The sequence below is a fragment of the Microbacterium aurum genome, from assembly GCF_016907815.1.
Classification (GTDB): domain Bacteria; phylum Actinomycetota; class Actinomycetes; order Actinomycetales; family Microbacteriaceae; genus Microbacterium; species Microbacterium aurum.
Genome location: NZ_JAFBCQ010000001.1, coordinates 1,239,700 through 1,294,233, shown reverse-complemented (window position 1 = coordinate 1,294,233; position 54,534 = coordinate 1,239,700). Strand labels below are relative to the sequence as shown.

Annotated in this window: 55 protein-coding genes, 1 tRNA gene and 4 pseudogenes (2 of these 60 cut by a window edge); 34 read left to right on the top strand and 26 right to left on the bottom strand. The window is 70.5% G+C overall.

Going from position 1 to position 54,534, the window contains the following annotated elements:
* On the bottom strand, positions 1 to 164 hold the 5' end (the start) of the coding sequence (locus tag JOD60_RS06500) for an inositol monophosphatase family protein (RefSeq protein WP_076689629.1). Its footprint begins 628 nt before the window's first position; the window shows 164 of its 792 coding nt (coding positions 1-164); its start codon is at positions 162 to 164; the stop codon falls past the left edge of the window.
* Here JOD60_RS06500 and JOD60_RS06495 point away from each other — a divergent pair.
* The 14 genes and pseudogenes from JOD60_RS06495 to JOD60_RS06430 form a co-directional block, all read left to right on the top strand.
* Positions 163 to 657 (top strand): annotated as a pseudogene (locus tag JOD60_RS06495) (NAD(P)-binding protein); the annotation flags it as partial. The gene JOD60_RS06500 and the pseudogene JOD60_RS06495 sit on opposite strands and share 2 nt — an antisense overlap.
* A 356-nt stretch (positions 658 to 1,013) precedes the next feature.
* Positions 1,014 to 2,879, top strand: coding sequence for a molecular chaperone DnaK (dnaK, locus tag JOD60_RS06490; protein WP_076689627.1), 1,866 nt, complete (start codon positions 1,014 to 1,016; stop codon positions 2,877 to 2,879).
* Between the two features lie 18 nt (positions 2,880 to 2,897).
* On the top strand, positions 2,898 to 3,437 hold the full coding sequence (locus JOD60_RS06485; RefSeq protein ID WP_076689625.1) for a nucleotide exchange factor GrpE: 540 nt from the start codon (positions 2,898 to 2,900) through the stop codon (positions 3,435 to 3,437).
* Positions 3,438 to 3,440: 3 nt separating this feature from the next.
* On the top strand, positions 3,441 to 4,328 hold the full coding sequence (locus tag JOD60_RS06480) for a DnaJ C-terminal domain-containing protein (RefSeq protein ID WP_076689623.1): 888 nt from the start codon (positions 3,441 to 3,443) through the stop codon (positions 4,326 to 4,328).
* A complete protein-coding gene (locus JOD60_RS06475) occupies positions 4,325 to 4,636 on the top strand; it encodes a chaperone modulator CbpM (RefSeq protein ID WP_076689621.1) in 312 nt (103 codons plus the stop codon). Before JOD60_RS06480 ends, JOD60_RS06475 begins: the two co-directional genes overlap by 4 nt.
* On the top strand, positions 4,627 to 7,251 hold the full coding sequence (clpB, locus tag JOD60_RS06470; RefSeq protein ID WP_076689619.1) for an ATP-dependent chaperone ClpB: 2,625 nt from the start codon (positions 4,627 to 4,629) through the stop codon (positions 7,249 to 7,251). Before JOD60_RS06475 ends, clpB begins: the two co-directional genes overlap by 10 nt.
* On the top strand, positions 7,248 to 7,700 hold the full coding sequence (trxA, locus tag JOD60_RS06465) for a thioredoxin (protein WP_076689617.1): 453 nt from the start codon (positions 7,248 to 7,250) through the stop codon (positions 7,698 to 7,700). The genes clpB and trxA overlap by 4 nt, the downstream gene beginning before the upstream one ends.
* On the top strand, positions 7,697 to 7,957 hold the full coding sequence (locus tag JOD60_RS16670; protein WP_076689615.1) for a UBP-type zinc finger domain-containing protein: 261 nt from the start codon (positions 7,697 to 7,699) through the stop codon (positions 7,955 to 7,957). Before trxA ends, JOD60_RS16670 begins: the two co-directional genes overlap by 4 nt.
* On the top strand, positions 7,954 to 9,669 hold the full coding sequence (locus tag JOD60_RS06455) for an FAD-dependent oxidoreductase (protein WP_076689612.1): 1,716 nt from the start codon (positions 7,954 to 7,956) through the stop codon (positions 9,667 to 9,669). The genes JOD60_RS16670 and JOD60_RS06455 overlap by 4 nt, the downstream gene beginning before the upstream one ends.
* On the top strand, positions 9,666 to 10,538 hold the full coding sequence (locus tag JOD60_RS06450) for an alpha/beta fold hydrolase (RefSeq protein WP_084201923.1): 873 nt from the start codon (positions 9,666 to 9,668) through the stop codon (positions 10,536 to 10,538). Before JOD60_RS06455 ends, JOD60_RS06450 begins: the two co-directional genes overlap by 4 nt.
* Before the next feature lie 31 nt (positions 10,539 to 10,569).
* Positions 10,570 to 11,019, top strand: coding sequence for an Hsp20/alpha crystallin family protein (locus JOD60_RS06445; RefSeq protein ID WP_076689608.1), 450 nt, complete (start codon positions 10,570 to 10,572; stop codon positions 11,017 to 11,019).
* 175 nt (positions 11,020 to 11,194) lie between these two features.
* Complete coding sequence (locus JOD60_RS06440; RefSeq protein WP_076689606.1) at positions 11,195 to 11,722, top strand: general stress protein; 528 nt, start codon at positions 11,195 to 11,197, stop codon at positions 11,720 to 11,722.
* Between the two features lie 368 nt (positions 11,723 to 12,090).
* A protein-coding gene (locus JOD60_RS06435) for an IS5 family transposase (RefSeq protein ID WP_372430793.1) occupies positions 12,091 to 12,985 on the top strand; the annotation gives its coding sequence in 2 pieces (ribosomal slippage) (positions 12,091 to 12,419 and positions 12,418 to 12,985; 897 coding nt in all).
* 46 nt (positions 12,986 to 13,031) lie between these two features.
* A pseudogene (locus JOD60_RS06430) lies at positions 13,032 to 13,696 on the top strand (NAD(P)/FAD-dependent oxidoreductase); the annotation flags it as partial.
* Positions 13,697 to 13,702: 6 nt separating this feature from the next.
* Here JOD60_RS06430 and JOD60_RS06425 read toward each other — a convergent pair.
* The 5 genes from JOD60_RS06425 to JOD60_RS06405 form a co-directional block, all read right to left on the bottom strand.
* A complete protein-coding gene (locus tag JOD60_RS06425) occupies positions 13,703 to 14,677 on the bottom strand; it encodes a hypothetical protein (protein WP_076689602.1) in 975 nt (324 codons plus the stop codon).
* A gap of 149 nt (positions 14,678 to 14,826) precedes the next feature.
* Positions 14,827 to 14,908 (bottom strand) — tRNA-Tyr (locus tag JOD60_RS06420).
* A 90-nt stretch (positions 14,909 to 14,998) separates the two neighbouring features.
* Entirely contained in the window at positions 14,999 to 15,484 is a 486-nt protein-coding gene (locus tag JOD60_RS06415; protein ID WP_076689600.1) for an FBP domain-containing protein, read from the bottom strand.
* Positions 15,485 to 15,560: 76 nt separating this feature from the next.
* Positions 15,561 to 16,031 carry a phosphotransferase gene (locus JOD60_RS06410; protein ID WP_076689597.1) on the bottom strand — a complete coding sequence of 157 codons (471 nt, stop codon included), beginning with the start codon at positions 16,029 to 16,031 and terminating at the stop codon, positions 15,561 to 15,563.
* A gap of 7 nt (positions 16,032 to 16,038) precedes the next feature.
* Positions 16,039 to 16,278, bottom strand: coding sequence for a hypothetical protein (locus JOD60_RS06405; RefSeq protein ID WP_076689595.1), 240 nt, complete (start codon positions 16,276 to 16,278; stop codon positions 16,039 to 16,041).
* Positions 16,279 to 16,430: 152 nt separating this feature from the next.
* Between JOD60_RS06405 and JOD60_RS06400 the strand changes: the two genes are divergently transcribed.
* Positions 16,431 to 17,906 carry an HNH endonuclease signature motif containing protein gene (locus JOD60_RS06400; protein WP_198159135.1) on the top strand — a complete coding sequence of 492 codons (1,476 nt, stop codon included), beginning with the start codon at positions 16,431 to 16,433 and terminating at the stop codon, positions 17,904 to 17,906.
* Here JOD60_RS06400 and JOD60_RS06395 read toward each other — a convergent pair.
* Complete coding sequence (locus tag JOD60_RS06395; RefSeq protein ID WP_157127879.1) at positions 17,891 to 18,106, bottom strand: hypothetical protein; 216 nt, start codon at positions 18,104 to 18,106, stop codon at positions 17,891 to 17,893. The two genes, JOD60_RS06400 and JOD60_RS06395, sit on opposite strands and share 16 nt — an antisense overlap.
* 86 nt (positions 18,107 to 18,192) lie before the next feature.
* Between JOD60_RS06395 and JOD60_RS06390 the strand changes: the two genes are divergently transcribed.
* The 7 genes and pseudogenes from JOD60_RS06390 (at position 18,193) to JOD60_RS06370 (ending at position 20,456) form a co-directional block, all read left to right on the top strand.
* Complete coding sequence (locus JOD60_RS06390) at positions 18,193 to 18,369, top strand: hypothetical protein (protein ID WP_198159134.1); 177 nt, start codon at positions 18,193 to 18,195, stop codon at positions 18,367 to 18,369.
* A gap of 9 nt (positions 18,370 to 18,378) precedes the next feature.
* Positions 18,379 to 18,867, top strand: a complete 489-nt coding sequence (locus JOD60_RS06385) for a YajQ family cyclic di-GMP-binding protein (RefSeq protein WP_076689591.1) — start codon at positions 18,379 to 18,381, stop codon at positions 18,865 to 18,867.
* 48 nt (positions 18,868 to 18,915) lie between these two features.
* Positions 18,916 to 19,193, top strand: a pseudogene (locus tag JOD60_RS16665) (helix-turn-helix transcriptional regulator); the annotation flags it as partial.
* Positions 19,194 to 19,237: 44 nt separating this feature from the next.
* Positions 19,238 to 19,528, top strand: a complete 291-nt coding sequence (locus JOD60_RS06380; protein WP_076689586.1) for a DUF6412 domain-containing protein — start codon at positions 19,238 to 19,240, stop codon at positions 19,526 to 19,528.
* Positions 19,529 to 19,550: 22 nt separating this feature from the next.
* Positions 19,551 to 19,601, top strand: a pseudogene (locus JOD60_RS17315) (hypothetical protein); the annotation flags it as partial.
* A 112-nt stretch (positions 19,602 to 19,713) separates the two neighbouring features.
* The gene (locus tag JOD60_RS17310; protein ID WP_315551181.1) at positions 19,714 to 19,845 is read left to right on the top strand and encodes a hypothetical protein; all 132 of its coding nucleotides are present in this window, start codon (positions 19,714 to 19,716) and stop codon (positions 19,843 to 19,845) included.
* A 98-nt stretch (positions 19,846 to 19,943) separates the two neighbouring features.
* Positions 19,944 to 20,456 (top strand): hypothetical protein, encoded by a 513-nt coding sequence (locus JOD60_RS06370; RefSeq protein WP_084201921.1) that lies wholly within the window; start codon positions 19,944 to 19,946, stop codon positions 20,454 to 20,456.
* A 35-nt stretch (positions 20,457 to 20,491) separates the two neighbouring features.
* Here JOD60_RS06370 and JOD60_RS06365 read toward each other — a convergent pair whose 3' ends face one another.
* Genes JOD60_RS06365 through JOD60_RS06345 form a run of 5 tightly spaced genes read right to left on the bottom strand, consistent with a single transcriptional unit; the run spans position 20,492 to position 24,903 of the window.
* Positions 20,492 to 21,130, bottom strand: coding sequence for an alpha/beta hydrolase (locus JOD60_RS06365; protein ID WP_076689582.1), 639 nt, complete (start codon positions 21,128 to 21,130; stop codon positions 20,492 to 20,494).
* 35 nt (positions 21,131 to 21,165) lie between these two features.
* On the bottom strand, positions 21,166 to 22,539 hold the full coding sequence (locus JOD60_RS06360) for an FAD-dependent oxidoreductase (protein ID WP_076689580.1): 1,374 nt from the start codon (positions 22,537 to 22,539) through the stop codon (positions 21,166 to 21,168).
* 20 nt (positions 22,540 to 22,559) lie between these two features.
* Positions 22,560 to 23,621, bottom strand: a complete 1,062-nt coding sequence (locus JOD60_RS06355) for a polyprenyl synthetase family protein (protein WP_076689578.1) — start codon at positions 23,619 to 23,621, stop codon at positions 22,560 to 22,562.
* Positions 23,622 to 23,643: 22 nt separating this feature from the next.
* Positions 23,644 to 24,357, bottom strand: a complete 714-nt coding sequence (locus JOD60_RS06350; RefSeq protein ID WP_076689576.1) for a demethylmenaquinone methyltransferase — start codon at positions 24,355 to 24,357, stop codon at positions 23,644 to 23,646.
* 9 nt (positions 24,358 to 24,366) lie between these two features.
* Positions 24,367 to 24,903 (bottom strand): DUF402 domain-containing protein, encoded by a 537-nt coding sequence (locus JOD60_RS06345; protein WP_076689574.1) that lies wholly within the window; start codon positions 24,901 to 24,903, stop codon positions 24,367 to 24,369.
* A 58-nt stretch (positions 24,904 to 24,961) separates the two neighbouring features.
* Between JOD60_RS06345 and JOD60_RS06340 the strand changes: the two genes are divergently transcribed.
* Entirely contained in the window at positions 24,962 to 26,224 is a 1,263-nt protein-coding gene (locus JOD60_RS06340) for an isochorismate synthase (protein ID WP_076689572.1), read from the top strand.
* A 19-nt stretch (positions 26,225 to 26,243) separates the two neighbouring features.
* On the opposite strand, the gene JOD60_RS06335 is transcribed toward JOD60_RS06340, so the two are convergent.
* The 3 genes from JOD60_RS06335 to JOD60_RS06325 are packed head-to-tail and all read right to left on the bottom strand — an operon-like array spanning position 26,244 to position 29,339.
* Positions 26,244 to 27,107: a polyphosphate kinase 2 family protein gene (locus JOD60_RS06335; RefSeq protein WP_076689569.1), complete on the bottom strand. Its 864-nt coding sequence runs from the start codon at positions 27,105 to 27,107 to the stop codon at positions 26,244 to 26,246.
* A 41-nt stretch (positions 27,108 to 27,148) separates the two neighbouring features.
* Positions 27,149 to 28,954: a 2-succinyl-5-enolpyruvyl-6-hydroxy-3-cyclohexene-1-carboxylic-acid synthase gene (gene menD, locus JOD60_RS06330; protein WP_076689567.1), complete on the bottom strand. Its 1,806-nt coding sequence runs from the start codon at positions 28,952 to 28,954 to the stop codon at positions 27,149 to 27,151.
* A 1-nt stretch (position 28,955) separates the two neighbouring features.
* On the bottom strand, positions 28,956 to 29,339 hold the full coding sequence (locus JOD60_RS06325; RefSeq protein WP_076689565.1) for a PLD nuclease N-terminal domain-containing protein: 384 nt from the start codon (positions 29,337 to 29,339) through the stop codon (positions 28,956 to 28,958).
* Positions 29,340 to 29,414: 75 nt separating this feature from the next.
* Between JOD60_RS06325 and JOD60_RS06320 the strand changes: the two genes are divergently transcribed.
* The gene (locus JOD60_RS06320) at positions 29,415 to 29,687 is read left to right on the top strand and encodes a DUF4229 domain-containing protein (protein WP_076689563.1); all 273 of its coding nucleotides are present in this window, start codon (positions 29,415 to 29,417) and stop codon (positions 29,685 to 29,687) included.
* Between the two features lie 16 nt (positions 29,688 to 29,703).
* Here the strand turns inward: JOD60_RS06320 and JOD60_RS06315 are convergent, their stop codons facing one another.
* Genes JOD60_RS06315 through JOD60_RS06305 form a run of 3 tightly spaced genes read right to left on the bottom strand, consistent with a single transcriptional unit; the run spans position 29,704 to position 32,751 of the window.
* On the bottom strand, positions 29,704 to 30,675 hold the full coding sequence (locus JOD60_RS06315; protein ID WP_076689561.1) for a 1,4-dihydroxy-2-naphthoate polyprenyltransferase: 972 nt from the start codon (positions 30,673 to 30,675) through the stop codon (positions 29,704 to 29,706).
* A gap of 13 nt (positions 30,676 to 30,688) precedes the next feature.
* Positions 30,689 to 31,840, bottom strand: a complete 1,152-nt coding sequence (locus tag JOD60_RS06310) for an AMP-binding protein (RefSeq protein WP_076689559.1) — start codon at positions 31,838 to 31,840, stop codon at positions 30,689 to 30,691.
* Positions 31,840 to 32,751, bottom strand: coding sequence for a 1,4-dihydroxy-2-naphthoyl-CoA synthase (locus JOD60_RS06305; protein WP_076692085.1), 912 nt, complete (start codon positions 32,749 to 32,751; stop codon positions 31,840 to 31,842). Before JOD60_RS06305 ends, JOD60_RS06310 begins: the two co-directional genes overlap by 1 nt.
* Before the next feature lie 75 nt (positions 32,752 to 32,826).
* On the opposite strand from JOD60_RS06305, the gene JOD60_RS06300 reads away from it, so the two are divergent.
* From JOD60_RS06300 to JOD60_RS06270, 7 genes are all read left to right on the top strand, one after another.
* A complete protein-coding gene (locus tag JOD60_RS06300; RefSeq protein WP_076689557.1) occupies positions 32,827 to 33,378 on the top strand; it encodes a hypothetical protein in 552 nt (183 codons plus the stop codon).
* A 22-nt stretch (positions 33,379 to 33,400) separates the two neighbouring features.
* On the top strand, positions 33,401 to 36,262 hold the full coding sequence (locus tag JOD60_RS06295; protein WP_232321713.1) for an ATP-binding cassette domain-containing protein: 2,862 nt from the start codon (positions 33,401 to 33,403) through the stop codon (positions 36,260 to 36,262).
* Between the two features lie 19 nt (positions 36,263 to 36,281).
* Positions 36,282 to 36,731 carry a glucose-6-phosphate dehydrogenase gene (locus tag JOD60_RS06290; protein ID WP_232321712.1) on the top strand — a complete coding sequence of 150 codons (450 nt, stop codon included), beginning with the start codon at positions 36,282 to 36,284 and terminating at the stop codon, positions 36,729 to 36,731.
* Between the two features lie 310 nt (positions 36,732 to 37,041).
* Positions 37,042 to 37,230, top strand: a complete 189-nt coding sequence (locus JOD60_RS06285; RefSeq protein ID WP_076689553.1) for a hypothetical protein — start codon at positions 37,042 to 37,044, stop codon at positions 37,228 to 37,230.
* A 9-nt stretch (positions 37,231 to 37,239) separates the two neighbouring features.
* Entirely contained in the window at positions 37,240 to 37,647 is a 408-nt protein-coding gene (locus tag JOD60_RS06280; RefSeq protein ID WP_076689551.1) for a GNAT family N-acetyltransferase, read from the top strand.
* A 14-nt stretch (positions 37,648 to 37,661) separates the two neighbouring features.
* Positions 37,662 to 38,159 (top strand): hypothetical protein, encoded by a 498-nt coding sequence (locus tag JOD60_RS06275; RefSeq protein WP_076689549.1) that lies wholly within the window; start codon positions 37,662 to 37,664, stop codon positions 38,157 to 38,159.
* 176 nt (positions 38,160 to 38,335) lie between these two features.
* Entirely contained in the window at positions 38,336 to 38,782 is a 447-nt protein-coding gene (locus tag JOD60_RS06270; RefSeq protein ID WP_157127877.1) for a Fic family protein, read from the top strand.
* A 74-nt stretch (positions 38,783 to 38,856) separates the two neighbouring features.
* Here the strand turns inward: JOD60_RS06270 and metH are convergent, their stop codons facing one another.
* The 3 genes from metH to JOD60_RS06255 are packed head-to-tail and all read right to left on the bottom strand — an operon-like array spanning position 38,857 to position 43,841.
* Positions 38,857 to 42,501: a methionine synthase gene (metH, locus tag JOD60_RS06265; protein ID WP_076689545.1), complete on the bottom strand. Its 3,645-nt coding sequence runs from the start codon at positions 42,499 to 42,501 to the stop codon at positions 38,857 to 38,859.
* 31 nt (positions 42,502 to 42,532) lie between these two features.
* The gene (locus JOD60_RS06260) at positions 42,533 to 43,495 is read right to left on the bottom strand and encodes a permease prefix domain 1-containing protein (RefSeq protein WP_076689543.1); all 963 of its coding nucleotides are present in this window, start codon (positions 43,493 to 43,495) and stop codon (positions 42,533 to 42,535) included.
* A 1-nt stretch (position 43,496) separates the two neighbouring features.
* The gene (locus JOD60_RS06255; RefSeq protein ID WP_076689541.1) at positions 43,497 to 43,841 is read right to left on the bottom strand and encodes a PadR family transcriptional regulator; all 345 of its coding nucleotides are present in this window, start codon (positions 43,839 to 43,841) and stop codon (positions 43,497 to 43,499) included.
* A 74-nt stretch (positions 43,842 to 43,915) separates the two neighbouring features.
* On the opposite strand from JOD60_RS06255, the gene JOD60_RS06250 reads away from it, so the two are divergent.
* Positions 43,916 to 44,902: an o-succinylbenzoate synthase gene (locus JOD60_RS06250; RefSeq protein WP_076689539.1), complete on the top strand. Its 987-nt coding sequence runs from the start codon at positions 43,916 to 43,918 to the stop codon at positions 44,900 to 44,902.
* On the opposite strand, the gene JOD60_RS06245 is transcribed toward JOD60_RS06250, so the two are convergent.
* Complete coding sequence (locus JOD60_RS06245; RefSeq protein WP_084201920.1) at positions 44,903 to 45,547, bottom strand: TetR/AcrR family transcriptional regulator; 645 nt, start codon at positions 45,545 to 45,547, stop codon at positions 44,903 to 44,905.
* 132 nt (positions 45,548 to 45,679) lie between these two features.
* Here JOD60_RS06245 and JOD60_RS06240 point away from each other — a divergent pair, with 132 nt between their 5' ends.
* A complete protein-coding gene (locus JOD60_RS06240; protein WP_076689537.1) occupies positions 45,680 to 48,493 on the top strand; it encodes an MMPL family transporter in 2,814 nt (937 codons plus the stop codon).
* The gene (locus JOD60_RS06235) at positions 48,490 to 50,592 is read left to right on the top strand and encodes a YhgE/Pip domain-containing protein (protein ID WP_076689535.1); all 2,103 of its coding nucleotides are present in this window, start codon (positions 48,490 to 48,492) and stop codon (positions 50,590 to 50,592) included. The genes JOD60_RS06240 and JOD60_RS06235 overlap by 4 nt, the downstream gene beginning before the upstream one ends.
* A gap of 17 nt (positions 50,593 to 50,609) precedes the next feature.
* Here JOD60_RS06235 and ccsB read toward each other — a convergent pair whose 3' ends face one another.
* The 4 genes in view from ccsB to JOD60_RS06215 are tightly spaced (at most 16 nt apart) and all read right to left on the bottom strand, a layout consistent with a single transcriptional unit that may run on beyond the window.
* The gene (ccsB, locus tag JOD60_RS06230) at positions 50,610 to 51,713 is read right to left on the bottom strand and encodes a c-type cytochrome biogenesis protein CcsB (RefSeq protein WP_076689533.1); all 1,104 of its coding nucleotides are present in this window, start codon (positions 51,711 to 51,713) and stop codon (positions 50,610 to 50,612) included.
* Positions 51,714 to 51,718: 5 nt separating this feature from the next.
* Complete coding sequence (gene resB, locus JOD60_RS06225; RefSeq protein WP_076689531.1) at positions 51,719 to 53,491, bottom strand: cytochrome c biogenesis protein ResB; 1,773 nt, start codon at positions 53,489 to 53,491, stop codon at positions 51,719 to 51,721.
* Positions 53,472 to 54,221: a cytochrome c biogenesis CcdA family protein gene (locus JOD60_RS06220; protein WP_076689529.1), complete on the bottom strand. Its 750-nt coding sequence runs from the start codon at positions 54,219 to 54,221 to the stop codon at positions 53,472 to 53,474. Before JOD60_RS06220 ends, resB begins: the two co-directional genes overlap by 20 nt.
* 16 nt (positions 54,222 to 54,237) lie before the next feature.
* On the bottom strand, positions 54,238 to 54,534 hold the 3' end of the coding sequence (locus JOD60_RS06215) for a TlpA family protein disulfide reductase (RefSeq protein ID WP_076689527.1). Its footprint extends 303 nt past the window's final position; 297 of the gene's 600 nt are visible here — the last part of the coding sequence; its start codon lies off the right edge, out of view — the gene reads right to left on this strand; its stop codon occupies positions 54,238 to 54,240.

Below are 54,534 nucleotides of genomic sequence, written 5' to 3'. Positions count from 1 at the left end.
CGAATGAGGTCCTCGACCTCGCGGTCGGCCTCCGTGACGATGTCGGCGAGCGTGGACTTCGTGGCAGCGACGGCCACACCCTCGGTCCGCCTGCGGCGCGCCAACTCCCCCGCCTCGCGGGCGATGTCGACGGCGATCAGCAGCAAGTCCCCGGCATCCACCATGGCTCCACGCTACGCGCACTACGGTGGCTCCATGAGCGGGGTCTACGACGCCGTGATCGTGAGCGGCGGCCACAACGCCCTCGTCGCCGCCTACCTGGCAGGTGCCGGCAAGCGGGTGATCGTGCTGGAACGGCTCGGACATCTGGGCGGCGCAGCCGTCTCGGAACGGCCGTGGCCCGGCGTCGACGCGCGACTGTCGCGCTACTCGTACCTCGTGAGCCTGCTGCCGCCGCAGATCATTCGCGACCTCGATCTGCAACTCGATCTGCGCCGGCGGCGCTACTCCTCGTATACGCCCGATCCGGTCGACGCCACACGTGGCCTCCTCGTCGACAACGCGGATGCCGTGGCCATGACGGCGAGCTTTCTCCGCGCGGCCGGCGACGCCCGCGAGGCGGAGCGCTTCGCGGCGTTCTCGGATCGACTGCTCCCGCTCGCCGCGACGGTGTTCCCGACGATGACCGAGCCGCTGCGGCGGGAGTCCTACATGCGTCTTGATCCTCCTGTTTCGGTATGGGCTCGGATCGTAGCGCAAGGGGGGGCGCCCCAGTTAGGGCGGCGAGAGATCAGAGGTAGCGGTCGATGCGCTCAGGGAGCGCGGAGGTTGTTCGAGCGTCTTCTTCCAGTTCGCTTGCTTGTAAAAAATGGAACAGCGGTCCACGATGGACCTGACGGCGAGGCGGGTATGTCATCGCGGCGTGCTTAAACTCGAAGGCGTTCCAGAAGGCGTGTGCGCCCCGTACACAAGAACAGCGAGATCTAGGTGTTTCACCTCCACTGAGAACCGTGCGGCGCTCGCTTCGGCGGCTCGGAAACCGGGCGCTCACCTCAATCGAAAGGAAGCTCGACATGGCCAAGGCAGTAGGAATCGATCTGGGAACCACGAACTCCGTTATCGCCGTCTGGGAGGCCGGCGAGGCGAAGGTCATTCCGAACGCGGAGGGAGCCCGCACTACCCCGTCGGTGGTCGCTTTCACCGAGGACGGTGAACGGCTGGTGGGGCAGCTTGCCCGCCGGCAGAGCATCCTCAACCCGAAGGGCACCATCTCGTCCGCCAAGCGGTTCATCGGCCGGTCCTTCGACGAGATCAAGGAGGAAGCCAACGCCGTCGGCTTCGACGTCGTGGAAGGCCCCAACGGCGAGGCCCGGTTCAACATCCGCGGGAAGCTCTATGCGCCCGAGGAGATCAGCGCGCTGGTGCTGCGCAAGCTCGTCGACGACGCCAGCAAGTTCCTCGGTGAGAAGGTGACCGAGGCCGTCATCACCGTTCCCGCCTACTTCAACGACGCCCAACGCACCGCGACCAAGGACGCCGGACGCATCGCCGGGCTCGAGGTGCTGCGCATCATCAACGAGCCCACGGCCGCCGCACTGGCGTACGGAATGGACAAGAAGAACCACGAGACCATCCTGGTGTTCGACCTCGGTGGCGGCACGTTCGATGTCAGCCTCCTCGACGTGGGCGACGGGGTCGTCGAAGTGCGATCCACCGCCGGTGACACCCACCTGGGCGGCGACGACTTCGACCGCCGGCTGGTGGACTATTTTGCCGACGAGTTCAAGAAAGAGAACGGCATCGACCTGCGCAACGACCCGCAGGCGCTGCAGCGTCTGTTCGAAGCGGCCGAGAAGGCCAAGGTCGAGCTCAGCTCGGTCAGCCAGACGCAGGTGAGCCTGCCGTTTATCACCGCTGACGCCAGCGGACCGAAGCACCTGACGATGACGGTCACGCGATCCAAGTTCGAGGACCTCACGGCCGACCTCGTGGAGCGCTGCCTGGGCCCGGTGCGTCAGGCGATGGCTGACGCGAAGGTCAGCGAGAACGATATCGACGAGGTCATCCTCGTGGGCGGTTCCACCCGCATCCCCGCTGTCCAAGCGCTCGTCAAGCGGCTCACCGGCGGCAAGGAGCCGAACATGACGGTGAACCCCGATGAGGTGGTCGCTGTGGGCGCCGCCATCCAGGCGGGCGTCCTCAAGGGCGACGTCGACGACGTGCTGCTGCTGGATGTCACCCCGCTGTCGCTGGGTGTGGAGACCCGCGGCGGTGTGATGACGAAGATCATCGAACGCAACACCACCATCCCCGCCCGTCGCAGCGAGGTGTTCTCCACGGCGGAGGACAACCAGCCGTCGGTGGAGATCGTCGTCCTGCAGGGCGAGCGGGAGAACGCCGCAGACAACCGGGTGCTCGGCCGGTTCCAGCTCACCGGTATCCGTCCGGCGCCTCGCGGCGAAGCGCAGGTGGAGGTCACCTTCGACATCGACGCGAACGGCATCCTGAATGTGACCGCGAAAGACAAGGACACCGGCACCGAGCAGGGGATCACGATCAGCGGCACCTCGAACCTCGACCAGGGCGAGATCGACCGGATGATCAAGGAAGCCGAGCAGCACCGTGCTGACGACCAGGCGCTGCGCCAGGCCGTGGACGCCCGCAACGAGCTGGACTCCGCCGCCTACCAGGTCGAGCGGGCACTGCGTGAGCTCGGCGACGCTGCACCGCAGCACGAGCGTGCCCGCGCGGAGCTGCTCATCACGCAGGCGCGTGAAGCGGTGGCAAACAACGTCGGCGAGCAGGAAGCGAAAGAGCGCACCGGCGAGCTGCTGCAGGTTGCGCAGTCCCTTGCTGCGGCCCGCGCGAACGCCAGCCACGCTGAGCAGCCCGCTCAGGACGACGAAGACGACGTCGTCGACGCCGAATTCGACAAGTAGCACGGAGGGAGGATCGCGATGGTCGAGGAGCAGAACGAGGACACGCGGGCCGTGGACCTGCTGAACGACGACCTCACCGACGTATCCCCGGAGGAGATCCGCGCCGCGCAAGCAGCGCTCGCCGCCCAGTTGGAGACGGCCGACGACCGGTGGCGCCGGACGGCAGCGGACTACGACAACCTCCGCAAACGGATGGCGCGCGAGATCCAGACCGTCCGCGAGCAGGAGCGGCAGCACACCGCCAAAGCCTTCTTGCCCGTCGTCGACGCGCTGGACCGGGCGCTCAGCTTCGGGGTGGACCTTGACGAGGGCGTTCTGGATGGCATGCAGGCCGTCCGGGCGCAGGCCGCTGATGCGTTGCGCGCACTCGGGTACCCCGAGATCGTCATCGACGGTGCGGAGTTCGACCCGCAGCTGCACGAGGCGGTCTCGGTCGTCGAGGATGCCAGCGTCCCGCCGCGCAGCATCCTCGCCGTCACTCGCCCCGGGTTCGGAACGCCTGAGCGGATGCTGCGACCGGCTGCGGTCGTGGTCACCCGCAGGCCGGATGAGGAGTAGGAGATGGCGGAGGATCTCTACAGCGTGCTCGGGGTCTCCCGGTCGGCGGATCAGAAGGAGATTCGCCGCGCCTACCGGGAGAAGGCCCGCAAGTTCCACCCGGACGTCAACAAGACCCCGGGGGCGGAGGATACCTTCAAACGGATCAGTGAAGCCCACGATGTGCTGTCGGACCCGGAAACCCGCGCACAGTACGACCGGTTCGGTGAGAACTTCCGCCAGTACGCCGCCGCGGACGCGGCTCGCTCCTCCGAGCAGCCGCGCCGCAGCGGCGGCACCCGATACACGTGGAGCGGGGGCGGCGCGCAGAGCGTGAACTGGGAGGACCTCTTCGGGGGCGGCTTCGGTGGTTTCGGTCGCGGCGCCGACCACACCGCGGAGCTGGAGATCACCGTCGAGGAGGCCTACCGGGGCGGGCGGCGCACCGTGCAGGTCGCGTCGCCGTACGGTGGCGCGCAGGAGTACACCATCGACATCCCAGCGGGCGCTGTCGACGGGCAGCGGCTGCGGATCGCGGGCGCAGGCGGAGCGGGCGCCGACGGACAGGACGGGGACCTGCTGGTCACGCTGCGCGTGAAGGACAGCAAGCGGTACCGGCTCAGCGGCGCGGACATCGAAACGGACCTTCCCATCTCACCGTGGGAGGCGGCGCTGGGCGCGGATGTCAGCGTGCCCACCCCCGGGGGCCCGGTCACCGTGCACGTTCCGCCCGGCTCGTCCACTGGCAGGCGGCTCCGCCTGCGCGGGCAGGGGATGCCCCGCAGAGGACAGCCGGGAGATCTGTATGCGCGGGTGAAGGTCGTCGTTCCCCGCACTCTCAGCAAGAAGGAGAAGGAGCTGTTCGAACAGCTCCGCGACGTATCGTCGTTTGATGCCAGGAGAGGATCATGACCTCACATCACCTGCCCGTCCGTGTCGCCCGGGCCGACCTGGCGGCGACCGCGGTGGCCGCAGGTATCCACCCGGATACGCTGCGGAAGTTCGTCGAGCTGGGGCTGGTCACCGCCCACGTCGACACCAGCGGCCGGCTGTGGTTCGCCCGTACCGTCCCCGCCCGCGTGCACACCATCGTGCGTCTGCACTCCGATCTTGCCGTGAACTACGCCGGCATCGCACTCGTGCTCGACCTGCTCGCCCGCATCGAGCAGCTCGAGCAGCACCGGACCATCCGACTCGAAGGAGACACCTCATGGACATGAACTCACTCACTCAGAAGTCGCAGGAAGCGCTCACCTCGGCCCAGAACATCGCGGTCCTCGCCGGTCAGATCGAGACGGATGAGGAGCATCTCCTGCTCGCACTGCTGCAGCAGGAGGAGGGGCTGATTCCCCGACTGCTGCAGGCGACCGGCGCTGACCCGGACTTGGTGCGCGCGGCGGTGGAGGCGGAGATAGCCCGGAAGCCGAGGGTGTCCGGAGCCTCCCCGCAACCCACGCAGGTCTACCTCAGCCGCAGCCTCTCGGCCACTCTTGAACGCGCCGAGCGGGAAGCGAAGCGGCTGAAGGACTCGTATATCTCCGTCGAGCACCTGCTGCTCGCCATCGCCGATGACTCGTCTTCCCGGGCCGCATCGCGGATCCTCCGTGAGCACGGCATCACCCGGGAGAACTTCCTGGCTTCCCTCAGCAAGATCCGAGGCAACCAGAATGTGAACTCTGCCACCCCCGAGCAGACCTACGAAGCGCTCGAGAAGTACGGCCGAGATCTGGTCGCTGACGCCCGCGCGGGGCGTCTGGACCCGGTCATCGGCCGGGACTCGGAGATCCGCAGGGTCATCCAGATCCTCTCTCGCAAGACGAAGAACAACCCCGTCCTCATCGGGGAGCCCGGTGTCGGAAAGACGGCCATTGTGGAGGGGCTGGCCCAGCGCATCCTCAACGAGGACGTCCCCGAGGGGCTGCGGGACAAAACGATCTTCTCCCTGGACCTGTCCTCGCTGGTAGCGGGAGCAAAGTACCGGGGCGAGTTCGAAGAACGGATGAAGGCCGTGCTCGCTGAGGTCACTGCAGCCGAGGGGCGCATCTTGCTGTTCATCGACGAATTGCACACCCTCGTCGGTGCGGGCGCCACGGAAGGAGCGATGGATGCCGGCAACATGCTCAAGCCGATGCTTGCCCGCGGTGAACTGCACCTGATCGGGGCGACCACTCTCGACGAGTACCGCAAGCACATCGAGAAAGACGCCGCGCTGGAGCGACGGTTCCAGACGGTGATGGTCGAAGAGCCGGACGTGGAGGACGCGATCTCCATTCTCCGCGGGCTGCGGGAACGTCTGGAGGTCTTCCACGGCGTCCGCATCCAAGACAGTGCCCTGGTAGCCGCGGTCACGCTGTCCTACCGTTACATCCCGGACAGGTTCCTGCCGGACAAGGCGATCGACCTCATCGATGAAGCCTGCGCGCGGCTGCGCACCGAGATCGACTCGATGCCCGCTGAGTTGGACGAACTCATCCGTCGCGTCACACGCCTGGAGATCGAGGAAGCGGCGCTGTCCAAGGAGACCGACGCTGCCAGCAAGAAACGGCTGGAGGAGCTGCGCCGCGAGCTCGCCGATCTGAGGGCAGAAGCGGACGCGAAGCGCGCGCAGTGGGAGGCGGAGCGACAGGCGATCCGCAAGGTGCAGGAGCTGCGCGCGGAGCTGGAGCAGCTGCGCCGCGAAGCCGAGGCCGCCGAACGCTCCTACGACCTCAACCGCGCCGCCGAGTTGCGGTACGGGGCCCTGGCCGACGTCGAGCGCCGCCTCCAGGCGGAGGAGGAACGGCTGGCCCGCAAGCAGGGCGGGCAGCGGCTGCTGCGGGAAGTGGTCACCGAGGATGAGATCGCCGAGATCGTCGCCGCGTGGACAGGCATCCCGGTCGCCCGGTTGCAGGAGGGAGAACGCAACAAGATCCTCTCCCTTGACACCACCTTGAAGGAACGGGTGGTCGGCCAGGACGAAGCAATCGCGTTGGTCACCGACGCGATCATCCGCGCCCGCTCCGGTATCCGCGACCCGCGCCGCCCCATCGGGTCGTTCATCTTCCTCGGGCCCACCGGTGTGGGGAAGACCGAGCTTGCAAAGGCGCTCGCGGAGGCCCTGTTCGACAGCGAGTCCGCGATGGTCCGCCTCGATATGAGCGAGTACCAGGAACGGCACACCGTCAGCCGCCTGGTCGGGGCGCCTCCCGGGTACATCGGTTACGACGAGGGCGGCCAGCTCACCGAGGCGGTACGCCGTCGCCCTTACAGCGTCGTCTTGTTCGACGAGATCGAGAAGGCCCACCCGGACGTGTTCAACACGCTGTTGCAGGTCCTCGACGACGGACGGATCACCGACAGCCAGGGCCGTACCGTCGACTTCCGCAACACCATCATCATCATGACCTCCAACATCGGCGCCCATCACCTGCTGGGTTCCGATGGAGGCGAGATTCCCGACGATATCCGCAACAGCGTGCTCGCTGAGCTGCGCGCCCACTTCCGCCCGGAGTTCCTCAACCGTGTGGACGACATCGTGGTGTTCGCACCGCTGGGGCGCGAGCAGATCCAGGACATCGTGGAGCTGCAGTTCAACGACCTGCGCGCCCGACTGGCGGAGCGTAATATCCGCCTCGAACTGACCCCGGACGCGCGGCAGTTCATCGCTGACCGCGGTTACGATCCGGTGTACGGCGCCCGCCCGCTGCGGCGCTACATCAGCCATGTGGTCGAAACACGGCTGGGGCGGGCGCTCCTCAGCGGCGAGGTGACGGACGGGGCGACGGTCACTCTCGATGTTCGCGAGGGTGATCTTGTCTTCGACATCGACGACTCCGCATCCGAGGAGACGGCATGAGCGCCGTCGTCTCGTGCCCGAACTGCGGGAAGAAAAACCGTGTCCCTTCTGCAGCATCCGGGTACCCTCGGTGCGGCGTCTGCAAGACCACGCTCCCGTGGATCGTGAATGCCGGCGACGGTGACTTCTCCCAGGTTGTGGAGCAGGCGCCGCAGGTGGTGCTTGTCGACCTGTGGGCGTCCTGGTGCGGACCGTGCCGGCAGGTCAGCCCCGCACTGGAGAACGTCGCCACGCAGCGGGCAGGAAAGCTCAAGCTCGTGAAGGTGGACGTGGACGCTGCACCGGAGACGGCGCGGAAGTTCTCCGTTCAGGCGGTACCGACCCTCCTCATCCTCAAAGACGGGAGGGTCCTCGCCCGCCAAGCCGGCGCGGCACCTTCGGACGTGCTGCTGCGGTGGGTCGACGAAACCCTCGAGAACCAGCCCGCATCCTCAGCCGCGACCACATGAGGTACGTCGACCCGCACGCTCCCCTCATCCGCCCCGTCCGACCCCGCACCCCCGGCATGTGTGAGGACTGCGTAGCCGCCGGTACGCACTGGGTGCACCTTCGGATGTGCCGAACGTGCGGAAAGGTCGGCTGCTGCGACTCATCCCCAATGCGCCACGCCCGCGCGCACGCGCTCACGCAAGGGCATCCCATCGTGCGCTCCCTGGAACTGGGGGAGAACTGGAGCTGGTGCTATTTGGACGAAGCATACCTATGAGCGACACTGTCGACCCCGGCGACACCCACCTCCCGCAGACCGAAACCCCCGACCCCGTCGGCGCGTTTCCTCGCCTGTCTGATGAACAGATCGACGTGCTGCTTGAACGCGGGAGGCGGCGGCGGCTCGCCAAGGGCGAGGTGCTCATCCGACCCGGAGATCACCCCTCGTCGCTGTACGTCGTGCTGGACGGGTACCTGCTGACCACGGATACTGAACCAGCAGACGACCCGCGCCCAGCGGACGAGCCGGTGACGGTGGGCGTGCACGGCCGGGGACGGTTCGTCGGGGATGTGGGGCTGCTGGAAGGGCAGCCCTCGTTCGCGTTCGTGTCCGCCATCGACGCCGCCGAGGTCGCGGAGATCCCCGTGGAGGAACTGGAGGCCATCGTCACCTCCGACCCGCTTCTGGGCGAGATCATCCTGCGCGCCTACCTCATCAGACGCTCCCTCGCCATCGGTGTCGGCGCCGGACTGCGGGTGGTGGGGTCCTGCTTCTCCCCACAAACCCGTGACGTGCTGGACTTCATCGCCCGCAACCGGCTCCCCCACCGGCTGGTGGACTTGGACGAGGACGAGAAAGCGGAGCGGCTGGTCCGCCGGCTGGGGGCGACGGTAGCCGACTTTCCCCTGGTCATCCTCGGCGGCTCCCGCACGGTGCGGGCCGCCACGCCGGCGCGGCTGTCCGCTGAACTGGGAATGCGCCCCCCGGCACCGCCGACGACCTGCGACGTCGTCGTGGTCGGGGCAGGACCTGCCGGGTTGGCAACCGCGGTGTACGCCGCGTCGGACGGGCTGTCGGTTTACCTGTATGATTCGGTGGCAACCGGCGGCCAGGCGGGTACGTCGGCGAAAATCGAGAACTACCTCGGGTTTCCCGCCGGGATCTCTGGCGCCGAGCTTGCCGACCGCAGCGTCCTGCAGGTTCGGAAGTTCGGAGCCACCTTGGACATCCCTGCCACTGTCAAGAAGATCGTCGAGGCCGACGACAGGTTCCGTGTCGTGTTCGACGACGGCCGTGAGGTGACCTCGGAGGTCGTCGTGCTGGCCACCGGAGTCAGATACCGTTCACTCCCCGCCGCAGGTTTGGACAGGTTCCAGACCTCCAACGTCTTTTACGCCGCGACCGCGCAGGAAGCGCGGGTGTGCGGGGACGCGCCGGTCGCCGTCGTCGGCGGTGGGAACTCCGCCGGCCAAGCGGCGCTGTTCCTCGCCCGCACCTCCTCCCGCGTGTACCTGGTGGTGCGGGCGGCGGAGCTGGGGGCGGGGATGTCACGGTACCTCGTGGACCAGATTCAGAATCACCCCCGCATCGAGGTGCTGCTGTCATCGGAAGTCGTCGACGCGGACGGCGACAGTCGGCTGGAACGGATCACCGTCCGAAGTACACACGGTGAACTGCGGGATCTTGCGGTCGAGCACCTGTTCGTGTTCATCGGCGCCGTCCCCGCCACCGACGGGCTGGCTGTCGGGGTGCAGCGGGACGCCGACGGATACATCCTCACCGGACCAGACGCCGAGTTCGCCGGCTCTCACTCGCCTGGCTCCGCTCGATTCTCGCTGGAAACCACCGTCCCCGGTATCTTCGCTGTCGGGGACGTGCGGCGCGGGTCGGTGAAGCGGATGACCTCAGCGGTCGGTGAGGGTGCCAGCGTGGTCAGGCAGATCCACGAGTACCTCTCCGGAGGCCGTCACAACCGGGTACGCGCATGACGGGGGATCTTGCCTGGCCACCACGGCTGTTCCGGCGGATGCCTGTCCTCCACATCGCCGCGGAGCGCGGGGAGGGCCCAACGGTTTTGCTGCTGCATGGCATCGCCTCCTCGTCGGTCACCTTCCACAACGTCCTCCCGCTGCTCGAGCGCACGCACCGCTGCATCGCCATCGACCTGCTCGGATTCGGGGAGTCGCCGGCCCCTGCCTGGGCCAACTACACCCTCGCCGATCATGCCGCTGCCGTCGAGCGCACCGTCGCATCGCTGCGGCTGCGGGAGCCGTTCACTGTCGTCGGCCACTCCATGGGTGCGCTCATCGCCGCCCGCTACGCTGCCCGCAAGCCGCGCCGGGTCTCGGGGCTCGTGATGGTCAGCCCGCCCATCTATCTTTCCCCGGCGGAGATCGGCGACGCGTTCGAGCGCGCCCGCATGGATTTCTACCTCCGTCTCTACGAGTACCTGCGCACCAACCGGGACTTCACCCTCCGTCACGCCGCGCTGGTGCAACGGCTCCTTCCCATCCCGAAGGCCGTGGACATCACCGAACGCAACTGGGAACCGTTCGTCAAGTCGTTGCAACACTCCATCGAATCACAGACCACTCTCAGCGACCTCGCTCACGTGAAGGCGCCTGTCGATGTGATCATGGGCAACCTCGACGAGTTCCGGTCGGAAGCGGTGCTGCGCATCGTCGAGCGGATGCGGGGCGTCACAGTCCGTCGGGTCCGGGCGACCAACCACCTCATCGGCAAGCGACTCGCCCGCGCCGTCGCCGACGCGGTGCTGACCCCCTCGCATCCAAGAGTTTCCGGAGATGGGGTAGCGCTATCGGGCCGGGCGCAGTACCTTGAAGCCACGCTCGTCTGATGAGTAGATGGGGAAGGGACACTGATTCCACATGGCAATGACATTCGATCCGTTCAGTGAGCTCGACCGGCTGGCAGCCGGGTTGCTTCAATCGCGCCCGGGACCGCGCGTGATGCCCGTGGACCTCTACCGCGACGGCGACCGCTACATCCTGTCGGCCGACTTGCCCGGAGTGGACCCTGGGTCGGTGGACATCGACGTGGACGGTCAGCTCCTCACCATCCGTGCCCAACGGACGGCCACGCGCGCCGACGGCGCCAAATGGCTCGTGCAGGAGCGCCCCGCAGGAACCTACCTGCGGCAGTTCAGCATCGGTGAGGGCGTCGACTCGGCGAACATCACGGCCTCATACGACAACGGCGTGCTGAGCTTGGTCATCCCGGTCAGCGAGAAGGCCAAGCCGCGCAAGATCCAGGTTCTGTCTCAGAACTCGGCCGAGAAGCGAGGAGAGGTTGCCGAGCAACCGACCCATCAGGGCTGAATCGCCCTGCCATGGAGATCGGGCGTAGTGCGCAGCTCTGCAGGAATGGGGCCGGTCGAAGATCAACCGTGCTTCACGAGCAACTACGGGCGTAGCCCTCTGTACGAAACCCGACGGGACGCGACTAGTCGGGACCCGATCCCTTTCGCCGCGTAAAACGTAGAAGGAGTTCACTATGACCACCGCTGGCACACCCCGTAATCAGTCCTCCGACAACAGCCCTGAGGACTTCGAGTACACCGCTGACCCCCGCTGGAAGCAGGCCATCGCCGAGTACCCTGACTACGCCTCAGCTCAAGCAGCCGTGGACCGTCTCGCTGACGCCGGTTTCCCAGTCGAACGTGTTGCCATTGTCGGTTTAGATGTGCGCGTCGTCGAGCAGGTGCTTGGTCGGCTCACAAGTGCCAAAGCAGCGTTGCGTGGAGCGGCAGCCGGCGCCTGGTTTGGTCTCCTCATCGGGCTGCTGTTCGGCCTGTTCGCACCAAGCTTTGGCTGGCTGGCTATCGTCGCGATCTCAGTCGTTTCTGGCGCGGTGTGGGGCGCGGTGCTGTACTTGCTGGCCCACCTCGCCACCGGCGGGCGCCGTGATTTCGACTCCGTCCAAACCCTCCAAGCCAGCCGGTACGAGGTTCAGGTCGAAGCGCCTTTCGCAGCAGAGGCCGCGCGGCTGCTCGCAGGCAAACCCGCCCGGCCCACCGATTGACCGTTTCGCGTTGTTGCGGCAAGAGCACCCGGGCGCGAGGTGTAGCCCATTGTGTGACTGCAGCGGCGACCAACGGTACGGCGATGAGCACAACGGACGCCTCGACGGAGGGGCGACCTCGATTACGCCTACTGCCGCGGGGGCGGCGAAAGCCCAGAGGTAGACCGGCAGGAGAAGTAGCTGCGCGATCACGAGCAGCGGCGCGGGCGCCAGTAGCTTCTCGTGCGCTGCGCAGGCTAGGGCGGCGAACACGATCACGTAGTCAATACACGGGGCGACTAGGGCGTGTCTCCCATATGGGTTGTGATTGACGCGCGATTTTGGGTACATGGCTTCGGTTGTGGATTCTCGGACGCGTCGATTGACGGATGCGCAGTGGGCGTTTGATCGCGCCGTTGCTGCCGTCGAACGTGGGGCGTCGTGGGCACCCATTCGGTGATGATCGCCGGGTCGTGGACGGGATCATCTACCGGTTCCGGACCTCGACGCCGTGGCGGGATGTGCCGCGAGGCGAGTTCGGCCCGTGGCAGACGATCTGGAAGCGGCACCGCCGGTATGCCGGAGACGGGACATGGGATCGGGTGCTGCAGGCGCTGCTCTCGCAGGCAGACGTGGCGGGCCTGATCGATTGGGATGTGTCGGTGGATGCGACGATCGCGCGTGCGCATCAGCACGCGACGAACACCACCCGCCCTGACCAGGACACAGGGGGCACGATCGAATCACAAGAATCTGCGGCTGGATAAGGTCGAACCCGCCGGTCACGGTATCGGTCGCTCGCGGGGCGGGCTGACCACGAAGATCCATCACGCCGTCGACGGGAACGGTCTGCCGTTGGCGATCGTGGTCACCGGCGGGCAACGCAACGACGGGGCGATGCTCGAGCAGGTCCTTGACGACATCCGCGTTCCCCGGATCGGCGGCGGGCGCCCCCGCGCCCGGCCGGACGCGGTCCTCGCGGACAAAGCCTATGGGTCCGGCGTGAACCGGCGCATGCTCCGCGCCCGTGGCATCCGGGTCGTGATCCCCGAGAAGAGCGATCAGATCGCCACCCGCAAACGCAAGGGCAGCAAGGGCGGCAGGCCGCCCGCATTCGATGCCGAGGCCTACAAAGACCGCAACGTCGTCGAGCGGTCCTTCGCACTCGTCAAGCAATGGCGCGGCATCGCCACCCGCTACGACAAGCTCGCCATCACCTACCGCTCCGGCGCAGTGCTCCACGCCGTCCTCACCTGGGCCACCCTATTGGGAGACATGCCCTAGCGCCGCGGGTGTCGCGAAAGCAGGCCGAATCGACTCTTTCGACCCGCCGGAGGGCGCTCAGGTCAAGATCAACCTGCTTTTGCGACGGCTGCCGCGGCTGCGCGACGCCGAGGTCTCCCCGGAGGCGGCGTTCGCGGGCACGTTCCACATCAACGAGACGGTGACCCAGCTCGACGACGCCTATGCCGCAGCGGCGGGCGGCGGCATCCCCTCCCCGCTCCCCCTGCGGAGATCTACTGCCACTCTCTGACGGACCCGACGATCCTCGGACCCGCGCTGCAGGCCGCCGGGGCGCACACGCTGACGCTGTTCGGTCTGCAGGTGCCGCACCGATTGGCGGCGGATGCCGATGCCGACGCCTACCGCGACACCTTGCTGCGCGCCGCGCAGGTGCCGCTGGACAGCGTGCTCGCCGAGCCGATCATGGACTGCGTGTACCGGGCGCCGGACGGCAGCGCCTGCATCGAGGTGAAGACGACGACTGACCTCGAGCACGCGCTCGGCATGGCCGGGGGCGACATCTTCCACGGGGCGCTCGCCTGGTCGTGGGCGGGCGATGACGAGCCGCTCGACACACCCGCCGCGCGGTGGGGCGTCGCCACGGCGCACGAGCGGGTGCTGGTCTGCGGCTCCGGCGCGCGGCGCAGCGGCGCGGTCAGCGGCCTCGGCGGACACAACGCCGCGATGGCGGCGCTGGAGCTGCTCGGCTGATCCGGATCAGCCCTGCGGCGGGAGCGGCGGAGGCGGCGGGAACCCCTGGTACCCGGACTGCGGCGCGGTCTCGGCCGGAGTGGGGGCGCCCGGCGCGGATGCCGGGGACGGCGCGGATGCCGGGGGCTGCCCGCTTGGCGCTGCTGCCGGGGACGGCGCGGATGCCGGGGGCTGCGCGCTTGGCGCTGCTGCCGGCGGCTGGGCGGCAGCGGGAGCGGGGGCCTGCGGGTACGTGGGCTGACCGGTGTAGTACGCGTTCCAGTCCGGGCTGCCGTCGGGGAGGACGGGCAGGGGCGTGGCACCGTCGGCATACGTCGGCCACTGCAGTACCGGCGCGGCGCCGTACGCCGTCGGGTTGACGGGCCGGGGCTTCTTGGGCGCGAACAGCGCGTTGACGAGCGGAACGAGCGCGGTGCCGACGGCGGCGAGGATGGCGAGGGCGACGACCACGCGCCAGTACAGCGGGCGGTAGTCAACGAACTCCTCGGTCATGATCGGCAGCACCAGCATGACCGCCAGGATCACGACGAGACCGATCGTGACGTAGGTCACGATCGTGGTGAAGGTCGTCTGGTGGCGCAGGAACGCCCGCAGGTACAGTCGCGCGTGCAGCAGCGTGCCCTGGATGATGAGGCCGATCAAGACGAACTTGAAGATCCGGTCGCCGCCGGCGTACCAGGTGTTGGTCGGCATCCAGATGAGGAACGCTCCGATCAAGAGGAGCAGCACCCACGAGACCATGCTCGCGAGGGTCAGCCACGCCGGGCGGCGGGCGGCGAGGTTGGCCTCCATGATGGACACGCCCGCGAAGCCGGCGAGCAGCACGATCGTGAGGAACGCCTTGGCGACGATGCCGTCCGAGTCACCGACGATCACCCAGATGACGCAGACGATCGCCGCCGCGATGAGGGCGCCGATCGCGACCCAGATCGATGCGCGCAGCACCTTGTTCGACTCCGGAGAGGTGATCGGTTCGGTCATGTCGTTCCCTTCGCCGGGCGGTGCGCCCCCAGTCGGTCCTGGTAGGACCCATCCTGACATGGCGCGACCGTCCGGCGCGGGCTTGTCCACAGGGCGTCTGAACCACGAAGGGCCCCGCGTGTGCGGGGCCCTTCGTGGTATTCGTTCGGTGGCAGGTGAGGGATTCGAACCCCCGAAGTCTAAGACGGCTGATTTACAGTCAGATCCCTTTGGCCGCTTGGGTAACCTGCCAAGTGCGCACCCGCCCGGCTTTTTCAGTCGACCGGAGGCGCGATCACCCATCTTACCCGGCCGCGGGCCGTGCGAAAAACCGGCGGCGCATCAGCCGCCCGAGACGACCCTGTCGACGAAGGCTTCGACGCGGTGGCGCGTGCCGTCGATCCGTCGATCGACGTTGGCGCGCACCTCGCTGGGCGCCAGCGGCGCGGCGAGCCGGACGTTCTCGTGGCAGCCGAGATCGGCGCAGATGTAGGTGCCGACGCTGTCTCCGCGCGCCCCGGCATCCCCCGCGCGATGCGCCGTGAACAGCACGACCTGGTTTCCCGGCTGCATGGTGTGGCAGAGGTTGCAGAGCGCCGCGCGTGAACGGCCGCCGGATGCCGCGCGCACGACGATCCCTGTCGCCGCCCCCTCGCGCTCCACGACGATGTAGCCCCGGCCGCGGGTCTGCGGATCGGGCCACGCCAAGAAGTCGAGGTGATCCCAGTCGGCCAGCATGAACGACATCGGCACCGCGAGGCGCTCGAGCTCGTCAGCTGTGGCGTTCACCAGCGCGGCACGCACCTGGTCTTCGGTGAGCGGCTGCATCCCGCCAGTCTACGAACGGATGCCGCGGCCGAGGCCGGTCGCGTCACGTGAGGGGCCGCGTCCGAGGCCGGTCGTGTCATGCGAGCGGCCGCGAGCCGGCGGGATCGTGCAGCGTGCCTGCTGCGAGCCTCGAGCGGAAGTTGCCCACCGCGTGGCCCCGCAGCGCAGCGTCGCCCACCCGGTGGGCGGCGGCGGCGACCTGCAGCGGGAGCGTCGCCCGATGCCGCATGGCACGCTGAAGCAGATCGGCGGGAGCGATATCGGCCACGTGCATGGCACCGTAGATGCCGATGAGCGGCGCGATGTCGATGGCAGGATCATCCAGCGCCGCATTGTCCCAATCGAACACCGAGACAGCCACTCCATCGCACCAGCCGATGTTGTGCGGGCCGAAGTCTCCGTGGACGAGCGCCGGAGTTCGTTGTCGACGACACCGAGAAAATCGCGTCCGCCGCACCACTCCCTCGCTGTCGGCAAGCCGAGTTCCGGCGTGGCACTGCCGATCTCGGCGAGAAGTTCCGCGTAGGTGCCGCGCACGTCGGACCATTCCTCGCTCACTGCCCCGCCCGTTGGTACGCGGGTGACCACGTATCCGCTACGCCCACCACACGTTCGCCATCGATGACGACCTCGTGGAAGGCGCCTCGCGTGACGAGCGCCTCCGCCCAGCTGTACTCCGGGAAGAGCACGGCCGCTTCCGGGTGGCACGGGGCGCGGTCCTCACCCTCCGACCCTACGTTGCTCGTGTCGTCCCCCGAGATGCCGCGGTTGAGGCTGTCTCGTTGGCCCCTCACGCTTCGTCGATCAGTACGACAATTGTCAACTTTCCTCTTGTGTCGATCGTATGCGCGTTCTATACTGGTTGTGGCGGCAGCCCCCATTCAGGCAGTCGCAAGGATGAGCCGGCAGTGCTACCGGACGTTGAATGATCGACGTCAGGAGTGCCATGCCCATCCCCTTTTCCGAACAGCCCGAGCCGCCACGCCGGCCGGTGGAGTTCGACGCGCCCGACGCGGGGATGCCGGACGATGCGCTCGGCCGTTCATCCGTTGCGCCGCTCATCGATCCGCACTGGGCGGAGTTGTCTCGGCTCGTGGGGCGCGCCGAGACGAATCGTGCGGAAATGTCGCGTCTGCAAGCCGAACGCGCAGAGTTGTGCGCCGAGGCGCTCGATCTGGTCGCGATGCGCGTTGCCCAACGTCAGGCGGCACGCCCGAATCGTGAGATCGGCGACACGATCCCGCTGCGTGAGGTGATGGCCGAACTCGCGGCGGCACTCCGCGTCGGTGAGCGGACGGTCTCGACCTGGCTCGGCGACGGTAGTGCGCTGGTCACGACGTACCCGACCACGCTCGACGCGTTGCGCGAGGGACGGATCGACGAACGCCACGCGTCGGCGATCATCGGCGGCGGGGGCGCGCTCGATCCGGAGCATCGGGAGGAGTACGAGCGGCTGGTCCTCGAGGTGGCAGAGCGTGACACCGCGCCCGCGACTCGTCAATTCGCCCGCGTCGTCGCAGCCCGTCTGCAACCCGAGACCGTCGATGAGTCACACCGACGCGCGCTCGCCGAGCGACGCGTGCGCATGTTCGACCTCGACGACGGCCTGTCCCGGCTGCTCCTCGACGGCGCCACGGCCGTCATCCATGGCATCTTCGACCGTCTGACGTCCATGGGGATCGCGCAGGGGGATCTCGACGAGCCGCGCACGGATGAGGACACGGAGGCCGACGAGTCGGATGAGTCGGGCGAGGCCGACGAGACCGACGAACCCGAGGAACCCGATGAGCGGACGCTCGACCAGCGTCGTGCCGACATCATGTGCGACCTGCTTCTCACGGGGTGCCCGGCGCTGGATGGCGACGCCGACCTGTCCGCCATCCGCGCGACGGTGCAGGTGACGATCCCCCTCCTGACCCTCGCGAGCCTCGACGACGAGCCCGCGCTGCTCGACGGCGAGGCGCCGATCGATGCAGAGACGGCCCGCGCGCTCGCCGCCACCGCACCCTGCTGGCAGCGGATCATGATCCATCCCGTCACGCATGAGCCGCTCCGGCTCGACACTTACCGGCCATCCAAGCGGCTGCGGCGCCTGATCGGCGCCCGCGATCAGCGATGCCGATGGCCCGGATGCCGCCGCACAGCCCGTCGCAGCGACATCGACCACACGATCCCCTTCGAAGAGGGTGGCCCTACCTGCGCAGGGAACCTCGAAGTCCTCTGCCGCCGTCATCACACGCTGAAGCACGCATCGCCGTGGCAGGTAGTGCAGCGCGGCGGCGGGTCGATCGAGTTCATCTCACCGACCGGGCGAAGATACCGAACCGATTCGCCCCCGGTGCTCGCCGGCGCCGCGGGCAGACCCGCCTGGGCGCGCTACTTCGACGCACCTGTGGATCCGGCCGATCACCCGGCCTTCTGACGCAGCCCTTTCACCATCGCGCGGTTCTCACCGGCGACGCGCGCGGATCCGGTGTGGCAAGTTGGATCGATGGACTTCGAGCCGTTGTCGCAAGGGGTGATCGACGCCGCGCCCGACTGGATGCGAGCCATCCCCCTGCGCGCCGACGGATGGCGCGACGAGAGATTGCAGTGGACCCCGCGTTCAGGATGCGCGGCCACGGCCGCGCCATGTTCTCCCAACTCAGCAGTCTTCGAGCGGTTGACAAGCAGACTGCCCCGACGGTGGGCGACTGGTCGAAGGATGCATGCGCCGCTCTCTCGACGTTCTGGCGGCCCGCGGCGTGGAACGCGCCGAGTTCGACGGGCACGTGACGGATCCCCACTTCCTTCCCGTGTGGACCCGACTCGCCCCGACCGGAGACTGGTTCCACCTCGTCGAAGTCGACGCGGCGGACTCTGCGGCTGCGACGCACCACGGGTAGATTGGCGACATGGCTGACTCCAGTTTCGACATCGTCTCCAAGATCGATCGCCAGGAGGCGGACAACGCTCTCAACCAAGCCCGCAAGGAGGTCGAGCAGCGCTACGACTTCAAGGGCACGGATGCCTCGATCGAATGGTCGGGCGAGGCGATCCTCATCAAGGCGAACAGCGAAGAGCGCGCGAAGGCGATCCTCGATGTCTTCCAGTCGAAGCTCATCAAGCGCGGCATCTCGCTGAAGTCGCTCGAGTCGGGCGAGCCGCAGGCATCCGGCAAGGAGTACCGGATCACCTCCACCCTCAAAGAGGGGATCTCGTCGGAGAATGCGAAGAAGATCGGCAAGATCATACGCGACGAGGGACCCAAGTCGGTGAAGTCGCAGATCCAGGGCGACGAGTTGCGGGTGCAGTCGAAGTCGCGTGACGACCTGCAGGAGGTGCAGCGACTCCTCAAGGCCGCAGACCTCGACGTCGACCTCCAGTTCGTCAACTACCGCTGAGCCTCACCGCCGACCGCCGGTCCTGATGTCATCGGACCGCGATAGTAGGACGACCTCGACGTCGCGTCGCTCGCGCGTGCGCTCGGCACGACGGAGTACCACGTGCGTCGCGTGTTCTCGTCGCTGGCGGCGCGGACCTGCTCAGCATCGCGGTGCGGTACGCCTATGGCTCGAGCGAGGCGTTCGGTCGAGCATTCCGCTCGGTCCACGGCGTCGGCCCGACCCAGGTCCGGCGAGACGGCGGCCCCCTTCGCATGCAACCGCAGCTCAGGTTCCACCTGACCGTAGAAGGGAACTTCCTCATGGACACCCGCATCGCAGAGCGCCACCGCCCGGCGAGTATCGTGAGTCTCAGCCGGGAGGATGCGCAATGGTCGACACCATCACGTCCCTCCTGCGCTCGCTCCTCGCGGCGATCGGCCTGCTCGCGCTCGCCGACCCCGCCGCATCGGGCTCCGTGGCGACGGTGACGGTGATGCTTCTCGCCGCGATCGTGCTGATCGTCGCCACCAGTGGTGCGGCGACCCACGTGCCGCGGCGCGGCTCTCCCGCGCGTCCCACCCGCCGCAGCGAGCTGTCGGCACCCCTGACACAGAGCGATCCCGACGCGGCCGGCCACGTGCGCCGCCGCGGACCGGGCCAGGCGGCCGCGGCCGCGTAGCGTCGATCCGCAGCGAGAAACGATGAACCTCTACCGTGCGGAGGGCGCGTCGCCGCTCGCGGGATGCCTCCCCCTCCTCATCCAGGCCCCCGTCGTCGGACTCCTGTACTCGGTGTTCCTCCACCGCATGATCGACGGCCACGCCAACGAGCTGCTGACGCAGACGCTCGCCGGCCCTGGTCGGGATGCTGCAGTTCGCAACCGCGGTCGTCGCCGCGTTCGTCCCGCTCGCCGCCGGCATCTATCTCCTGGTCACGGTCGCGTGGACACTCGGCCAGCGGCTCCTGCTGCGGCGGGTCTTCCCGCCCGTGCCGTGACGATTCCGGCCGCTACCGGCCGGCATCCGCCCCGTCAACCCCCTGCCGACGGCTCCCCCGCCCGCGAAGAGTAGGACGCGACGGAAGGATCACGCGACATGAGCGACCCCCAGCAGGACCGCATGCAGACTCCCCCGCAGCACGGCGGCGCGGAGAGCACGACCGAGCACGAATTCGACGCACCCGGCACGAACTACCCCGACACCGGCAAGCCCGACGAATCGACACGCGACGAGTCCGGCGCCGACGCCCAGCCCGCGCCCGCCGACAACGATCCGTCGCACGAGGCCGTCGGCGTCGGCGTCATCGGGGGCGCGCAGTCCGACCCCGACCATCACGGGCAGGACGGCGGCCGCGAGAAGGTCTGGGCGGGGTCCTCCCAGGACGCGCTGTCGGGCGAGCAGGAGCAGCGCCTGCCGTCGATGTCGCAGAACAACGCCTCCGACGTCGAGAAGGTCACCGGCATCGTGGCGCAGGTCCGCGGCGACATCGCCTCGGGCGACGCCGACGAGGTCCGGCACGTGCTCGCGCAGCGCCTGGAGCAGGCCGGCGTCGCGCTCAGCGACGACGAGATCGACGAGCTCACCCGGCAGATCACCACGGGAGACTGAACGCGGGATGCCGGCGCGCGCCGCGCCGAGACGGATCAGGGCAGGGCGATGCCCGGCCCCACCAACCAACGCTCCAGCGCGGAGAACGCCGCGTCGCGAGGAGCCGGCGCCGACAGGAAGACATCGTGGATGGCGCCGTCGATCCGCGCGACAGTGACCGCGTTGCCGATTCGGGTCGCCGTCCGGGCGATGTCGTCGACGACGAGAACGCTGTCGGTGGAGGTTATCTGATCCGACCACTGCATCGGCGAGGTGGAGTGCCGCGACAGCAGCACGAGCGCCGGACACCCCACATCCACTCCCCCGGCGACGCGCGCGTGCCCGGCCCTCGCGTCGAGAGCGGCGGAGATGTCGGCGTCGTAATCGCTGAGGGACGTGATGTATCCCGGAGCCTGACCCGGCCGAAGGCTCCGCCCGTACCTCCGGAGATCCAGCGCGTAGAAGCGCGCCCCGAGGCGGTTCCAGAACCGGGCAAGCTCCCGCTGGAAGAAGTAGTCCGACCAGCCATGTACGTAGAGCACGTCCACATCCGCCAGGGGGCCGAGCATCCGCAGCAGCCCCGACGGCAGCGACCGCACGAGCGTCGCGACGAGGGGGCCGTCGGCATCCTCGCCCAGCTGCAGTGTCCGCTGGGCGAACGGCTTCCCGAGGATGTCGGGGACCCAGGATGCCATGGCGTCAGCCGAGCGACGCGGGTTTTGCGAAGCCCTCACTCCCCGCGGGAGACCCGCACCATCTCGTCGCGGTCGACGACCTTGATGCGGGCGCGGCCCACCGGCTCGCCGAGCGCGACCTCGTGCTCGTCGAGCCGGTGCCAGCCGTCGAGGTCCGTCCACGCCACGCCGCGCGACTCCAGCAGGGCGGGGATCGCCTCGGGCGACGGGTCCTCCGGGGTCCACCATGAGCCCTGGTCGTTGATCAGGTGACTCACCGTCTCCATGGCGTCGGACTTCGTGTGGCCGATGAGGCCGACGGGCCCCCGCTTGATCCAGCCTGTCGCGTACACCCCGGGGACGCGCTCGTTCGAGTCCTTGTGCAGCACCTGGCCCTCGTGGTTGGGGATCACGCCGTGGCGCTTGTCGAACGGAACCCCCGGCAGGGGCGACCCGAAGTAGCCGACGGCCCGGTACAGCTGCTGGATGGGCACCTCGCGCAGCTCACCGGTGCCGACCACGCCGCCCTCGTCGTCGGGTCGCGTGCGCTCGTACACGAGCGCCGAGACGCGCCCGGCGTCGTCGGTCTTCACCGAGACCGGCTTGGCGTAGAAGTGCAGGTGCAGGCGCCGGCTCGCGGTGCCGCCGGCGTTGTTGACGCTCGGACGCTGGCGCCACGACTGCAGCACCCGGTCAATCACCATGACCTGCTTGTTGCTCGCGATCGCGGCCCGCGACGCCTCGTCGTAGTCGAAGTCCTCGTCGTAGACCACCATGTCGACGTCGCGCAGCTCGCCGAGCTCGCGCAGCTCGAGCGGCGTGAACTTCACCTGCGCCGGCCCCCGGCGCCCGAACACGTGCACGTCGGTGACCTGCGACGCCTCCAGCCCCGCCTGCACGTTGGCCGGGATCTCGGTGACCAGCAGATCCTCGGGGTGCTTGGCGAGGATGCGGGCGACGTCCAGGGCGACGTTGCCGTTGCCGATGACGGCGATGGATGCCGCGTCCAGCGGCCACTCGCGCGGGAAGTCCGGGTGGCCGTCGTACCAGCTGACGAAGTCGGCGGCCCCGAACGAGCCCTCGGAGTCGATGCCGGGAATGTCGAGGTCGGCGTCGCGGATCGCGCCGGTGGAGAAGATGACGGCGTGGTAGTGACGCTTGAGGTCGTCGAGGGTGATGTCCTCGCCGAAGCGCACGTTGCCGAAGATGCGGATGTCGCCGCGGTCGAGGACATCCCGGAGCGCGTTGATGATGCCCTTGATGCGGGGGTGGTCGGGCGCCACGCCATAGCGCACCAGCCCGTACGGCGCCGGCAGCTGGTCGAACAGGTCGATCGACACGTCGAACTTGCGCTCGGCCTTCAGCAGGATGTCCGCGGCGTAGATGCCGGCGGGTCCCGCGCCGACGATGGCCAGCCGGAGGTTGGTCATGTGTGTTCCTTACGAGTGGGTTAGCTGGATCGGTCGACGATCACGTGCGCGAGCTTGACGAGCGCATCGCGGACGACGCCGGCCGGAAGCGGGTCGATCGCCTCGATCGCGGCATCCGCCCATTCGTACGCCTGACGCCGGGTCGCCTCGGTGACGGCATGGTCACGCAGGTGGCCGATGGCCTCGTCGAGGATGCCGGGGTCGGCGCCGTCGGCGATGCGCGCCACGCCGTCGTCGATCGTCGCCCGGAGCGCCCGCGACGCGGGGTCGGCCGCACGCCCGAGCAGCAGGTACGGCATGGTCGGAACGCCCGCGCGCAGGTCGGTGCCGGGCACCTTGCCGGTCTCGCCGGGGTCGTCGGACAGGTCGATGACGTCGTCGAGCAGCTGGAACGCGACGCCCACCCGCTCGCCGTACTCCAGGGCGGGCGCGCGGTACTCGGCGGGCGCGTCGGAGAAGAGGATGCCGGCCTGAGCGGATGCCGCGATCAGCGATCCCGTCTTGTCGGCGAGCACCTGCAGATAGAACTCCACCGGGTCATCGCCCGCCTGGGCGCCGACGGTCTCGTGCATCTGGCCGAGCACGAGCCGCTCGAAGGTGTCGGCCTGCAGGCGGATGGCGCGCTCGCCGATCTGCGCCATCAGCTGGCTGGCGCGCGAGAAGAGCAGGTCGCCGGTGAGGATCGCGACGTTGTTGCCCCAGACGGCGTGCGCGCTCGGGACGCCGCGCCGGACGTCGGCGCCGTCCATCACGTCGTCGTGGTACAGCGAGCCCAGGTGCGTCATCTCCAGCGCGGTCGCGCCCGCGACGACGAAGTCGGTCGTGCCGGCTCCGAGCTGCGCGGTCAGCAGCGTCAGCATGGGGCGCACGCGCTTGCCGCCGGCCTCGTACAGGTAGCGGGTGGTCGCGTCGGCGAGCTGGTCGCTCACGCGGAGCTCACGGGCGAGCGTGTCCTCGACGCGGTCGAGGCCGTCCTCCACGACCGTGAGGAGCTTGCGCATCCGGGGTCCGGCGAGCACGCGCTCGGTCAGACCGAGATTGGCGGTCAGGCGCGCGCCGGGAGCGGAGGGGCTCGGAGTCACCCTGACAGCCTACCGGCCGCGGTCAGCCCAGCGGCTTGAGCGCACGATGCAGCGCGACGATGCCGAACGTGAGATCGCGGTGCGCGACGGCGCTCCATCCGGCATCCCGAATCCACGACGACAGGGTCACCTGGTCGGGCCAGTCCTTGATCGACTCGTTGAGATAGTCGTAGGCGTCGGCGTTCGAGCTCACGACCTTCGCGACCGACGGCAGGATCCGGTCGTTGTACAAGCGATACAGGCTCGCGAACACGGCGTTCTGCGGGTGGGAGAACTCGCACACGACGAGCTTGCCGCCGGGCGCGGTGACCCGCAGCATCTCGGCGAGCGCCTTCTTCGGGTCGTTGACGTTGCGCAGGCCGAACGAGATGGTGACGGCGTCGAACTCGCCGTCGGCGAACGGGAGATCCATCGCATCGGCCTCGGCGAACGTGACGTTCGGCACGTGACCGTGCCGACGGCGCCCCTCCGCGATCATGCCGGCGGAGAAGTCGCCCGCGACGATGTCGGCGCCGCTGCGCGCCAGAGCGACCGAGCTCGCCCCGGTGCCGGCGGCGAGGTCGAGGATGCGCTGTCCCGGCTTCGGCGCGACCGCGCGCGTCGTGGCGATGCGCCACAGCCGGTCGTTGCCGAGGCTCAACACGGTGTTGGTGCGGTCGTACCCGGCGGCGACCCCGTCGAACATGCCGCTGACGCGATCGGGGTCCTTGCCGAGGTCTGCGCGGTGCTCTGTCACCGTTCGATCCTACGGCGCGAGCCGCGTCAGGACGCCCAGCCAGTGCGCGGCGGTGGCCTCGTCGTACGGCGGCGCTGCGGCACGGACAGCGGCCTCCAGGTCGATGGCGACCTGCTCCAGGCGCAGGACGATGTCCGCCGGGTAGCCGTACCGCACGCGGTGCTCCTCCCACTCGTCGCGGTCGTCGATGAACACGCCGCGCTCGTCGCGGGCGCGGACGACGTCGAGGTCCATGTCGATGCCGGTCGGGTCCGCCCCGCTATCCCACCTCACGTCCCACGCGATGTCGATGTAGACGGCGATGCGCGGGTGGGTCGCGTTGAGGGTCGCCGCGTACTCCCCGCTCGGCGGGATGAGGGTGACGTTGTCGCCGTTCGAGACCGTGTCGAGGCCGGGCCGGGCGCTGCGCCAGCCGTCGCGCTGGCCCACCCAGTCACCGTGGGCGTCGCTGCCGAGGAAGACGCAGTCGTGCTCCCAGTGCGGCGAGCCGTCCCACTTGCGCCAGCGGAAGACGAGCGGGGTGCCGGGCGCGGGTCGGTCGGTCATGATCGCGAGCCTACGCCGCCGCGTCAGCGGCACGGCCCGCCGGATTAGGCTGGGTCGAGTGAACGCTCCCACCCCCAGCCCCGCCCGGCTGCGCGTGGTGACCCGCGAGATCGCGCACGTCGACGATCTGCTGCAGTACGGCGATCCCGCCGATCCCCTGGTGTGGACCCGCGGCGGCGCGTGGCTCGTCGGCGTCGGCCGCGCCCTCACCCTGACGGCGCACGGCGCCGAGGTCGCCGGTCTCGCGGCCCGCTGGCGCGAGGTCGCCGCGGCGGCGCAGGTGGACGACCACGTCGGCGTGCCGGGCTCGGGCCTCGTCGCCTTCGGCGCGCTGCCGTTCGACGCGGAGTCCGCGGCGACGGCCGTCCTCACCGTCCCCCTCCTGACGATCGGGCACCGCGACGGCCTCACCTGGGCCACGTGGGTGCTGCCGGATGCCGGGGCGCCCGATCCCGAGGCGCCTCAAACGATCGGCTACGGCCCGCACTGGTCCGCCGCGGTGGGCCCGGGCGCGCTGACGCCCGACGGGTATCAGGACGCCGTCCGGCAGGGGCTCGCCGCGATCTCGGCCGGCGAGGTCAGCAAGGTCGTCCTCGCCCGCGACCTCGTGGGCACGGTGCCCGGTCACGCCGACCTGCGGCGCCTCGTCCGCTCCCTCGCCTCGGCGTATCCCGACACGTGGGTGTACGCGGTCGACGGGCTCATCGGCGCGAGCCCCGAGACGCTCGTCACCGTCTCGGGCGGGCAGGTGACGGCGCGCGTCCTCGCCGGGACCGTCGCCCGCGGCGCGAACCCCGACGCCGACCGCGACGCGGCACTCGCCCTCGCCACGAGCGCGAAGGACCTCGCCGAGCACGGCTACGCGGTCCGCAGCCTCGTCGACGCGCTCACGCCGCACACGTCGGCGCTGGCCGCCGCCGAGCAGCCGTTCACCCTGTCGCTGCCGAACGTCTGGCACCTCGCCACCGACGTCGAGGCCACGACCGCCGCTGGCACCTCGGCGCTCGACCTCGTCGGGGTGCTGCACCCCACCGCAGCGGTCGCCGGGACCCCGACGGACGCCGCGATCGCCGCCATCCGCCGCATCGAGCCGTTCGACCGGGGGCGCTACGCGGGACCGGTCGGCTGGGTCGACGGGCACGGCGACGGCGAGTGGGCGATCGCGTTGCGCGGCGCACAGTTCGACCTCGCGGGGGCGGATCCGGACGGCATCCGCTTCACCGCGCACGCGGGCGCCGGGATCGTCGCCGGCAGCGACCCCGAAGCCGAGATGCTCGAGACCCGCGTGAAGTTCCGCCCGATCGTCGACGCCCTGGCCTAGCGAGCGACGCCCGCCGGGGTCAGGTGGCGGCGAGGCGGCGCTTCTCGGCCTCGACGTCGAAATCGGCGGCCGGCCACTGCGGATCGATGTCCTCGAGCGCGTCGAGGAGCAGTGCCTGCACGGCGATGCGGGCGTACCACTTCGCGTTCGCGGGCACCACGTACCACGGCGCGTTCGGGGTCGAGGTCCGCTCGAAGACCGCCTGGTAGGCGTCCATGTACGCCGGCCACAGCTGGCGCTCATCGACGTCGCCGGGGTTGTACTTCCAGTGCTTGTCCGGCCGCTCCAGCCGCTCCATCAGCCGGGACTTCTGCTCGTCGGGCGAGATGTGCAGCATGACCTTGACGATGCGGACGCCGCGGTCGGTGAGCCGCTTCTCGAAGTCGACGATCGCGCCGTAGCGCCGCTCGATCTCCTCCGGGGACGCGAGGGACCGCACCCGCCCGATCAGCACGTCCTCGTAGTGGGAGCGGTCGAAGACACCGATGAACCCGGCATCCGGCACGTGCTTCTCGATGCGCCAGAGGAAATCGTGCGCGAGCTCTTCCGGCGTGGGCTTCTTGAACGCGACGAGGGAGACGCCCTGAGGATCGACCGAGCCGACGACGTGGCGGACGATGCCGCCCTTGCCGGCGGAGTCCATCGCCTGCAGCACGAGCAGGACCGCGGGGGTGTCCGCCACGATGCGGCTCTGCGCGAACAGGCGCTCCTGCAGCTCGCCGAGCTCATCCGCCCCGGCCCGAAGATCGACCTGACCGTGCTTCTTGCCCCCGGTGTATCCGGGCGTGGCGTCGGGGTCGACGTCGGCGAGCCGGAATCCCTCCCCCGCCCGCAGCAGCTCTACGGGGTCACCGCTCCAGTTCGTCTGGCTCTTCGCAGTCATGACCACATCATGGCGCGACGGATGCCGGTCTGGCCACCGCGTCACCGGGCCAGCGCGACCTCGACGATCTGGCGGCCGGGCGCCGGCGAGGTCAGCGCCTGGTCGAGCGCCGCGCGCGTCGACACCGGCGTGTAGGTCCAGCCGTACGCGGCGGCGATGTGCTCGATCGCGACCGTCTGCGGCGTGTACAGCACGCGCTCCATGGCGTCGGGGGTCGCGACCTGCGCGACCTCGAGGCCGTCGAAGATCGTGCCGCCGCCGTCGTTTCCGACGATGACCTGCAGCCGTGGCGGCTTCTCTCCGGGCGGCAGCAGCAGAGCGCCCACGTCATGCAGGAACGCGAGGTCGCCCGTCAGCACGCGCGTGACGCCGGCGGCGCCGGCGGCCTGACTGGCCAGCGCGATCCCCATGCCCGTCGCGATCGTGCCGTCGATGCCGGCGAGCCCGCGATTGGCGTGCACGGGCACCTTCTTGCCGCCGAGCACCTCGTCGGCGGCCCGCACGAGCCGCGACGAGGCGAACAGCAGCCGGTCGTGCGGCCACGTCGCCCGCCACACCGCGTCGACGAGCGTCACCCGCTCGATGGGCGCGCGCGCCACCGCGAGCTCGGCCGCGATCGCCCCCAGCCGCTCGTGCGGCACCGCGGACGCGAGTCCCTCGGCATCCGGGGCGGGCGGGGCGAGGTCGACGGCGGCGGCACGCGAGGCGCGCATCCACGCCCCGAACCAGTCCCGGTCCGTCTCGCCGGCGGCCGCCCGGACGGCATCGACCGCGATCGTCGCGCCGTTGAGGTTCAGGGGCTCTCCCGGTCCGCGCACCGCGAAGACCTTCACCTCGGGGCGCGACAGCACGACGACCGCCTCACGGCTGAGCGTCGGGTGCCCGAACACGACCGCGCGTTCGATGCGTCCGCCGAGCTGCGGGTCGCCGAGCAGACGGCGGTACCCGTGGACGAGGTTGCGCCCGAACCGGGAGCCGCTGACGATCTCGGCGATCAGCGGCCAGCCGCCGGCGTGGGCGAGCGCCTCGGCGGCGGCGCCGGCATCCGCCCCCGCGATGACGACCGTGCGCGGTCCGCGCTCGAGCACGTGCGGATCGACGTCGGAATCGGCGGGCAGATTCGACTCGCCGATGCCGCCGCCGCCCTGGTACAGCGCGCCGGAGGGCTCGATCTCGGGCACCGGCTCGCCGCCCGCTTCGTCGGGACCGGCGACCGGCGCGGGCAGCTCGACGGCGGGCATGCCGAGCCAGTCCGGCAGCGCGCCGGCGAGCGGATCGCGGTACGGCAGGTTGAGGTGCACCGGTCCGGCCTGACGGGTGCCGGCGCCGAGCGCCGCGGCGACGGCCTCCTCGGCGACCCGGCGGAGCATGGCGGACTGCTCGCCGGTGCCGTCGGGGTCGATCTCCTCGGGGACGGGCAGGTCCTCCTCCAGACGGATGCTGGGAGCGAACATTCCGGGCTGGCGGGTCGTCTGGTTCGCTCCGACGCCGCGCAGCTCCGGTGGCCGGTCGGCGGTCAGCAGCAGCAGGGGCACCCCGGCGTGGTGCGCCTCGAGCGCCGCCGGCAGCAGGTTCGCCGCCGCGGTCCCCGACGTGCAGATGACGGCCGCGGGCAGGCGCGACTCCCGGCCGAGGCCGAGCGCCGTGAAGCCGGCGACCCGCTCGTCGATGCGCACGTGCAGCGAGATCGCCCCGCGCGCCTCGAGCTGTGCCGCGACCAGCGCGAGCGCCTGCGAGCGCGACCCGGGGCTCACGACGACGTGCCGCACGCCCAGTTCGACGAGCCGGCCGAGGAGCGCCGCGGCGGCATCCGTCGCCGGCACGCGACCGGCGTGGTGGCCGGTCATCTCAGCCGACGCTGCCGCGGGGACCGGCGTCGCCGCGGGAGTCCTCGTCGCGGGGGCCGTCGGGCGAGGGGTCTTCGGCGTCGAGGGCGGCCAGCTCCGCCTCCAGCCGGCGGATGCGCTCATCCTGGTCGCTGATCGAGCCGATGCTCCCCAGGAAGTCGGGGTTGTCATCGGGCGCGCGGAACCGCGGCTGCTGGCGCGGGCGCCCACGGCCCACGACGAACCAGAGGATTCCGCCGAGCACGGGGATCAGCACCACGATCAGCAGCCACACCGGCTTGCTCACCCCGCGGTGGCGGGTGGGCGGCTGCAGGGCGCAGTCGACGATGCTGTACACCCAGAAGGCGATCAGCAACAGCGCCAGAGGCAGCAGTACGCGCACCACCCCTCCATCCTAAGCGGGCGCGCCGGTCACGGCCGCGGGGGTGGCCGGCGCGCGCGACGCGCGTAGGCTGGGACCATGCGTGTCCGCTCGGCCCTCCTCTACACCGTGCTGCGCCTGGCGGCGTTCCTGGTGCCGTTCGGGCTCATGATGCTGATCCCGATCCTGCGGGAGTACTACTGGCTGTCGGCGATCTTCGCCGCCCTCATCGGGCTCAGCCTGTCGCTGCTGTTTCTGCGGCGCCCGCTGGAGGACGCCACCGCCGGGCTCGCCGAGCGCCGCACACCTCGGCTCAGCGACGAGCAGGTCGAGGATGCTGCCATCGACGAGCCTCCGGCTCCCACCGCCTGATCCGGTCTGAGCCGGTTCAGCCGACGAACGCCCAGAACAGGAACCCGGCGAGCGCGAGCGAGGTCAGCGACGTCAGCCCGAGCGCGACCACGAGCTCGCGCGGCGCGCGGTAGGTCCACACGATGAGGATCGCGCACGCCGCGGGGATGAGGGCGAGCAGCGCCATCCACGCGAGCGGGTAGAACAGCGCCAGCACGGCGACGATCCCGAACGGCGCCAGCACGAACAGGGTGAACAGCACCTGGGTGGCGCGCTTTCCGATCCGGACGGTGAGCGTCCGCTTGCCGGCCAGGCGATCCTGGTCGATGTCGCGCAGGTTGTTCGCCAGCAGCACGGCGCAGGCCAGCAGCCCCGCGGCGACGCCGACCAGCCACGCCTCGTCGGGGACGACGCCGGACTGCACGAACGCCGTGCCGAGCGTCGCGACGAGCCCGAAGAAGACGAAGACGAAGACCTCCCCGAGACCCGCGTAGCCGTACGGGCGCTTGCCGCCGGTGTAGAACCAGGCCGCGACGAGGCACGCGGCGCCGACCAGCAGCATCCACCAGTGCCCCGTGCGCACCACGATCGCCAGACCCGCCGCCGCGGCGATGCCGAAGAACACCAGCGCGACGATGAGCACGGTGCGCGGCTTCACCTTGCGGCTCGCGGTCAGGCGCGCGGGGCCGACGCGGTGGTCGTCGGTGCCGCGGATGCCGTCGCTGTAGTCGTTCGCGAAGTTCACGCCGATCTGGATCGCGACGGCGACGATCAGACAGCACAGCGCGACGACCCAGTGGAACTCGTGGTCGACGACGAGCGCCGCGCCGGTGCCGAGCACGACGGGCGAGACCGCGAGAGGCAGCGTGCGCAGCCGCGCGGCGCCGATCCAGTCCCCGAGGGTGGGCGGGGTCACGTGCGCGGGATCGCGCGAGACGTGCGCCTTCTGCGGGTTGCCGTGGGGGCGCTTGGTGACGGGAGACTTCTTCTTGCGGGTGCGGGCTGCCACGACCGGAATCCTCTCACGTGTCGCGCGACGTGTCCGATTCGGCACCGGCGAGCGCGCGGAGAGCGGCCCGGTCGGGCTTGCCGCTGGGAAGGAGGGGGATCTCCGGCACGTGCAGGATGCCGCGGGGCCGCGCGGGCGTGCCGGCCTCCGCCGCCACGGCGTCGCGGATCACGGGGAGGAGGGCGTCCCCGGCATCCGTCGCCACGACCACCACCGAAGCCTGGCCCCACCGGTCGTCCGGCACCGGCACGACGACGGCGGACTCCAGACCCGGGAGGGCGCGGACGATGCGCTCGACGCGGTCGAGGGAGACGTTGACGCCGCCCGAGACGATGACGTTGTCGATGCGGCCGCTGATGCGCAGCGCACCGTCGACGACGGCGCCGGTGTCGCCGGTGCGATACCAGCGGGTGCCGCCCGCGTCTCGGACGAACGCGGCAGCGGTGCGCTCCGGCTCACCGAGGTAGCCGTCGGCGAGCGTGGGGCCGGACAGCTGCACCTCCCCGTCGACGGTGCGGATGCCGACGCCGCGCAGCGGCACCCCGTCGTAGACGCAGCCGCCGGCCGTCTCGCTCGACCCGTAGGTGCGGACGATCCGCGCGCCCGCGGCGGCGGCGCGCTCCGCGAGTGCGGGCGGCAGCGCCTGACCGCCGACGAGGATCGCCGCGAAGCGCGCGAGGGCGCGCGCCGTCGCGGGGTCGGGATCGTCGAGCAGCGTCTGCAGCTGCGCCGGCACGAGCGAGGTGTAGATCGGCAGGCGGCGGCCGCCGTCGCTCGAGGCCATCGCCGAGGCCGCCGCGGTGAAGGCGTGCGCGGAGAACGATCCGGAGAGGATGGCGGGCTCATGTCCTGCGACCAGTGAGCGCACGAGCACCTGCACCCCGGCGATGTACCCGGCGGGCAGGGCGAGCAGCCAGGCGCCCTCGCCGATGCGCTCCGCGGTGGCCAGGGCGCTGGAGGTGAGGGCGGACCGGCTGAGCGCGACGGACTTCGGAAACCCCGTCGAGCCCGACGTCGTGACGACGACCCCCGTCCCCGCGGGCACCTCGGCCGGCACGTCCGCGCGCCCGCCGAGGGCGATCGCCGGCCCCGCGCCCAGGACCGCGCCGCGGAGACCCCGCAGCACCGCGCGGGCGTCGGCCCCGTCGACGGGCTCGAGCCGCATCAGAAGTGGTAGGGGTAGGGCGACCAGTCCGGGTCGCGCTTCTGCAGGAACGCGTCGCGACCCTCGACGGCCTCGTCGGTGCCGTACGCCAGCCGTGTCGCCTCCCCGGCGAACACCTGCTGGCCGACCATCCCATCGTCGACCGCGTTGAAGGCGAACTTCAGCATCCGGATCGCCGTCGGCGACTTGCCGAGGATCGTCCTCGCCACAGCCACCGCCTCGCGCTCGAGCTCGGCGTGCGGCACGACCCGGTTCACCGCGCCCATCTCGTACGCGCGCTGTGCGGAGTACTCCTCCGCGAGGAAGAACACCTCGCGGGCGACCTTCTGCCCGACCTGGCGAGCCATGTACGCGGAGCCGTAGCCGGCGTCGAAGCTGCCCACGTCGGCATCCGTCTGCTTGAAACGGCCGTGCTCGGCGGAGGCGATCGACAGGTCGCAGACGATGTGCAGCGAATGCCCGCCGCCCGCCGCCCAGCCCGGGATGACGGCGATGACGACCTTCGGCATGAAGCGGATGAGCCGCTGCACCTCGAGGATGTGCAGGCGGCCCGCGCGGGCGCTGTCGGGGGCGGTGGCGTCGTCGGCGGCGTACGTGTACCCGTCACGCCCGCGGATGCGCTGGTCGCCGCCGGAGCAGAACGCCCAGCCGCCGTCCTTCGGGCTCGGACCGTTGCCGGTGAGGAGCACCACCCCGATCTTCGGGTCCTGCCGCGCGATGTCGAGGGCGCGGTAGAGCTCGTCGACGGTGTGCGGGCGGAAGGCGTTACGCACCTCGGGCCGGTCGAATGCGATGCGGGCGATGCGCCCGTCGAGCGACACGTGGGCCGTGATGTCGGTGTAGGCATCCGCACCGGGAGCGAGCGTCCACACGGACGGGTCGAACAGCTCGGAGACGGTCTCGGGCGCGATGTCGGTCACGCCCCCAGCCTACGCGCGGGCGTCACACGGCTCCGGGTGGGCGGCGGCGCACCCTACGCTGGACCGGTGACGTCGACTTGCCGCATCCTGACCCTGCTCGCCGCCGGCGCCCTCGCGCTCGGGCTCGCCGCCTGCACCACGACGATCGCCGACCCGCCCGCCACGGGCCCGACCGGCGGCGCGAACGCGGCCCTCGTCACCAGTGGCGCCTGCACCGGTGACGACGGCGTGACGATCATCGTCGACGCGTCCGCCCTCGATGACGCCGAGCCGCAGGCGCAGTGTTTCCTGACCGATGAGTCCGTGCCGGCCGCCGATGCCTTGACCGTCGCGCAGGTCGACGTCGAAGGCACCGAGCAGTATGGGGATCAGGTCGTGTGCCGGGTGAACGGGCTGCCGTCGGCATCCGAGCCCGTCGGGTCGACGGAAGACCCGGCGTACGTGGAGTCGTGCGAGACGATGCCCGCGGCCTTCGCCTACTGGTCGCTGTGGCTGAAGCCCGCGGGCGGCGAGTGGGACTACGCGCAGGAAGGACTGTCGACGCTGCAGGTCGAGCCGGGCGACAGCATCGAGCTGCTGTTCACGCTCGACGGGGCGCCCGCCGCGCCCGCCGCGTGAGCGCGCGCCGTACGCTCATGTCGTGACGCGCGGAGTGACGTTCCGGCCGGCACCGCTGCGCGCGGCCGCCGTGCTCGCGGCCGCCTTCATCGCGGTGCGCGTGCTGTACCGGGTGCTGTTCCACGGTGCCGACGGGACCGGGCCGGTGGTGCTGCCGCTGCCGCAATGGCGGCTGCCGCCGCCGTTCGCGCACGTCGTGATGTTCGGGCCGGTGACGGTGGACGGGCTGTGGGATGCCGCGGTCAGCGCCCTGCCGATCGCGCTGACGATTCTCGCGTTCGGTGCGCTCAGCGCGCTGCTGGACATGCCGCGGCTGATCGCGCGCGGCGCGCGGCGGGGACCGCTGCAGGGCCTCGCGCGCGCAGTGTCGATCGCGTGGGCGACGCTGCCCTCGCTCGCCGACGCCGTGCGCGCCGCGCGGTTCGCGCAGCGGCTGCGCGGCGAGCGCGGCGGCGTGCGGCTGCTCGCCCCCGTCCTGGAGCACACCCTGGAACGGGCGACCGCGGTCGCCGCAGCGCTCGAGCTGCGGGGGTACGCCGGGCGCGAGCTGGCGGGCGAGTGCCGGCATCCGGTCGCGCTGCGGGAGGCCGCCGCCGGGTTCGGAACGGCAGGCGCGGCACCGGTCGTGACCGTGCCGCACTTCGACCTCTCCCCCGGGACCCTCACCGTGCTGACCGGCGCCACGGGGTCGGGGAAGACGACGCTGCTGCGCGTGCTCAGCGGACTGCACGCGCACGTCGACGGCGGCTGGACCGCGGGGTCCGTGAGGGTCGTCGGGCACGACCGCGGCGAGGTGCCCCCGCGCGATGTGGCGCGATGCGTGGGCGTCGTGCTGCAGCATCCGCGTGCCGCGTTCGCGACGGGTCGCGTCGCGGACGAGATCGGCCTCGCGCTCGAGCTCCGCGGTGTCGCGCGCGTGCTGATCGACGCACGCGTGCGCGAGGTCGCCGACCGTGTCGGGGTGACGGGGCTGCTCGACCGCGATCTGCGGGGCCTGTCGGCCGGCGAGGCGACGCTCGTCGCGATCGCGGCGGCGATCGTCGAGCAGCCCATCCTGCTGCTCGTCGATGAGCCGCTCGCCGACCTCGACGCGGCCGCGCGCGAGCGAATCGTCGCGCTGCTCGGCGCGCTCGCGCACGAGGCCGGAATCTGCGTCGTGGTGGCCGAGCACCGCGCCGACGAGTTCTCCGGCGTGGCCGACCGGTGGCTGACGGTCGACCAGGCGGCCGTGCGCGCCGCGCTGCCCGCGGAAACTCCACGGATCTCGGCACCGGAAGCCCCCGTGCCCGGCTCTGCGTCCGGATCCGCATCGAATCCGTGGAGTTCTGGCGCGCGTACGGCGCGGGCCGAGCCGCAGGGTGAACCCATCCTGGAGCGCTCCGGCATCACGGTGAGACACGGCGACCGGGTGGTCGTCGATGCCGCCGCGCTCACGCTGCAGCGTGGCGAGATCGCCGCCCTGCGCGGCCCGAACGGCGCGGGCAAGTCGAGCCTGCTGGTGGCGCTCGCGACCGGCGCGCACGCGACGGCCATCGCCCTGGTCCCCGACGACAGCGACGCGCTGTTCGTGCGAGACACGGTCGCCGCCGAGTGCCGCCGCGTCGATCGACGTCACCGGCTCGTGCCCGGAACGACGGCGGCGCGGTTCGGCGAGCTGCTCAGCCTTGCGGTGTCGGATCCCGCGCTCACGCGGCGGCTGCACGCGCACCCACGCGACCTGTCGGCCGGCGAGCGCCGCTGTCTCGCGATCGTCGTGCAGACCGCGGGCGCGCCGGGGGTGCTGCTGCTCGACGAGCCGACGCGCGGACTCGACCCCGATGCCTGCGGCCTGGTCGCCCGCGCCATCGTCGCGCAGGCGGAGGCGGGAACCGCAGTGCTGTTCGCGACCCACGACGCCGCGTTCGCCGCCCTCGCGGATCGGGAGCTGCGGATGGATGCCGGGGTGCTCGCGGCTGTGCCCGCGCCCGCGCTCGCACCCGCACCCGCGCTCACAACTTCGGAGATCTGCAGTTCTGCGGAGCAAGCCGCGGCAATCTCTCCGAAGAAGCACAGATCTCCGCGCGACCCCGAACCCGCGCCGCGCGGGAAGGGTCCCCGCCGCTGGCACACGCCCGCGCTCGTCGCAGCGAACCTCGCCGCGGCGGCGGCGTTTCTCTGGCCGCTCATCGCGATCGCGACGCCCAGCCACGCGCAGGCCGCGGTACCTTACATCGCCCTCTCACTCGCACCGCTCGCCGTCGTGCTGGTGCTCGCGGCGCTCGACGCAAGCGTCCGGTCCGCCCACACGCTGGCGCTGCTGGCGATGCTCGCCGCGATCGGCGCGGCGATCCGTATCGCGAGCACCGGCGTCGGCGGCGTGGAAGCCCTGTTCGTGCTGCTGATCCTCGCGGGCCGCGCGTACGGCGCGCGGTTCGGGCTGCTGCTGGGCGCGGCATCCATCGCCCTCTCCGCCCTCATGTGGGGCGGGGTCGGACCGTGGCTGCCGTTCCAGATGTTCGCGTGCGGGTGGGTCGGCGCCGGCGCGGGCCTGCTCCCGCGGCGCGTCCGCGGCATCCCCGAGATCGTCATGCTCGCCGCCTACGTCATCGTCGCGTCGTACGCGTTCGGACTCATCATGAACATGTGGTTCTGGCCCTTCGCCGTCGGCGCCGACACCAGCATCTCGTACGTGCCCGGCGGCTCTCTCGGCGAGAACCTGGGCAACTTCCTCGTGTACTCGCTGCTGACCTCCACGCTCAGCTGGGACACCCTCCGCGCGATCACCACGATCATCGGCCTCGCGCTCGTCGGGCGGGCGCTGCTGCGGTCGTTGCGACGCGCGAAACCGGTGGCGACCCCGACCCCGTCACCCGCACCGCTGGTTGTGGCCGTCCCACATCACTGACGATCCCGATCGTGGGACAATGGAGCACGGCGACGTCCCACCCGAACGGATGCCGCCGGGAAGGCATACCGTGCAGATCAGGAATTCCTCCGACTGGCGCGACGCCCTCCCCTTCGAGCTGCCGATCCCCGCCGCGGAGGCCGTGCCCGGAGAGCCCACCCGGTGCGCCGGCTGCGGCCCCGACAGCGAACCCTGGCCGCGTGAGGCGCTCTGGGTCGTGAAACACCGGCATCCGAACAACCCGGCGGGATTCGTGCGCTACTACTGCGCCGACCACAAGCCGACACCCAAGCTCGCGCCGCCCGTCTCGGCGCCCGAGCGCGCGCGCCGCGCCCGCGCTGCCGCACCGGCCCCACGGAAGGCCGCCGCCCCGTCGATCCCGGAGCGCGCAGCGGTCCTCTGCCCCGACTGCTTCGTCGAGGTGCCTGCGACGGGCGTCTGCGGGATGTGCGGGCAGCAGGTCGCCTGACCCGTCGCGCTGTCCCGGTAATCTGCCCGGATGACCACGCCGCGCCCGCTCAATGCCGCCGTGTGGTTCGCGATCGGCGCCGCGGGCGCCATCGTGGGCCTGCTCCCCTGGTTCGTGACCGGCGCCCGCCTGCCGCTGCAGAACCTCGGCGCGGGATCCGTCGGCGACATGCCGCTCGCGCTTCTGCCGTTCAGCCAGTATTACCTCACGTCGATCGTGGCGCTGCTCGTCGTCGGCTCCGCCGTCGCGGGCATCGCCGGGCGCGCTCTCGCCGATCGGCGGCCGCGTGCTGGCTGCGTACCCTGCGGAGATGGCCGAGTTCGGCGTCGGCGTCTTCTTCCAGGCGCTCACCATCCCCGAGGTCGTCCTGCCGCCGCTCGTCGTCGCGGCGGCCATCGGCGTCGCGGGCGCGGCCGCCGGAGCGCTCTGGCGACGCCGTCGGTCCGCCGCGAACGCACCGGCTGCGCCCGCTGCCGCCGGAGACCTCGGCGCGCTCTAGCCTGGGGAGATGCCTGTCTTCTCCGCCGATCCGGCACGCATCGACGTCGCGCTCGTCCACCGCTGGCTGAGCGAGGAGTCGTACTGGGCGAAGGGTCGCCCCCGCGCGACGCAGGATGTCGCGATGGCGGGGTCGCGCAACTACGGCGTGTACGACGAGGCGACCGGGGCACAGCTCGCCTACGCCCGCGTCGTCACCGACGGCGCGCTGTTCGCCTGGCTGTGCGACGTCTTCGTCGCCCCGGCCGTCCGCGGCACCGGAGCGGGAAAACTGTTGCTGCAGGGCGTGCTCGACGACCTCGAACCGCTCGGCCTGAAGCGGATGCTACTGGCCACCGCCGACGCGCAGGAGCTCTACCGCCGGTTCGGGTTCGCGGAGCTGTCGGGCGAGATGGCCTGGATGATCCGCCAGTCGTGAGGCAGACTGCCGACATGGCAGCTTCCCGCACCCGACCGGTCGCCGTCGCGGTGATCGGCCTCGTCGTCGTCACCGTCTACGCGGCGTGGGCGGCGCTGCAGATCCTCGTGCTGAATCCGCTCGCCGCGGGACCCGGACGCTCGCTGGCACAGATCCACGCCGAAATGGATGCCGCGGGGCAAGCCGTCGGCATCCCACCGACACTCGGCATCCTCGCCATCGGACCGCTGCTCGCGGCCGCGGTGCTCGTCGGAGTCAGCCGGGGTCACCTCGCCGCGCGGACCACAGCGATGCTCACGCTGGCCCTGCTCGCACTCGGCGCGTTCGGGTACTTCTGGGCATCTTTTATGTGGGGCATGAACCTCGCCGACACCTATGGGATCGGCGGCGGCGACCACTCGCCGTGGGCGCGGCCGCTCTATGCCGTGAGCCTGGCGTCGCTCGTCGGACTCATCGCTGTGGCGGTCGCCGGCGTGGTCCGCGACCGGCGCGCACCGGCATCCGTGGTCTGATTGCTCGTCGCGGGCGCCTCCGAACGATGATCGGTACCGTGCTCGTTGCAACGAGCTGGTCATCGTTATGCAAATAGTGTGCGCAGAGCGCACTCCGCGAGGAGCGTAGAATAGGTCCGATATCCTCGAGCGATCGCAAATAGTATCTCGCCGCGTAGGCAATTTGCGGAGGCACCGTGAGCAAGTATGCATTGCCACGTTTGGAATTCGATTCCCCTCTTGTGACGACGCTCTTCGCGATCGAACGGATGCGCGCAGATATCGGCACCGGCTCGACGCCCCCCGACGTCTACGCCGATCTGCATCAGCTGTTCGACACGGTCATGAGCGTGGTGTCAGCGCGGATCGAAGGGAACCACACAACTGTGTACGATGCCCTCGATCGGCTCAATGCCACAGGGCCTGCTCTCGATGACCAGATCAGGGAGATCTCGAATATCGCGGGTGCCGTTCGCTTCATCGACGGGATCGCTACCGAGACACCTCTCACGCATTCATTGGTGCGCGAGCTGCACCGCCGCGCCGTCGATGGCCTGGTCCGCGAAGGGGACCCGACTCCCGGCGCGTACCGCGATAAGGAAGTCGGCATCACCTTGCCCGCGGTCCGCTGGCACCCCGGCTGATCCGGCGGCTGGACGCGCTCGGCTACCTGCCAAAAATACTCTCGAACGACGCCGCGGTCTGATGCCGACCCCGCTCAGACCGAGAAGTACTTCGCCTCGGGGTGGTGGAAGACGAACGCGTCCGTCGACTGCTCGGGGTGCAGCTGCAGCTCATCGCTGAGCTCGACGCCCATCCGCTCGGGACGCAGCAGCAGGGCGACCTTGCGGCGATCCTCCATGGCGGGGCACGCGGGGTAGCCGAGCGAGAACCGCGCGCCGCGGTACTCGAGCTTGAAGAGGCCCGCTGTGTCCGTCGGATCTTCCGCCGCGAAGCCGAGCTCCGATCGGATGCGCGCGTGCCAGAACTCGGCGAGCGCTTCGGTCAGCTGCATCACGAGGCCGTTGAGCTCGTAGTAGTCGCGGTACCGGTCCTCGGCGAAGAGCTTCGCCGTCACGGCGTCGATCGCCGCACCGGCGGTGACCAGCTGCACAGGCAGGACGTCGACCTGCCCGGACTCGCGCGAGCGCACGAAATCCGCGAGATTCAGGTGCCGGTCGCGGCGCTGCCGCGGGAAGTGGAAGCGCAGGCGGTCGGCGCCGATCGCGCCGCCTGACCCCCCGTCCGGCGCGAGCAGCCCGGGCACGCCGAGCACACCGGTCGGGTCGTCGCCGTGATGGAGCACGACGATGTCGTCGCCCTCCGAGACGACCGGGAAGTACCCATACGCCACAGAAGCGTCCAGCATCCCCTCGGTGAGGATGCGGTCGAGCCAGTACCGCAGCCGCGGCCGGCCCTCCGTCTCAACCAGCTGCTCGTAGCTCGGCCCGTCCTCGCCGCGGCCGGGCTTCAGCCCCCACTGCCCCATGAAGGTCGCGCGCTCATCGAGGAACGCGGCGTAGTCGGCGAGCGCGATCCCGCGGACGATCCTCGTCCCCCAGAACGGCGGCGCCGGAACGGGATTGTCGGATGCCACGTCGCTGCGCGCCGGCATCGCCTCGGGCTCTGTGAGCGTCAGGCGAGAGCCCGCCGCGTGGATGCGCTTCTTCAGCGGCGGCAGGCCCACGGCATCCCTCGCCTCGCCGCGCGCGATGCGGACGAGCGGCTCCATCAGGGCGAGACCCTCGAAGGCATCCTTCGCGTACCGCACCTCGCCGTCGAAGAGCTCCGCGAGGTCCTGCTCGACGTACGCGCGCGTCAGCGCCGCCCCGCCGAGGATCACGGGCCACCGGCCCGCCAGACCCCGTGCCTGCAGCTCCTGCAGGTTCTCCTTCATGACGACCGTCGACTTCACGAGCAGGCCACTCATGCCGATGACGTCGGCGCCATGCTCCTCGGCGGCCGCGATGATGTCGGCGATCGGCTGCTTGATGCCGAGGTTGATCACGGTGTAGCCGTTGTTCGTCAGGATGATGTCGACGAGGTTCTTGCCGATGTCGTGCACGTCGCCGCGGACCGTCGCGAGCACGATCGTGCCCTTGCCGGCCTCGTCGCTGCGCTCCATATGCGGCTCGAGGAGGGCGACGGCGGTCTTCATGACCTCGGCGGACTGCAGCACGAACGGCAGCTGCATCTGCCCCGACCCGAACCGCTCGCCGACGACCTTCATACCTTCGAGTAGGTGGTCGTTGATGATGGCGAGCGGGCTCGTGCCCCCGGCCCGCGCCAGGTCGAGGTCGGCCTCCAGACCCTTCAGCTCGCCGTCGATGATGCGGCGCTCGAGGCGCTCGCCCACCGGCAGCGCCGCGAGCTCCGCCGCCCGCTGATCACGGAGCGCGGCCGTGTCGACGCCGGCGAACAGGTCGAGCATGGTGGCGAGCGGGTCGTAGGTGAGGTTGCCCTCGGCATCCCATTCGCGCCGGTCCCACACGAGATCGAGCGCGACCTTCCGCTGGGCCTCGTCGAGGGATGCCAGAGGCACGATCTTCGCGGCGTCGATGATGCCGCTCGTGAGCCCCGCCTGCGTCGCCTCGTGCAGGAACACCGAGTTCAGCACGCTCCGCGCCGCCGGGTTCAGGCCGAACGACACGTTCGAGACGCCGAGGGTCGTGTTGATGCCGGGGTACTTCGCCGTGAGCTGCCGGATGGCCTCGATCGTCTCGATGCCGTCGCGCCGCGTCTCCTCCTGCCCCGTCGCGATCGGGAACGTCAGGCAGTCGACGATGATGTCCGAGGTGCGCAGGCCCCACTCGCCGACGAGCTCGTCGACGAGCCGCGACGCGATCCGCACCTTGTCGGCGGTCGTACGCGCCTGACCCTGCTCGTCGATCGTGAGGGCGATGACGGCGGTGCCGTGCTCCTTGACGAGCGGCATGATGCGACCGAAGCGGGATGCCGGGCCGTCGCCGTCCTCGTAGTTGACGGAGTTCACGACGGGCCGGCCGCCGATGAGCTCGAGGCCCGCCTGGATCACCGCGGGCTCGGTCGAGTCGATCACGAGCGGGAGCGTGGATGCCGAGGCGAAGCGGGAGACCACCTCGCGGATGTCGGCGACGCCGTCGCGACCCACGTAGTCGACGCACACGTCGAGCAGGTGCGCCCCGACGCGGATCTGGTTCCGCGCGATCTCGACGCAGTCGTCCCAGCCCCCCTCGAGCATCGCCTCGCGGAACGCCTTGGAGCCGTTCGCGTTGGTCCGCTCGCCGATCGCGAGGTAGCTCGCGTCCTGACGGAACGGGACGTGCTGGTAGAGGGATGCCACGCCGGGCTCATCGGTCGCCCCGCGAGGAGCGAAGCGACGAGACGAAACGCCCGCACCGCCCAGCCGCTCCACGACGGCGGCGAGGTGCTCGGGGGTCGTACCGCAGCAGCCGCCGATGAGGCCCAGCCCGAACTCGCGGACGAACTGCTCGTGCGCGGTGGCGAGCTCGGCGGGCGTCAGCGGGTAGTGCGCGCCGTCGGCGCCCAGCACCGGCAGGCCCGCGTTGGGCATGCACGCGATCGTCACACTCGAGTGCTTCGACAGATGCCGCAGGTGCTCGCTCATCTCGGCGGGGCCGGTCGCGCAGTTGAGTCCGATGGCATCCACGCCGAGGGGCTCGAGCGCCGTCAGCGCCGCGCCGATCTCCGAGCCCATGAGCATCGTGCCGGTCGTCTCGACGGTGACCTCGACGAAGATCGGCAGGCGGATGCCGCGGGCCACGATCGCCTGCTTGCAGCCGTTGATCGCCGCCTTCGTCTGCAGCAGGTCCTGGCTGGTCTCGACGAGGAAAGCGTCCGCTCCCCCGTCGATGAGGCCCTCGGCCTGCAGCGCGAACGTCTCCTTGAGGTGCGCGTACGTCGTGTGACCGAGCGAGGGGAGTTTGGTGCCCGGCCCCATCGAGCCAAGCACCCAGCGCATCCGGCCGTCTGCGGCTTCGGCCGCTTCGGCGCGCTCCCGCGCAATCCGGGCCCCCGACTCGGCGAGCTCGTGGATGCGGTCGTCGATGCCGTAGTCCGACAGGTTCGACCAGTTCGCCCCAAACGTGTTGGTCTCGACGGCATCCACCCCGACCGCGAAGTAAGCGTCGTGGATTGCCGCGACGACGTCGGGGCGCGTGACGTTGAGGATCTCGTTGCAGCCCTCGAGCCCGGCGAAGTCGGTCTCGATCTGCAGGTCGTGCCGCTGCAGCATCGTGCCCATGGCCCCGTCGGCGATGACGACGCGGGATGCCAGGGCATCCCGCAGCGCCTGCGCCCGCTCGGTCCGCGGCACGCCGTCGATGTCGAGAGCGAAGCGGGGCGAGGTCACGGGCGCGGTCACCGGGTGATTCTCCCACGCGCACGCGCCGGGCTCAGGCCTCGACCCGACCGCGGCGCGCCTTGACGAACCCGTCGACCGCGTCCCAGAGCGCGACACCCACGATGCCGACCGCAACGATCGCGCCGACCACCTGCGGCAGGTCGGCACCGGCGCCGGCGGCGATCACGATGTCGTATAGCGCGGGGTTCACGAGGAGTCCGGCACCCAGCATCCAGAGCAGAACGGATGCCGAGACGATGGCCAGCACCGTGTTCGCCACCGCGAGGCCCATGGTCCACCTGCCACGTCGGTACGCGAGCACGGCGAGGACGATCTCGCCCGCCATGAGCGCCCCAAGCACGACGGCCCATCCCGGCCAGAGGCCGGGGTTCAAGAACGACATCCACGAACCGTGGAGGTACACGAACCCGATCGTGAGGTCCCACACGATCGCGCCAGCGAGGATCGCGACCCAGACGATGCCGCCGACGAGGTCGGACAGCCGCGCACCGGTCTCGCGCGGCTCGGGCAGGCTGTCGACGCTCCACGGGATCAGCGGGTCGCCGGTCGCACCGGTCGTGCGCTCGAGGACGGCGAACACGAGCGTGACCCAGAAGCCCACGTGCACCACGACCGAGAGGGTGACGGCGACGACCTGCCCGATGACCTCGCCGACGGTCGCGCCCGCGATGATCTGCGCGATCGCGACGGCGACCGCGGCGCAGGCGGGAACGATCCACAGCAGGAGGATCAGCAGCCGCTTCCATTCCAGGAAGTAGCGCGGGCCGATGAGCGAGAGCGGGCGGTCGGCGTAGCCGGCGGCGAGCCGGTCCGGGTCGCCGAGCTCGGTGAGGACGGCGCGCTCGGCGGCATCCGCCGGTTCGCCGGCCTCGATCCTCGCGTCGAGCTGGTCGGCGATCGACGCGCGCAGCTCGTCGGCGACATCGGCGCGCTGCTGCTCGGGGATGCTGCGGGTGACCGCGAGGACGTAGCGGTCGGTCAGGGTGGCGGTCATGTCAGTTCTCCTCGGACGGAACGGGAAGGGCGGCGATCGCGGCGGCGAGCGCGTCGAAATCGGTGGTGAGCGCCTCTGCCAGGCGGTGGCCGGCGGGCGACGTGCGGTAGAACTTGCGGGGCCGCGCCTCGTCGGTGTTCCACTCGCTGGTGAGGTGTCCCTGCTTCTCCAGTCGGCGCAGCAGGGGGTAGAGCGTGTTGGCATCGGTGTCGAATCCGCGCTGCTGCAGGTCCTCCAGCAGCCCGTACCCATAACCCGGCTCGGCGAGCAGCCGCAGGCAGGCCAATACGACGGTTCCGCGCCGCAGCTCCTGCAGGTGGGTCTCCCGCGCCTCATTCTCGGTCATGCTTCACACGATACTGTGCGTCACACACTATCGTCAAGGACACACCCACCATTCCGCCGGTGACAGCGGGCAGGATGGATGCCGTGAGCTTCCCCGCGCTGTCCGACCTGCGCGCCACGGCGCGTGTCGTCTCCCTCCCGCTCGTCACGCGCTTCCGCGGCATCGACGCCCGCGAGGCGCTTCTGCTGGAGGGACCGCAGGGCTGGACGGAGTTCTCCCCCTTCGTCGAGTACGACGACGCCGAGGCCGCGGCGTGGCTGACCGCCGCGATCGACTTCGGGTGGCATCCACAGCCCGCGCCGGTGCGGGACGCCGTCGCCGTCAACGCCACCGTGCCTGCGGTGGCGCCGGCATTCGTCCCCGCAGTCCTCGCCCGTTTCGACGGCTGCCGCACGGCGAAGGTGAAGGTCGCCGAGCGCGGGCAGACCCTCGCCGACGACGTCGCCCGCGTGCGCGCGGTGCGGCAGCAGCTCGGCGCCGAAGGGCGCGTGCGCCTCGACGCCAACGGCGGGTGGAACCTCGACGAGGCCGAGCACGCCGTGCACGCGTTGTCGGAGTTCGACCTGGAGTACCTCGAGCAGCCGTGCGCGAGCATCGACGAGCTGGCCGAGCTGCGCGAGCGGATCGCGGATTGGGACATCCCGATCGCCGCGGATGAGAGCGTCCGCAAGGCATCCGACCCGCTGGCCGTCGCGCGCGCCGGCGCGGCCGATCTCATCGTCGTCAAGGCGCAGCCCCTCGGCGGCGTGCGACGCGCGCTCGAGATCGTCGCGGACGCGGGACTTCCGGCAGTCGTCTCCAGCGCGCTCGACACGAGCGTCGGGATTGCGATGGGCGTCGCCCTGGCCGCCGCGCTGCCGGACCTCGACTACGACTGCGGCCTCGGCACGGCGTCGCTCCTCGCCGCCGACGTCACCACGACACCGCTGCACCCCGAGAACGGCGCGCTGCCGGTGCGCCGCGTCGAGCCGGATGCCACCCTGCTCGAGGCCCACGCGGCCTCACCCGAGCGCCGCGACTGGTGGCTCGCCCGCCTCGAGCGGTGTTACGCGCTGCTGTGATCAGGGCGCGTCGACCAGCACGCCGACGAGGCGCTCGATCCGCTCGTTCAGCAGCGCGGTGACCTCGCCCACGGGACGGCCCTCGAGGGTCGCGCGGGTGCAGGTGTCGTCCGAGACGTCGAGCAGCAGCTGCGCCGCCTCCTCGATCGGCAGCCGCAGCCGCAGCCCATAGGTGTCCACGACGTGCCGAATGATCTCCTCCACACGGGAGCGCATGACCTCCTGCCACGCGAGGTAGGCCGCGGCCAGGCGCGGATCGCGCAGCGCCTGCGTGCGGATCTCGCTGACCAGCTGCGGCTCCAGCCGCTCGCCGAGCGACACGCCCACGACCTGGCGCACGAGCGCCGACGGATCGGCGAGCGTGTCGGGCTCGAGCCCGCGCACGCGCCCGGCGACCTCCTCGAGCTTGGCGTCGGCGAGCTGTGTGATGAGGGCGAGGAACAGCTCGTCCTTCGACTCGAAGTTGGAGTAGAACGCCCCGCGCGTGAAGCCTGCGCGTTCACAGATCATCTCGACGGATGCCGCGTCCATCCCGACCTCGGCGAACACCTCGTGCGCGGCGTCGAGCAGGCGCGCGCGCGTCCGCGCCCGGCGTTCGCTGGCCGGAGGGGAACCGCCCGCGGGACGGGTCGACACATCGGTCACGACACCCCTCCCTTCCCGGTCAGTTTCACACCCACTCCCCAGGCTCGCGAGGAGCACGACTCTTAGGATACATCTATGTATCGGATACAGCGCTGTATCGAACACTCCCCGTCCTTCTGAACCGGAGCGCCTGTGTCCACTCTCCTGTACTCGCTCGGCCGCTGGTCATACCGTCACTCGTGGCGCGTGCTCGTGTCGTGGCTGCTGCTGCTCGCGCTGGCCGGCGGGGGCGCCGCGCTCTTCATGAAGGGCACCGACAACTCCTTCTCCATCCCCGGCACCGAGGCGCAGGAGGGCATCGCGCTGCTCGACCGCACGTTCCCCCAGGCGAGCGGTACGAGCGCACAGCTGGTCGTCGTAGCTCCCGAGGGCGAGAGGGTGGATGCCGAGCCGGTCGCCTCGGTCATCGGCGACGCCGTGAGCGAACTCGGCGGACTCGAAGGCGTCATCGCCGTCACGAACCCCTTCGACGAGATGGTCTCGGGCATGGTCTCCGACGACGAGCGCGCCGCCATCATCCGGCTCCAGTTCGACGGTCAGGCCACCGACGTCCCCGCCGACACCAAGACGGCCCTCGAGGGCATCGCGGCCGACGTCCGCGAAGCCATGCCCGCCGGATCGCAGGTCGCGATCGGCGGCGACCTGTTCTCCACGTCCGTGCCCGCACTGTCGATCACCGAAGCCGTCGGCATCCTCATCGCGCTGTTCGTGCTCATCGTGACGTTCCGCTCGATCGCCGTCGCGTGGTTCCCGCTGGCCAGTGCCCTCATCGGCGTGGGTCTCGCGATCGCGCTCATCTACGTCTCCACCGCGTTCGCGTCGATCTCCTCCACGACGCCCATGCTCGCGATCATGCTGGGCCTGGCCGTCGGCATCGACTACGCCCTGTTCATCGTCGCCCGACATCAGGACCAGGTGCGTGCCGGGGTCGAACCAGAGGAGTCGGCCGCGCGCGCGACGGGAACGGCGGGGTCGGCGGTCGTGTTCGCGGGCATCACCGTGCTCATCGCGCTCATCGGTCTGGGTTTCGCCGGCATCCCCTTCCTCACCACGATGGGCATCGCGGCCGCCGTCGCCGTCGCCATCGCCGTCCTGGTCGCCGTGACGCTCACCCCCGCGCTGCTGGGCTTCGCGAAGGGGCGCGTCGCCGGCTGGCCGCGTCGTGCGCGACGCACCTCGGCGCGTCCGGCCCGCACCCGCCGCCCACGCCGCGGTTTCGCGGAGCGCTGGGTGACGGGCGTGACCCGGCATCCCGTCGTCACGACGCTGGCCGTCGTCGTGGGACTCGGGGTCGTCGCGATCCCCGCCGCGAGCCTGCATCTGGCCCTCCCCAACGCCGGAGTGCAGCCGCCCTCCAGCGAGGCGCGGCAGGCGTACGATCTCACCGCCGAGCACTTCGGACCCGGCGCCAACGGCCCGCTCATCGTCACCGGGACGATCGTCACCTCGACCGATCCTCTCGGCCTCATGGCCGACCTCAAGGACGAGATCGAGCAGATCCCCGGCGTGAAGGAGGTCGCCCTCGCCACTCCGAACGAGACCGCCGACACCGGGCTCATCCAGGTCGTGCCCGAGACCGCGCCGGACGACCCGGCGACGGCCGAGCTCGTCCGCGAGATCCGTGCGCACCACGACGAGTGGCAGGAGAAGTACGGCGTCGACCTCAAGGTCACCGGCTTCACCGCCGTCGGCATCGACATCTCCGATCGCCTGGGTGCCGCGCTGCTCCCCTTCGGCGTCTTCGTGGTCGGGCTGTCGCTGATCCTCCTGATGATCGTCTTCCGCTCGATCTGGGTGCCGATCAAGGCGGCCGTCGGCTACCTGCTGTCGATCCTCGCCTCCTTCGGCGTCGTGGCGGCCGTGTTCGAGTGGGGCTGGTTCGCCGACCTGCTGCACGTCACCCGCACCGGCCCCGTCATCAGCTTCATGCCGATCATCCTCATGGGCGTGCTGTTCGGGCTGGCGATGGACTACGAGGTGTTCCTGGTGTCGCGCATGCGCGAGGACTACGTCCACACCCGCCGTGCCCGCGGCGGCCGCGCAGACCGCCACACCGCGGTCGGTGCGGTGCGCAGCGGGTTCACGGCCTCGGCGCGGGTCGTCACCGCCGCCGCCGTCATCATGTTCGCCGTCTTCGCGGCCTTCGTCCCCGAAGGCGACAGCTCGATCAAGCCGATCGCGCTGGGGCTCGCCGTCGGCATCGCCGTGGACGCATTCCTCGTGCGCATGACGCTCGTGCCCGCCGTCATGGCTCTTCTCGGCGAGAAGGCGTGGTGGATGCCGCGGTGGCTCGACCGGATGCTGCCGCACTTCGACATCGAGGGCGAGGCCGTCGAGCGCGAACTGGCCCTCGCCGCATGGCCCGAGCCCGAATACGCCGGCCCGCTCGCCGCCGACGGCCTCGCCGTCACGGCCGACGGCGGCCGCGGCGTCGGCGACGTGGAGCTGTTCCGCGGCGCGTCGGTGCGCCTCGGCCACGGCGACACGCTGCTCGTCACGGCCGCCGACCCGCGGGCCGGGCGCGCGTTCGTGCTCACCGTCGCCGGCCGCATCGCCCCCAGTTCGGGCCGACTGCGCGTCGCCGGACACCTCCTGCCGGGCCGCGCGGCCTGGGTGCGCGCGCACGTCGGCGTCGCCCTGCTCGACGGCGCCGCCGATCCGCTGCGGGAACTGCGCCGGGCGCTCGCCGGCGGCACGACGCTCGTCGCGATCGACGGGCTCGACACCCTCGCCGGCGCCGACCGCGACCAGGCGGCCGCGCTGCTGCGCGATGCCGCCGACGCCGCATCCGCCCGCGACGACCGCCCCGCCCTCACGATCGTCGCGTCGGCACGGCGCGAGGGCGCTGCCCTCGAGCTGCTGAGCGACGCCCACCGCCCGAGCGTTGCTGCGCTCGCCCTCACGACCGGCACCGCCGGAACCCAGACGCAGGTGATCTCCGCATGACTCTTCCCCTCGAACGCGCCCGCTCCCGCAAGCCGGTGACCTGGCTGACCCTGATCGGTGTGCTGCTGCTGCCCGTCGTGATCGGCGGCATCCTCATCGCGGCGCTGTACAACCCCGTCGAACGCCTCGACGGCATGACCGCCGCGATCGTCAACGACGATGAGCCGGTCACCGTGGGCGACCAGTACGTGCCGCTCGGGCGGCAGCTGACCGCCGGTCTCGTCGAGGGGTCGGACGAGGTGTCGAGCAACCTCACCTGGACGATCTCGAACACGGCGGATGCCGCGGCCGGCCTCGCCGATGGCACGTACGACGCGGTCGTCACGATCCCGGCGAACTTCTCCGCCGCCGCGACCTCGACCGCCGGCGCCTCCGACGGCTCGGGCGGAACCCCCCAGAAGGCGACGATCGAGGTGTCGACCTCGCCCGACAGCCTCATCGTCGACGACGCCATCACCTCGCAGATCACGCAGGCCGCCGCCTCCCTCATGGGTCAGCAGCTGTCGAGCGTGTACCTGGAGAACGTCTTCCTCGGCTTCACGACGCTCGGCGACCAGCTCGGCACCGCCGCCGACGGCGCGCATCAGCTTGCCGACGGCGCGGCGACCGCCGGCACCGGCGCGACCTCGCTCGCCGACGGGGTGCGTCAGCTCGCCGACGGTGCCGGGCAGCTGTCGGGCGGACTGGGTCAGCTTTCGTCGGGCGCGTCGCAGTACGCCGCGGGTGTGCAGTCCTACGCCGCCGGGGCACACCGATCCGCCGACGGGTTGAACACGCTGTCGACGAACCTGAACCTCCTGGTCGAACCGAGCGCGCAGCTCGCCACGGGCCTGCAGGAGTTCGCGGCGCAGGCGCAGGAGATCAGCGTGCCGCAGGAGGTGATCGACGCCGCCAAGAACGTGTCTACCAACAGCGCGGCTCTGCAGGAGAGCACCGAGGCGTCCGTGGCGCAGCTGCAGCAGCTCGCGGCGGACTGCGCGACGAACGGGTACCCGGCGGAGTTCTGCGCCGCCCTCACCGACGCGGCGCAGCGCGCCGAGGCCTCACTGCCGCAGGTGAAGGACCTGATCGGAAACTCCGGGCAGATCGCCGGGGGCCTCGAGCAGATCAACCAGCTCCCCGCCGCCACCGAGCAGCTCGCCGCCGGCGCGACGGGCATCTCGCAGGGCATCGCGGGGCTCGCCGGCGGACTGTCACAGGCCGCCGCGGGGTCGGCGTCGCTCGCGACGGGCGCCGATGGTCTCGCCGCCGGCGCGCAGCAGCTCGCCTCCGGCGCCGCGCAGTCGGCCTCGGGCGCATCGCAGCTGGCGACCGGGGCCTCGGGCGCGGCCGACGGCGCCGACCAGCTCGCGGGAGGGGTCGGTCAGCTGTCGAGCGGCACCGCCTCGCTCGCCGACGGGCTCAGCACCGCGGCATCCGCCCTGCCCTCGTACACCGACCAGCAGGCAACCGACCTGGCGTCGGTGGTGACGGATCCGGTGACGACCGACGGGACCGGGAACAACCTGTTCGGCGCGTCGGCGATCCCGCTGCTGGCGATGCTCGCGCTCTGGTTCGGTGGTCTCGCGTCGTTCATCGCGCTGCAGGCCGTGCCTCGCGACGCGCTCAGTTCGCGGCGCCCCTCGGTGCTGCTGGCGCTGCGCAACCTCGCGCCGGCGGCCGGAATCGGCGCCGCGCAGGGACTGCTCGTCGCCGTCGTGGTGCAGCTCGCCGCCGAATACGACGCGTCGGCATGGTGGAGCTTCGCCGGACTCGCTGTCGTCGCGGGCATCGCGTTCGCCGCCGTCAACCAGGCGCTCGTGGCGGTGTTCGGCGGCGCCGGGCGCTGGGTTGCGGCGCTGGTGGGCGTGCTCGCGGTGGCGACGGGAATCGTCTCCACCGTGCCGGGCGTGCTGACTGCGATCGCGACGCTCATGCCGACGACCCCCGCCTACACGGCGATGCTCGCAGCGCTGACCCCGGCATCCGGGATCGGAGCGGGCCTCGTCGGGATGCTGGTGTGGGCGGCCCTGGCCTTCATCGCGACCGTCGTCGTGGTGGCGCGCCGCCGTTCCGCCGGCGCGAAGATGCTGCTCGCGGCATCCCCCGCTCTGGCCTGATCGCGCGAGCGCCGGGATCAGTTCAGGCCGCTGTAGACGTGCAGACCCTTGAAGAACATGTTGACGATCGTGAAGTTGAACATGACCGCGGCGAAGCCGACGATCGAAAGCCACGCCGAACGGGTGCCGCGCCAGCCGCGCGTCGCGCGCGCGTGGATGTATCCGGCGTAGAGCACCCAGATGACGAAGGTCCACACTTCCTTGGTGTCGAAGCCCCAGTAGCGACCCCACGCGTCGTTGGCCCAGATCGAGCCGGCGATGAGGGTGAAGGTCCAGAAGATGAACCCGATGATGGTGAACCGGTAGGCCAGCGACTCCAGCACGTCCGCCGACGGCAGCGTCCGCAGGAAGCGCAGGCCGCGACGCGACGGAGCGGATGCCGACCCTGACGCCTCGGCGGCCGCCTTCGCGTCGATCGCCGCGATCGCGAGTCGTTCGCGGCGCGCCTGCATGAGCTGCAGCACCGAGAGGGCGAACGCGAGCGCGAACAGCGCCGTCGACAGCGACGCGACGAACACGTGGATGACGAGCCACACGCTCTTCAGCGGGTCGGACAGCGGCACCACTGCGGTGTAGAACCAGATGACCGTCCCGCCGAGCAGCACGACCACGAGACCCGTGATGAACGTGCCGAGGAAGCGCAGGTCGTACTTGAACAGCACGCCGAGGTAGACCGCGACGATGAGCATCGTGCCGGTGAGGGCGAACTCGTACATGTTCGACCACGGCACCCGCTCGGCGGCGACGCCGCGCAGGACGTCGCCGCCGACGTGGAAGAGGAATCCGAGCACGGTCAGCGACGTCCCGATCCGCGCCCACAGGTAGCGCGGTCGCGCGCTCAGCGGCGCCTCGAGCTCGGCCTTGGCGGCGGCTTCCTGCGCGCGCAGCTCATCGATCGACCCGGGCTCCGCCGCTGCCGCGCCGGATGAGGCGCCGGCGGCGGCCGTCGCTCCGACGAGGACACGCTGCCCGACCGCACTCCGGGCATCCTTCTGCTTGATCGCGAGGTCGGACCGGCGCCCGAGGTCGATCGCGTACGCGACGAATGCGAGCGCGTAGATGGCGACCGCCGTCCAGACCAGCAGCCGGGAGAGTTCGTCGAGCGAGAGTCCGTCGGGCATGGTCCTCAGTCTACGCGGGCGCCTTCGGCGCGGTCGGGGGCGGATGCGGGGCCGTCGCCGCTCTCGGCGCCACGCGCCGCCCCGATACCCTCGGCATCCAGCGCCGCCGTGTGCCCACGCACGAGGTCGGCGACGGCGACGGCGATCGCGGGATCCTCACCGCGGGCGAGGCCGGCGTACTCCAGCCGGAGGGTGCCGTCGGCGGACGTCGCCTTGACCCACATGCGGCGGCGCGGCACGAACAGGGCAGCGAGCAGACCCGCCAGGGCGATGATCGCGAACGCGAGCACCCACGGGGCGCCGACGTCGCGGTGGATCGACAGCGATACGTAGCGCTTCACCGGCTCCGACGCGCCCGTGGTGCGCTCGTCCTCGAACGTGATCGTGCCGAGGCCGCCCGGCAGATCGACCGTCTCGCCGGGCTCGAGCTCGAGGGCGGGGGTGCCGCTGTCGGCGCCGGCGAGCTGGGTCATGTCGGTGGGGTCGAGCGTGAACACCGAGCGCGGCGTGCCGTCGTCGATGCCGAGATCGCCGGCGTACACCCACAGCGTGAGCACCGGGTTCGCGAGGGACGGATAGGCCGACGTCAGGATGCCGGAGTGCGCGTCGATCGCGGTCGGGTAGAAGTAGCCGACCATCCCGACCTGGTCGCTGAGTCCGTCGGGCACCTTGATGACGCCCTGCGAGGTCATGTTGGCGTCCTGCGGCAGGAACTCGACCGTGTCGCGGAAGGCGATGTCGCCGTCGGGGTTACGCACCGTGATCGTCGGCGCGTAGCCGTTGCCCATGAGGTAGACGCGGTCACCGGCCATGTCGATCGGGTGGTTGACGCGGACGGTCTGCTGCTTCGGATCCTGCCCGGGCTCGCGGGTCGTGAGGTTCGCCGCGAAGTCACCCGCCTGCCCCTGTCCCGCCTCGCCGACCGGCACGTACGAGACGTCGAAGCTGTCGAGGGTCAGCGAGTACGGCGGCAGCGCGTCGGTGTCGACGAACCGGCCCGGATTGAAGGAGGTGTAGCCGAGGCCGAGCGAGTTGACGAAGCTGTCGCCCTGCACGAGGACGGTCTGCCCCGTGTAGGTGAGACCTCCGCCGACGCCGACCGACAGAAGCACGCCCACGAGCGCCGCGTGGAACACGAGGTTCCCCGTCTCGCGCGCGTAGCCGCGCTCGGCCGACACCGACGTCACCGCGCCACGGCGGCCGGATGCCGGGGTGTCGTAGCGCTCGACGCGGTAGCCCGCCTTGCGCAGCTGCGCCTGGGCGAGCTCGACGGCGCGGACGGCGGCAGCGTCGGCATCCGTCCCCTCCGGGAGCGACCGGACCGTCTCGGCGTGGTCGTCCAGGCGCGACAGCCGCACCGGGGTGCGCGGCGGCCGCGCGCGCAGCGCCTTGTAATGGTGCTTCGTCCGCGGGATGACGCAGCCGATGAGCGAGATGAACAGCAGGATGTAGATCGCGGAGAACCACACCGACGAGTACACGTCGAACAGCTGCAGCTTGTCGTAGATCTCGTACAGGTCGGGGTTCTTCGACTGGAACTCGATGACGCCGTTGGGGTCGGCGGTGCGCTGCGGCACGATCGAGCCGGGGATCGCGGCGATCGCGAGCAGCAGCAGCAGCACGAGCGCCGTGCGCATGCTGGTCAGCTGTCGCCAGCCCCACCGCAGCCAGCCGACGACGCCGAGCTTCGGCTGGGCGATGTCGTCGGCGCGCTCCGGCGCGTCGGCGTGATCAGCGGGCCGGAGCGGCTCCGTCAGGTCAGAGCGGGAGTTGGACACTGCCGATCACCCCCGTCAGCTGCGACATGAGCGTGCTCCATACCCCGGTGACCATCAGGACGCCGAGCGCGACGAGCAGCACGCCGCCGATGATGTTCACGACGCGGATATGCCGTCGCAGGAATGCGACCGAGCGCGTCGCCCAGCCGAATCCGACGGCGAGCAGCACGAAGGGGAAGCCGAGGCCCAGCGAGTAGGCGACGGCGAGCAGCACGGCCCGCACCGGATCGGCCTGCGTCGCCGAGATGGAGAGGATCGCGGCGTACGTCGGGCCGATGCACGGTGCCCATCCGATGCCCATCGCGATGCCGAGGAGCGGCGCCCCCACGAGTCCCAGCCCGGTGCGCACCTGCGGCTTCATCGTGCGCTGAGCGAACCCGAACATCCCGAGGAAGACGAGGCCCATGACGATGACGACGACACCCAGCACTCGGGTGAGCAGGTCGCCGTACTGGATGAAGAAGCGACCGAGGGTGCCCGCCAGCACCCCCATCGCCACGAACACGACGGTGAACCCGGCGATGAACAGCAGCACGCCCGCGAGCAGCCGGCCGCGGGCACCCGTGGCGCGCGAACGCGACCCCGTCGGGACCGCGCCGCCGAGGAAGCCGAGATAGCCCGGGACGAGCGGCAGCACGCACGGCGACAGGAAGGAGACGAGCCCGGCGAGCATCGCGATGGGGATCGCGAGCCACAGCGCGCCGTCGAAGACGACGGATCCGGGGTTCACGCGGGCACCGCCGCGGTCACGTCGTCTCCGCCAGCACGTCGTTCACGATCGTCTTGAGGATCGAGCCGCTCTCCACCTGGCCGATGAAGCGCGCGGCGACCCGGCCCTGCGCGTCGAGCACGAGAGTGATCGGCACCGACTGCAGCGGCGTCCACGACGCGAAGGCGAGCTTGAGGTCGGCATCCTCCTTCGCGAGCAGCGAGGGATAGCTGATGCCGTACTTCTCCTCGAACGCGGTCGCCGTCTCGGGGCCGTCATAGATGTTGACGCCGAGGAACTGCGCCCCCGCGGGCTCGACCTCCTGGAACGTCGA

What these genes read in the sequence shown, in the direction of transcription:
- dnaK (WP_076689627.1), top strand. Translation starts at nt 1,014, where the DNA reads ATGGCCAAGGCAGTAGGAATCGATCTGGGAACCACGAACTCCGTTATC.
- JOD60_RS06485 (WP_076689625.1), top strand. Translation starts at nt 2,898, where the DNA reads ATGGTCGAGGAGCAGAACGAGGACACGCGGGCCGTGGACCTGCTGAAC.
- JOD60_RS06480 (WP_076689623.1), top strand. Translation starts at nt 3,441, where the DNA reads ATGGCGGAGGATCTCTACAGCGTGCTCGGGGTCTCCCGGTCGGCGGAT.
- JOD60_RS06475 (WP_076689621.1), top strand. Translation starts at nt 4,325, where the DNA reads ATGACCTCACATCACCTGCCCGTCCGTGTCGCCCGGGCCGACCTGGCG.
- clpB (WP_076689619.1), top strand. Translation starts at nt 4,627, where the DNA reads ATGGACATGAACTCACTCACTCAGAAGTCGCAGGAAGCGCTCACCTCG.
- trxA (WP_076689617.1), top strand. Translation starts at nt 7,248, where the DNA reads ATGAGCGCCGTCGTCTCGTGCCCGAACTGCGGGAAGAAAAACCGTGTC.
- JOD60_RS16670 (WP_076689615.1), top strand. Translation starts at nt 7,697, where the DNA reads ATGAGGTACGTCGACCCGCACGCTCCCCTCATCCGCCCCGTCCGACCC.
- JOD60_RS06455 (WP_076689612.1), top strand. Translation starts at nt 7,954, where the DNA reads ATGAGCGACACTGTCGACCCCGGCGACACCCACCTCCCGCAGACCGAA.
- JOD60_RS06450 (WP_084201923.1), top strand. Translation starts at nt 9,666, where the DNA reads ATGACGGGGGATCTTGCCTGGCCACCACGGCTGTTCCGGCGGATGCCT.
- JOD60_RS06445 (WP_076689608.1), top strand. Translation starts at nt 10,570, where the DNA reads ATGGCAATGACATTCGATCCGTTCAGTGAGCTCGACCGGCTGGCAGCC.
- JOD60_RS06440 (WP_076689606.1), top strand. Translation starts at nt 11,195, where the DNA reads ATGACCACCGCTGGCACACCCCGTAATCAGTCCTCCGACAACAGCCCT.
- JOD60_RS06425 (WP_076689602.1), bottom strand. Translation starts at nt 14,677, where the DNA reads ATGACCGAACCGATCACCTCTCCGGAGTCGAACAAGGTGCTGCGCGCA.
- JOD60_RS06415 (WP_076689600.1), bottom strand. Translation starts at nt 15,484, where the DNA reads ATGCAGCCGCTCACCGAAGACCAGGTGCGTGCCGCGCTGGTGAACGCC.
- JOD60_RS06410 (WP_076689597.1), bottom strand. Translation starts at nt 16,031, where the DNA reads ATGGTCCGACGTGCGCGGCACCTACGCGGAACTTCTCGCCGAGATCGG.
- JOD60_RS06400 (WP_198159135.1), top strand. Translation starts at nt 16,431, where the DNA reads ATGCCCATCCCCTTTTCCGAACAGCCCGAGCCGCCACGCCGGCCGGTG.
- JOD60_RS06390 (WP_198159134.1), top strand. Translation starts at nt 18,193, where the DNA reads ATGCGCCGCTCTCTCGACGTTCTGGCGGCCCGCGGCGTGGAACGCGCC.
- JOD60_RS06385 (WP_076689591.1), top strand. Translation starts at nt 18,379, where the DNA reads ATGGCTGACTCCAGTTTCGACATCGTCTCCAAGATCGATCGCCAGGAG.
- JOD60_RS06380 (WP_076689586.1), top strand. Translation starts at nt 19,238, where the DNA reads ATGGTCGACACCATCACGTCCCTCCTGCGCTCGCTCCTCGCGGCGATC.
- JOD60_RS17310 (WP_315551181.1), top strand. Translation starts at nt 19,714, where the DNA reads ATGCTGCAGTTCGCAACCGCGGTCGTCGCCGCGTTCGTCCCGCTCGCC.
- JOD60_RS06370 (WP_084201921.1), top strand. Translation starts at nt 19,944, where the DNA reads ATGAGCGACCCCCAGCAGGACCGCATGCAGACTCCCCCGCAGCACGGC.
- JOD60_RS06365 (WP_076689582.1), bottom strand. Translation starts at nt 21,130, where the DNA reads ATGGCATCCTGGGTCCCCGACATCCTCGGGAAGCCGTTCGCCCAGCGG.
- JOD60_RS06360 (WP_076689580.1), bottom strand. Translation starts at nt 22,539, where the DNA reads ATGACCAACCTCCGGCTGGCCATCGTCGGCGCGGGACCCGCCGGCATC.
- JOD60_RS06345 (WP_076689574.1), bottom strand. Translation starts at nt 24,903, where the DNA reads ATGACCGACCGACCCGCGCCCGGCACCCCGCTCGTCTTCCGCTGGCGC.
- JOD60_RS06335 (WP_076689569.1), bottom strand. Translation starts at nt 27,107, where the DNA reads ATGACTGCGAAGAGCCAGACGAACTGGAGCGGTGACCCCGTAGAGCTG.
- menD (WP_076689567.1), bottom strand. Translation starts at nt 28,954, where the DNA reads ATGACCGGCCACCACGCCGGTCGCGTGCCGGCGACGGATGCCGCCGCG.
- JOD60_RS06320 (WP_076689563.1), top strand. Translation starts at nt 29,415, where the DNA reads ATGCGTGTCCGCTCGGCCCTCCTCTACACCGTGCTGCGCCTGGCGGCG.
- JOD60_RS06310 (WP_076689559.1), bottom strand. Translation starts at nt 31,840, where the DNA reads ATGCGGCTCGAGCCCGTCGACGGGGCCGACGCCCGCGCGGTGCTGCGG.
- JOD60_RS06290 (WP_232321712.1), top strand. Translation starts at nt 36,282, where the DNA reads ATGGAGCACGGCGACGTCCCACCCGAACGGATGCCGCCGGGAAGGCAT.
- JOD60_RS06285 (WP_076689553.1), top strand. Translation starts at nt 37,042, where the DNA reads ATGGCCGAGTTCGGCGTCGGCGTCTTCTTCCAGGCGCTCACCATCCCC.
- JOD60_RS06280 (WP_076689551.1), top strand. Translation starts at nt 37,240, where the DNA reads ATGCCTGTCTTCTCCGCCGATCCGGCACGCATCGACGTCGCGCTCGTC.
- JOD60_RS06275 (WP_076689549.1), top strand. Translation starts at nt 37,662, where the DNA reads ATGGCAGCTTCCCGCACCCGACCGGTCGCCGTCGCGGTGATCGGCCTC.
- JOD60_RS06260 (WP_076689543.1), bottom strand. Translation starts at nt 43,495, where the DNA reads ATGACCGCCACCCTGACCGACCGCTACGTCCTCGCGGTCACCCGCAGC.
- JOD60_RS06255 (WP_076689541.1), bottom strand. Translation starts at nt 43,841, where the DNA reads ATGACCGAGAATGAGGCGCGGGAGACCCACCTGCAGGAGCTGCGGCGC.
- JOD60_RS06250 (WP_076689539.1), top strand. Translation starts at nt 43,916, where the DNA reads ATGGATGCCGTGAGCTTCCCCGCGCTGTCCGACCTGCGCGCCACGGCG.
- JOD60_RS06235 (WP_076689535.1), top strand. Translation starts at nt 48,490, where the DNA reads ATGACTCTTCCCCTCGAACGCGCCCGCTCCCGCAAGCCGGTGACCTGG.
- ccsB (WP_076689533.1), bottom strand. Translation starts at nt 51,713, where the DNA reads ATGCCCGACGGACTCTCGCTCGACGAACTCTCCCGGCTGCTGGTCTGG.